Origin of the sequence: Microbacterium sp., assembly GCF_047606385.1 — a bacterium.
Lineage (GTDB): Bacteria > Actinomycetota > Actinomycetes > Actinomycetales > Microbacteriaceae > Microbacterium.
In genome coordinates, this window is the sequence record NZ_JASGEL010000032.1 from 1 (window position 1) to 53073 (window position 53073).

General features: G+C 70.6%; 51 protein-coding genes. 23 read left to right on the forward strand and 28 right to left on the reverse strand.

All coding sequences use genetic code 11. The annotated features are described in order from the left end of the window. Positions 1 to 45: 45 nt before the first annotated feature. Together QM626_RS03580 and QM626_RS03585 are read right to left on the reverse strand one after the other, a co-directional pair. Entirely contained in the window at positions 46 to 1101 is a 1056-nt protein-coding gene (locus QM626_RS03580) for a quinone oxidoreductase family protein (RefSeq protein ID WP_415074053.1), read from the reverse strand. Between the two features lie 113 nt (positions 1102 to 1214). Then, complete coding sequence (locus QM626_RS03585; RefSeq protein WP_415074055.1) at positions 1215 to 2150, reverse strand: LysR family transcriptional regulator; 936 nt, start codon at positions 2148 to 2150, stop codon at positions 1215 to 1217. 205 nt (positions 2151 to 2355) lie between these two features. On the opposite strand from QM626_RS03585, the gene QM626_RS03590 reads away from it, so the two are divergent. From QM626_RS03590 to QM626_RS03605, 4 genes are read left to right on the forward strand one after another with little or no spacing between them, the layout of a single operon-like run. Further along, positions 2356 to 3909 (forward strand): ABC transporter substrate-binding protein, encoded by a 1554-nt coding sequence (locus QM626_RS03590; protein ID WP_415074057.1) that lies wholly within the window; start codon positions 2356 to 2358, stop codon positions 3907 to 3909. A 28-nt stretch (positions 3910 to 3937) separates the two neighbouring features. Next, a complete protein-coding gene (locus QM626_RS03595; RefSeq protein WP_415074059.1) occupies positions 3938 to 4885 on the forward strand; it encodes an ABC transporter permease in 948 nt (315 codons plus the stop codon). Continuing rightward, entirely contained in the window at positions 4882 to 6657 is a 1776-nt protein-coding gene (locus QM626_RS03600) for a dipeptide/oligopeptide/nickel ABC transporter permease/ATP-binding protein (protein ID WP_415074061.1), read from the forward strand. Before QM626_RS03595 ends, QM626_RS03600 begins: the two co-directional genes overlap by 4 nt. Continuing rightward, positions 6654 to 7475 (forward strand): ABC transporter ATP-binding protein, encoded by an 822-nt coding sequence (locus tag QM626_RS03605; protein ID WP_415074063.1) that lies wholly within the window; start codon positions 6654 to 6656, stop codon positions 7473 to 7475. Before QM626_RS03600 ends, QM626_RS03605 begins: the two co-directional genes overlap by 4 nt. Here the strand turns inward: QM626_RS03605 and QM626_RS03610 are convergent. The 8 genes from QM626_RS03610 to QM626_RS03645 all read right to left on the reverse strand — a co-directional run bounded on the left by QM626_RS03610 (position 7461) and on the right by QM626_RS03645 (position 14077). Next, entirely contained in the window at positions 7461 to 8420 is a 960-nt protein-coding gene (locus QM626_RS03610) for a LysR family transcriptional regulator (protein ID WP_415074065.1), read from the reverse strand. The two genes, QM626_RS03605 and QM626_RS03610, sit on opposite strands and share 15 nt — an antisense overlap. Next, the gene (locus tag QM626_RS03615) at positions 8417 to 9427 is read right to left on the reverse strand and encodes an amidohydrolase family protein (protein ID WP_415074067.1); all 1011 of its coding nucleotides are present in this window, start codon (positions 9425 to 9427) and stop codon (positions 8417 to 8419) included. The genes QM626_RS03610 and QM626_RS03615 overlap by 4 nt, the downstream gene beginning before the upstream one ends. A 16-nt stretch (positions 9428 to 9443) precedes the next feature. After that, positions 9444 to 9974 (reverse strand): flavin reductase family protein, encoded by a 531-nt coding sequence (locus QM626_RS03620; RefSeq protein ID WP_415074069.1) that lies wholly within the window; start codon positions 9972 to 9974, stop codon positions 9444 to 9446. 2 nt (positions 9975 to 9976) lie between these two features. Beyond that, positions 9977 to 11098 carry an acyl-CoA dehydrogenase family protein gene (locus QM626_RS03625; RefSeq protein WP_415074071.1) on the reverse strand — a complete coding sequence of 374 codons (1122 nt, stop codon included), beginning with the start codon at positions 11096 to 11098 and terminating at the stop codon, positions 9977 to 9979. An 8-nt stretch (positions 11099 to 11106) separates the two neighbouring features. Continuing rightward, positions 11107 to 11757 (reverse strand): YceI family protein, encoded by a 651-nt coding sequence (locus QM626_RS03630; protein ID WP_415074073.1) that lies wholly within the window; start codon positions 11755 to 11757, stop codon positions 11107 to 11109. 89 nt (positions 11758 to 11846) lie between these two features. Continuing rightward, a complete protein-coding gene (gene tatA, locus QM626_RS03635; protein ID WP_415074075.1) occupies positions 11847 to 12083 on the reverse strand; it encodes a twin-arginine translocase TatA/TatE family subunit in 237 nt (78 codons plus the stop codon). 131 nt (positions 12084 to 12214) lie between these two features. Beyond that, positions 12215 to 13132: a LysR family transcriptional regulator gene (locus QM626_RS03640; protein WP_415074077.1), complete on the reverse strand. Its 918-nt coding sequence runs from the start codon at positions 13130 to 13132 to the stop codon at positions 12215 to 12217. A gap of 21 nt (positions 13133 to 13153) precedes the next feature. After that, positions 13154 to 14077, reverse strand: coding sequence for a LysR family transcriptional regulator (locus QM626_RS03645; protein WP_415074079.1), 924 nt, complete (start codon positions 14075 to 14077; stop codon positions 13154 to 13156). Between the two features lie 292 nt (positions 14078 to 14369). Between QM626_RS03645 and QM626_RS03650 the strand changes: the two genes are divergently transcribed. Genes QM626_RS03650 through QM626_RS03675 form a run of 6 tightly spaced genes read left to right on the forward strand, consistent with a single transcriptional unit; the run spans position 14370 to position 20871 of the window. Then, the gene (locus tag QM626_RS03650; RefSeq protein WP_415074080.1) at positions 14370 to 14858 is read left to right on the forward strand and encodes a nuclear transport factor 2 family protein; all 489 of its coding nucleotides are present in this window, start codon (positions 14370 to 14372) and stop codon (positions 14856 to 14858) included. Between the two features lie 44 nt (positions 14859 to 14902). Then, a complete protein-coding gene (locus tag QM626_RS03655; RefSeq protein WP_415074082.1) occupies positions 14903 to 16492 on the forward strand; it encodes an ABC transporter substrate-binding protein in 1590 nt (529 codons plus the stop codon). Further along, complete coding sequence (locus QM626_RS03660; RefSeq protein WP_415074084.1) at positions 16489 to 17523, forward strand: ABC transporter permease; 1035 nt, start codon at positions 16489 to 16491, stop codon at positions 17521 to 17523. Before QM626_RS03655 ends, QM626_RS03660 begins: the two co-directional genes overlap by 4 nt. A gap of 13 nt (positions 17524 to 17536) precedes the next feature. Continuing rightward, positions 17537 to 18418, forward strand: a complete 882-nt coding sequence (locus QM626_RS03665; protein WP_415074086.1) for an ABC transporter permease — start codon at positions 17537 to 17539, stop codon at positions 18416 to 18418. Beyond that, positions 18411 to 20027, forward strand: coding sequence for a dipeptide ABC transporter ATP-binding protein (locus QM626_RS03670; protein WP_415074088.1), 1617 nt, complete (start codon positions 18411 to 18413; stop codon positions 20025 to 20027). The genes QM626_RS03665 and QM626_RS03670 overlap by 8 nt, the downstream gene beginning before the upstream one ends. 40 nt (positions 20028 to 20067) lie before the next feature. Next, the gene (locus tag QM626_RS03675) at positions 20068 to 20871 is read left to right on the forward strand and encodes an SDR family NAD(P)-dependent oxidoreductase (protein ID WP_415074090.1); all 804 of its coding nucleotides are present in this window, start codon (positions 20068 to 20070) and stop codon (positions 20869 to 20871) included. A 45-nt stretch (positions 20872 to 20916) separates the two neighbouring features. On the opposite strand, the gene QM626_RS03680 is transcribed toward QM626_RS03675, so the two are convergent. From QM626_RS03680 to QM626_RS03700, 5 genes are read right to left on the reverse strand one after another with little or no spacing between them, the layout of a single operon-like run. Then, complete coding sequence (locus tag QM626_RS03680; protein ID WP_415074092.1) at positions 20917 to 22248, reverse strand: dihydroorotase; 1332 nt, start codon at positions 22246 to 22248, stop codon at positions 20917 to 20919. Between the two features lie 23 nt (positions 22249 to 22271). Further along, entirely contained in the window at positions 22272 to 22763 is a 492-nt protein-coding gene (locus QM626_RS03685; RefSeq protein ID WP_415074094.1) for a cupin domain-containing protein, read from the reverse strand. A 25-nt stretch (positions 22764 to 22788) separates the two neighbouring features. Beyond that, positions 22789 to 23550, reverse strand: coding sequence for an ABC transporter ATP-binding protein (locus tag QM626_RS03690; RefSeq protein ID WP_415074096.1), 762 nt, complete (start codon positions 23548 to 23550; stop codon positions 22789 to 22791). 5 nt (positions 23551 to 23555) lie between these two features. Then, positions 23556 to 24581, reverse strand: a complete 1026-nt coding sequence (locus QM626_RS03695; protein ID WP_415074098.1) for an ABC transporter substrate-binding protein — start codon at positions 24579 to 24581, stop codon at positions 23556 to 23558. A 40-nt stretch (positions 24582 to 24621) separates the two neighbouring features. Beyond that, on the reverse strand, positions 24622 to 25434 hold the full coding sequence (locus QM626_RS03700) for an ABC transporter permease (protein WP_415074100.1): 813 nt from the start codon (positions 25432 to 25434) through the stop codon (positions 24622 to 24624). A gap of 113 nt (positions 25435 to 25547) precedes the next feature. Here QM626_RS03700 and QM626_RS03705 point away from each other — a divergent pair, with 113 nt between their 5' ends. Then, complete coding sequence (locus QM626_RS03705) at positions 25548 to 26240, forward strand: IclR family transcriptional regulator (RefSeq protein WP_415074102.1); 693 nt, start codon at positions 25548 to 25550, stop codon at positions 26238 to 26240. Positions 26241 to 26321: 81 nt separating this feature from the next. On the opposite strand, the gene QM626_RS03710 is transcribed toward QM626_RS03705, so the two are convergent. The 7 genes from QM626_RS03710 to QM626_RS03740 all read right to left on the reverse strand — a co-directional run bounded on the left by QM626_RS03710 (position 26322) and on the right by QM626_RS03740 (position 33744). After that, positions 26322 to 27263, reverse strand: coding sequence for an amidohydrolase family protein (locus QM626_RS03710; RefSeq protein WP_415074104.1), 942 nt, complete (start codon positions 27261 to 27263; stop codon positions 26322 to 26324). Beyond that, the gene (locus QM626_RS03715) at positions 27253 to 28104 is read right to left on the reverse strand and encodes an ABC transporter ATP-binding protein (RefSeq protein WP_415074106.1); all 852 of its coding nucleotides are present in this window, start codon (positions 28102 to 28104) and stop codon (positions 27253 to 27255) included. The genes QM626_RS03710 and QM626_RS03715 overlap by 11 nt, the downstream gene beginning before the upstream one ends. Then, a complete protein-coding gene (locus QM626_RS03720) occupies positions 28092 to 28874 on the reverse strand; it encodes an ABC transporter permease (protein ID WP_415074108.1) in 783 nt (260 codons plus the stop codon). Before QM626_RS03720 ends, QM626_RS03715 begins: the two co-directional genes overlap by 13 nt. A gap of 67 nt (positions 28875 to 28941) precedes the next feature. Further along, complete coding sequence (aceB, locus tag QM626_RS03725; protein WP_415074110.1) at positions 28942 to 30537, reverse strand: malate synthase A; 1596 nt, start codon at positions 30535 to 30537, stop codon at positions 28942 to 28944. A gap of 13 nt (positions 30538 to 30550) precedes the next feature. Next, positions 30551 to 31750 carry a M24 family metallopeptidase gene (locus QM626_RS03730; RefSeq protein ID WP_415074112.1) on the reverse strand — a complete coding sequence of 400 codons (1200 nt, stop codon included), beginning with the start codon at positions 31748 to 31750 and terminating at the stop codon, positions 30551 to 30553. Beyond that, on the reverse strand, positions 31750 to 32688 hold the full coding sequence (locus QM626_RS03735; RefSeq protein WP_415074114.1) for a D-2-hydroxyacid dehydrogenase: 939 nt from the start codon (positions 32686 to 32688) through the stop codon (positions 31750 to 31752). Before QM626_RS03735 ends, QM626_RS03730 begins: the two co-directional genes overlap by 1 nt. Positions 32689 to 32730: 42 nt before the next feature. Then, positions 32731 to 33744: an ABC transporter substrate-binding protein gene (locus tag QM626_RS03740; RefSeq protein ID WP_415074116.1), complete on the reverse strand. Its 1014-nt coding sequence runs from the start codon at positions 33742 to 33744 to the stop codon at positions 32731 to 32733. Positions 33745 to 33936: 192 nt separating this feature from the next. On the opposite strand from QM626_RS03740, the gene QM626_RS03745 reads away from it, so the two are divergent. After that, on the forward strand, positions 33937 to 34713 hold the full coding sequence (locus QM626_RS03745; RefSeq protein WP_415074118.1) for an IclR family transcriptional regulator: 777 nt from the start codon (positions 33937 to 33939) through the stop codon (positions 34711 to 34713). Between the two features lie 62 nt (positions 34714 to 34775). Here the strand turns inward: QM626_RS03745 and QM626_RS03750 are convergent, their stop codons facing one another. The 4 genes from QM626_RS03750 to QM626_RS03765 form a co-directional block, all read right to left on the reverse strand. Next, positions 34776 to 35801: a hypothetical protein gene (locus QM626_RS03750; RefSeq protein ID WP_415074120.1), complete on the reverse strand. Its 1026-nt coding sequence runs from the start codon at positions 35799 to 35801 to the stop codon at positions 34776 to 34778. A gap of 56 nt (positions 35802 to 35857) precedes the next feature. Then, positions 35858 to 37369: a UbiD family decarboxylase gene (locus tag QM626_RS03755; protein ID WP_415074122.1), complete on the reverse strand. Its 1512-nt coding sequence runs from the start codon at positions 37367 to 37369 to the stop codon at positions 35858 to 35860. A gap of 1 nt (position 37370) precedes the next feature. Beyond that, positions 37371 to 38006, reverse strand: coding sequence for a UbiX family flavin prenyltransferase (locus QM626_RS03760; protein WP_415074124.1), 636 nt, complete (start codon positions 38004 to 38006; stop codon positions 37371 to 37373). Between the two features lie 123 nt (positions 38007 to 38129). Further along, a complete protein-coding gene (locus QM626_RS03765; protein ID WP_415074126.1) occupies positions 38130 to 38690 on the reverse strand; it encodes a MarR family winged helix-turn-helix transcriptional regulator in 561 nt (186 codons plus the stop codon). Between the two features lie 94 nt (positions 38691 to 38784). Between QM626_RS03765 and QM626_RS03770 the strand changes: the two genes are divergently transcribed. From QM626_RS03770 to QM626_RS03785, 4 genes are all read left to right on the forward strand, one after another. Then, the gene (locus QM626_RS03770) at positions 38785 to 39330 is read left to right on the forward strand and encodes an NADPH-dependent FMN reductase (RefSeq protein WP_415074128.1); all 546 of its coding nucleotides are present in this window, start codon (positions 38785 to 38787) and stop codon (positions 39328 to 39330) included. A gap of 32 nt (positions 39331 to 39362) precedes the next feature. After that, positions 39363 to 39557, forward strand: coding sequence for a heme-binding protein (locus QM626_RS03775; protein ID WP_415074130.1), 195 nt, complete (start codon positions 39363 to 39365; stop codon positions 39555 to 39557). After that, positions 39554 to 40288: an SDR family oxidoreductase gene (locus QM626_RS03780; protein ID WP_415074132.1), complete on the forward strand. Its 735-nt coding sequence runs from the start codon at positions 39554 to 39556 to the stop codon at positions 40286 to 40288. Before QM626_RS03775 ends, QM626_RS03780 begins: the two co-directional genes overlap by 4 nt. An 89-nt stretch (positions 40289 to 40377) precedes the next feature. Next, a complete protein-coding gene (locus QM626_RS03785) occupies positions 40378 to 41799 on the forward strand; it encodes a DUF222 domain-containing protein (protein WP_415074134.1) in 1422 nt (473 codons plus the stop codon). 4 nt (positions 41800 to 41803) lie between these two features. Here QM626_RS03785 and QM626_RS03790 read toward each other — a convergent pair whose 3' ends face one another. Next, a complete protein-coding gene (locus QM626_RS03790) occupies positions 41804 to 42283 on the reverse strand; it encodes a PhzA/PhzB family protein (RefSeq protein ID WP_415074136.1) in 480 nt (159 codons plus the stop codon). A gap of 29 nt (positions 42284 to 42312) precedes the next feature. Next, positions 42313 to 43590, reverse strand: coding sequence for an MFS transporter (locus QM626_RS03795; protein WP_415074138.1), 1278 nt, complete (start codon positions 43588 to 43590; stop codon positions 42313 to 42315). A 136-nt stretch (positions 43591 to 43726) separates the two neighbouring features. Between QM626_RS03795 and QM626_RS03800 the strand changes: the two genes are divergently transcribed. The 7 genes from QM626_RS03800 to QM626_RS03830 form a co-directional block, all read left to right on the forward strand. Beyond that, positions 43727 to 45361, forward strand: coding sequence for a helix-turn-helix domain-containing protein (locus QM626_RS03800; protein WP_415074140.1), 1635 nt, complete (start codon positions 43727 to 43729; stop codon positions 45359 to 45361). 178 nt (positions 45362 to 45539) lie between these two features. Continuing rightward, the gene (locus QM626_RS03805; RefSeq protein ID WP_415074142.1) at positions 45540 to 47018 is read left to right on the forward strand and encodes an FAD-binding oxidoreductase; all 1479 of its coding nucleotides are present in this window, start codon (positions 45540 to 45542) and stop codon (positions 47016 to 47018) included. After that, a complete protein-coding gene (locus QM626_RS03810) occupies positions 47015 to 47806 on the forward strand; it encodes an SDR family NAD(P)-dependent oxidoreductase (protein WP_415074144.1) in 792 nt (263 codons plus the stop codon). Before QM626_RS03805 ends, QM626_RS03810 begins: the two co-directional genes overlap by 4 nt. A 13-nt stretch (positions 47807 to 47819) precedes the next feature. Beyond that, positions 47820 to 48527: an SDR family NAD(P)-dependent oxidoreductase gene (locus tag QM626_RS03815; protein WP_415074146.1), complete on the forward strand. Its 708-nt coding sequence runs from the start codon at positions 47820 to 47822 to the stop codon at positions 48525 to 48527. 162 nt (positions 48528 to 48689) lie between these two features. Further along, positions 48690 to 50915 carry a beta strand repeat-containing protein gene (locus QM626_RS03820; protein ID WP_415074148.1) on the forward strand — a complete coding sequence of 742 codons (2226 nt, stop codon included), beginning with the start codon at positions 48690 to 48692 and terminating at the stop codon, positions 50913 to 50915. Positions 50916 to 51005: 90 nt separating this feature from the next. Continuing rightward, positions 51006 to 51626 carry a hypothetical protein gene (locus QM626_RS03825; RefSeq protein ID WP_415074150.1) on the forward strand — a complete coding sequence of 207 codons (621 nt, stop codon included), beginning with the start codon at positions 51006 to 51008 and terminating at the stop codon, positions 51624 to 51626. 109 nt (positions 51627 to 51735) lie between these two features. Continuing rightward, positions 51736 to 53073, forward strand: a 1338-nt coding sequence (locus tag QM626_RS03830; protein WP_415074152.1) for a WxL protein peptidoglycan domain-containing protein, incomplete at its 3' end; no start/stop codon positions are given.

Genomic DNA, 53073 nt, shown 5'->3' on the forward strand with positions numbered 1-53073 from the left:
GGGCCCGGCCGGAGATCTCCGGCCGGGCCCCGCTCTCTCCGCCGGCTACCAGCTGTCCGGGACGGTGAAGACGATCTTCCCCACGGGCTGCGCGCCGCCCTCGGTCTGGTGGTGCACCTCTTCGACGTCGTCGAGCGAGGCGACCCGCGCGATCGTCGTGCGGAAGCCGGTGGACGCCACCAGCTCCCAGAACTCGGCGACCTGCGCGGCGGTGGCGGCGGGGACGCCCTTCACGGTCAGGCCGCGGGCGGCGAGCCGACGCAGGTCCAGGGGCACCCGCGTGCCGGCGTAGGCGCCGGTGCTGAGGATCGTGCCGCCCTCGGCGACCAGCGCGACCGAGGCGTCCCACACCTTCGGCGAGCCCATGTTGTGCACGACGACCTCGAACCCCTCCGCATGCCCGGACAGGGCTCGGCGGGTGAACTCCGGATCGGTGCTCAGGAAGGCCGCGTCGAACCCGAGGGCGGTCAGCGCGTCCACCTGGTCCTCCCGCGGCGTCGCGACCGCCACGTCGGCGCCGAGCAGGCGGGCCAGCAGCGCGGTGGTCGCGCCGATGCCCGAACCCGCGCCCTGCACGAGCACGGTGGTGCCCGGACCGACGCCGCCGGCGTGCAGGAGGGCGAGCGCCGCCGGCCCGGACAGCGCCAGCGAGCTCGCGGTCACGGCGTCCACATCGTCCGGGACGCGGGTCGCGCAGGCGGCCGGCACGCTCACGTAGCCGGCGTATGCGCCCGGGCGGTGCACGCCCACGATGCGGTGTCCGCCGTCGCTCCCGAAGACGGGGTCGATCGCGACCCGATCGCCGACGGCGAGACCGGTCGCTGCGGCGCCGAGGGCGACGACCGTGCCCGCGCACTCGGAGCCGGGACGGTGCGGGAGCGTGATCTCGTGGCCGGGCACTCGCCCGTGGCGCACGATCAGGTCCAGGAACCGGCCCAGGCTCACCGCGCCGACGCGGACCAGGACGTCTTCGTCCGCGGGAGCCGGCGTGTCCGTCTCGCCGATGCGGAGCTCGGCGGGCGAGCCGTACTGGGCGAACTCGACGGCGCGCATGCGGGGCGCCGGCGGTGCGCTGTCCGGCCAGGGGTGGGACTCGGGCATGGTGGCGATCCTCCTCGATCTGTCCGGGCGCGTCGGTGCGCGCCCCTTCGAGTCTGGACGGCGCCCGGCGCGGCGACGCAGCGGCGTCCGGATACCTGCCATCGAAGGCGTGCTCAGGCGGCGGCGTCCCGCCGGGTCATGGTCTCCACGATCCACTGCAGGCCCGGGTCGGCGTCGCGGGACGAGTGCCAGCTGAGATAGGAGGAGAGCACCGGTCCGCTGAACGGCAGCGGATCGACCACGACGTCGTCGTCCCGGGCGAACAGGTCGGCCACCGTCTGCGGCACCAGGCCCACCATGTCCGTGCCGCGCACGATGCTCGTCACCGTCGCCAGCCCGTCGACGGTGAGGGCGGCCTGGATGTCGTGACCGTGGTTCGCGAGCGCCTGATGCAGCATCGCGCTCGGCTCCGGCCCCGCCCCCAGCCCGACCACGAAGTCGGTCGTGTCGCTGTCCTCCCATCGGACGCGCCCGTCGGCCAGCGCCGAGCTGGCGCGGTCCGCGACGCAGACGTACCGGTCGCGGCGCAGGAGCATCGACCGGTACTCGGCGGGGCCGGGAGCCGAGGAGACCACGAGGTCGTGGTCGAGCCACTCGCGCCTGCTGCCGGTGTCGACGTCCTCGGTGCCGGTGATCAGGTCGACGCGGATGCCGGGAGCCAGCGAGACGACGCGGGTGATGGCGGCCTGCACCACGTTCCCCCCGTACTGCGCCGCGAGGATCGTGAACGCCCGTTCGCTGTGCGCCGGGTCGAAGGCGCGCGGCGCGATGCCCAGCGACCGCTCGATGAGCGCGGTCGCCTCCTGCACCTGCGGCAGCAGCACGCGCCCGAGCGGCGTCAGCTCGTAGTCCCGGCCGAACCGGGCGAGCAGCTCGTCGCCGTAGTGCGTGCGCAGGCGCGCCAGGATGGCGCTCATCCCCGGCTGCCCGATCCCCATCCGTGCCGCGGCGCGGGTCACGTTCGACTCCTCCAGCAGCACACGCAGGCCGAACAGCAGGTTCAGGTCGCGGGACGCGATGCTCGCGGTCACGTCGTTGTGCAGGCTCATCGTGGCCTCCTTCCTCCCCATTCTCCCGCCGTCGAGACGGCCCGCCCGTCGCGAATCGATTGATGGCAAGCATCACGGGGACGCCGCGGGCGACCGGCGTCCCCGTGCATACGCTGGCGAACACCTCGGCAGGGCGTGGCCGGCGGAGCCCGTACCGCCCGGACCCGGCCGGGAACAGCATGACATTCACCGACGAAGGAGTCCCATGTCACCCGAAGTCCCGCGGCCCTCTCGCCGCGCCGCCGCCGCGCTCGCTGCGGCGGTCGTCTCGGCCGTCCTCATGACCGGTTGCGCGGCACAGTCCGCAGGAACCGCGGATGCGGCCCGTGCCGACACGCTCACCGTCGGCTCGTTCTCGATCGACAGCGTGAACCCGGCGCTGGTCAACAACGCGGTCCAGGTTCCCCGGCCGGCCTACGAGACCCTGCTGCAGCAGCAGGACGACGGCACCTACACCGGGCTGCTGGCCGAGTCGTGGAGCTGGGACGACGACAGCTACACCGCGCTCACGATGACGCTGCGCGACGGCCTCACCTTCTCCGACGGCGACACGTTCGACGCCGACGCCGTCGTCGGCTCGATCGAGTACTACCAGTCGGCGCAGGGCCCGCACGCGGCGTCCTATGCCGGGATCACCGTCGAGAAGGTCGGCGACGACGAGGTGCGCATCATCAGCGCCACCGCGAACCCGGACCTGCCGGACCTGTTCGCCGACACCACGTGGGGCGGCGCGATCATCAGCCCGACCGGCGTGGCCGACCCGACCTCGCTGGAGACCGAGTCGCACGGGATCGGCGAATACGTCTACTCCGAGATGAACGCCGGCGTGGACTACCAGCTGACGGCGAACCCGGACTATCCGGATCAGGACGCGATCCACTTCGACACGATCGACTTCGTCGTGCTGGCCACGGAGTCCGCGCAGACCCAGGCGCTGCTGTCGGGGCAGGTCGAGCTGGTCTACTCCACGCTGTCCTCGACCTGGTCGCAGACGGTGTCCGGCAGCTCGTCGCTCACGCTGACGGACGGGCTGGAGGCGTGGAACGGCCTCCAGCTGCTCGACCGCGACGGCACCGTCGTGCCGGCGCTCGGCGACGTCCGCGTGCGGCAGGCGATCATGTACGCCCTGGACCGTGAGGCGATCGCGACGGCCGTGTACGGGCCCGACGCGCAGGCGCGCGTGCAGGCCGCGAACTCGAACTGGCTCGGCTTCGACGAGGACCTCGAGTCGACGTACGCGTACGACCCGGACAAGGCGAAGGAGCTGCTGGCCGAGGCCGGCTACGCGGACGGCTTCACCCTGCCGGTCGCGGTGACGGCGGGCAACGCGGCGGAGGTGCTCGCGCAGGCGATCGGCGGCTACCTCAGCGCCGTGGGCATCACGCTCGACATCCAGACCGGCACGGACGCCGGCTCCACCGTGGGGCTGCTGTTCTCCCACACCGTGGCCGCCGGCTTCATCCCGAACTCGGAGGCGAGCGTGAACGGCTACCTCAACCTGCAGCTGCTCGACGGCGCGGGCCTGAACACGCTGGGGCAGGTGGACGAGGGGCTGCAGGAGCTCTACTCGGCAGCCCTCGTCGCCAACGACCAGGCGAGCTGGCAGGCTGTGCTCGAGTACATCAACGAGAACGCGCTGACGATCCCGGTGGTCAGTGCGCCCGACATCTGGGTCTCGACGGACGAGATCGACGTGTCCGCGGCGATCAAGCCGACCAACGGCCGCTTCGACATCACCGAGGTCGTCGCCGCCGGCTGATGCCGCCGCGACCCACTGAAGGGCTCCCATGCTGAGACTGATCGGCAGGACCATCCTGCAGACCGTCGTCCTCCTGTTCATCGTGACCGCCGTGGTGTTCGTGCTGATGTCGCTGGTGCCCGGCGACGCGGCGCGGGCCATCCTCGGCACGACGGGGACCGAGGAGCAGTATCAGCAGCTGCGCGAGCAGCTGGGCCTCGACCTCCCGCTGTGGCAGCAGTACGCGAACTACTGGGCCACGCTCTTCAGTGGGTCGTTCGGCACGACCCTGCACACCCACCAGCCCGTCCTCACCTCCATCCTCGACCGGATGCCGATCACGCTGTCGCTCGTGGTCGGCGCGACCCTGGTCTCGACCATCGTCGGCATCCTGCTCGGCGTCCTGGCCGCGACGTCGTCGCGCATCGTGCGCAGCGCCGTCGACGTCGTCTCGCTGCTGGGCACGGCGCTGCCGAGCTACTGGCTCGCCATCCTGGGGGTCATGGTGTTCGCGCTGGCGGTCCCCCTGCTGCCGGCCACCGGCTACGTCGACTTCTGGAGCTCGCCGGTGAGATGGGCGCAGTCGCTCGTGCTGCCGGTCGCGGCCCTCGCGCTCGGCGGGGTCGCGCTGATCGCGAAGACCACCCGCGACGGGATGCTGCGGGCCACCAACGGGCTGTACGCCCGGACGCTGCGCGCAGGCGGCGTGAGCGAGGGCGCCATCGTCTGGCGGCACGCGCTGAAGAACAGCGCGCTGCCGATCCTGCCGATCGTCAACGTCATGTTCGTCTCCGCGCTGGGCGGCTCCGTCTTCGTGGAGAGCATCTTCGCGCTGAACGGTCTCGGCAGCCTGATCGTGACCGCCGTCAGCGCGCACGAGATCTATCAGGTGCTGGGCGTCGCGGTGATCTTCACCGTGTTCGCCTGCGCCACCAACCTGATCGTGGACGTCCTGCTCGGCGTCTTCGACCCGCGGCTGAAGGGAGGCCGGGCATGACCGTGTCCGCCACGTTGACGCTGCCCGTGCTCGGCGGCCGCGCGGCACGCCCGAGCGTGTGGCGCCTGCTGATCCGCAAGCCGCTCGCGGTGGCCAGCATCGTCGTGCTGCTGGTGATCGTGCTGGCCTGCGTGTTCGCGTCGTCCATCAGCCCGTACGACCCGCTGCTGCAGGACCTCTCGGCGGTCCTGCAGCCGCCGAGCGCGGCCCACCCGCTGGGCACGGACACGCTCGGGCGGGACGTGCTCAGCCGGCTGCTGCACGGCGGGCTGACCACGCTGGTCGCCGTGGCGCAGGCCGTCGTGGTCGCCGCGATCGTCGGGCCGGCGCTGGGCATGTGGGCCGGGTACCGCGGCGGGGCGGTGGACCGGGTCGTCTCCGGATACCTGGTCACCATGATGGCCATCCCCACCGTCATCCTGCTGCTCTCGGTGTTCGCCGTCTTCCCCGACAACCTCTCGCTCGGCATGGCCGCGCTCGGCCTGCTGGGCGCGACGCCGATCGCCTGGGCGGTGCGCGCCGGCGCGAAGGCCACCGCGCAGGAGTCGTTCGTGACGGCGGCCGAGCTGGCGGGCGTGGGCGGATCGCGGATGCTGTGGCGTCACTTCGTGCCGCGGCTCAACGGCGTGATCGTGATCCAGCTCGCCATGTTCGCCTGCATCGCGCTGGTCATGCAGGGCGGTCTCGCCTTCCTCGGGCTCGGCGTCACCCCGCCCGCCCCGAGCTGGGGCGGCGGCATCGCCGAGGCGCAGAAGGTGATCTTCATCTCGCAGTGGCTGTTCGTGCCGTACGGCGGCGTGCTCGGGCTCACCGTGCTCGCCCTCGCGCTGCTGGGCGATGCGGTCCGCGACGCCGTGGCGGAGGTCTCCAGCCTGGAGTCCCGCACCGCGCGTCCCCGCCGTCGCGCCGCGGTCGTGCGTCGCGCACCGTCTTCGACGCCCCCTGCGCCCGACGCGCTGCTCTCGATCCGGGACGCGACGATCGCCTACGACGGCAGGTCGCTGCCCGTGGTGGACGGTGTCTCGCTCGACGTCGCGGAGGGCGAGATCGTCGGCGTCGTCGGCGAGTCGGGGAGCGGGAAGAGCACGCTCATGCTCTCGCTGCTCGCGCTGCTGCCCGGCACCGCCACGGTGGTCGGCGGCACCGCGACCATCGGCGGCCAGGACCTCTATGCGCTCGACGCGCGGCGGATGCGGGCGCTGCGCGGGCGCGAGATCGGCATGATCGCACAGGAGCCGATGTCGGCGCTCGACCCCGCGTATCCGGTGGGCCGCCTGCTCGACGAGATCGTCCGCGTCCACGGCGCCCCGGCGGGGCTGACGGTGCGTCAGCGCAGTCACGAGCTGCTGCGCTCGGTGCGCCTGGACGATCCGGAGCGGGTCTGCCGGCTGTATCCGTTCGAGCTCTCCGGCGGGATGGCGCAGCGCGTGTGCATCGCGATGGCGCTGGCCGGCTCGCCCCGGCTGCTCATCGCTGACGAGGCGACCGCCTCGCTGGATGTGACGGTGCAGGCGACGATCCTCGACCTGCTGCGCAGCCTCGCGGAGGAGCGTCGCATGTCCGTGCTGGTCGTGACGCACAACCTCGGCGTCGTCGCCGACCTCTGCGACAGCGTCGTGGTGATGCGGCAGGGCGTGGTCGTCGCGGCCGGCGACGTCGACTCGGTCTTCTACGACGTGCACGACGACTACGTCGCCGAGCTCCTCGCGGCGACGCCTAGCCTGCTGCCGGCGTCCGTCGCCGAGCCGAACCCGGGGGAGGCCCTGACATGACCGAGCTGCTGACCGTGCGCAACCTGTCGATGGTGTTCGGCCGCGGCCGCGCTGCGAACCAGGTGCTGACCGACGTCTCGTTCACCGTCGCGGCGGGGGAGACGGTGGCCCTCGTCGGCGAGTCGGGATCGGGCAAGACGACCATCGGCCGCGCCGTGCTCGGGCTGCTGACGCCGACCTCGGGCGAGGTGCTCGTCGACGGGGTGCCCGTGCACGGCCGCCGGCTGCGCGACCGGCGCCGCCGGGTCGGGATGATGCAGGCGGTGTTCCAGGACCCGTACAGCTCGCTGAACCCGACGGTGCTCGTCGGCCGGTCGATCGCCGAGCCGCTCGGGGTCATGACGGCGCGGCGAGAGGCGCGCACGGTCGTGTCCGACCTCGTCGAGCGCGTCGGCCTGCCCCCGGACACCGCTGATCGCTACCCGGCCCACTTCTCCGGCGGCCAGCGGCAGCGCATCGGGATCGCGCGCGCCCTCACCGTGCGACCGCGGCTCATCGTGTGCGACGAGCCGACCAGCGCGCTGGACGTCTCCACGCAGCGACGCATCCTCGACCTGCTGCGCGGCATCCAGGAGGAGTCCGGCGTCGGCTACCTCTTCATCACGCACGACCTCGCCGTCGTCCGCGAGTTCGCGGACCGCGTCGTCGTGCTGCGCAGGGGCGAGATCGTCGAGGAGGGGCCGGCGGCGGCGGTGTGCGACGCGCCGAGCCACCCGTACACGCGCGCCCTGGTCGCGGCGGCCCCGGTGCCCGACCCGCGCGCGCAGCGGCGACGGCGGATCGAGCGGGCGCAGCTGCTGGCCTCAGCCGGCGAGTGAGGTGAGCCCGGCCGCGGTGACCGACTTCTCGATCTGGCCGACGAGCCACGTGATCGCGGGATCGAGCTTCTTCGACGGATGCCAGAAGGCCGCCTCCTGGATCCGCACGTCGGCGAGAGAGGTCGCGGGGATCACCAGGTCGAGCTGCTCGAGCACCGACTCCGCCCGTCGCCGCGGCACGATGCCGATCATGTCGGTTCCGGCGACCGCCTGCGGCACGCCGTAGTCGCCGATCACGTTCAGACCGATGCGGGGGAGCCCGACGGCGGCGAACATCCGTTCCACCGGCTCGGGGATCGAGCGGCCGCCGGTCGCGATGACCAGCCTCATCCGGGCCACGTCCGCATCGGCGATGCGGTCGCCCTGCAGCAGCGGGTTCGTGGCGGCGACGACGGGGACGAGGGCGTCTTCGAACAGGGGCCGGCGGGCGCCGGCGATGCCGCTGCCCGCGTGGGCGAGCACGACGTCACGGCGGAACAGGGAGTCGAGCGTGAAGCCGTCGGAGGAGAACGAGTCGAACCGCAGACGCACGCCGGGCGCCGACCGGCGCACGAAGCGGGCGAGATGACCCCCGATCTGGGACTGCGTCGACTCGGAGACCGAGATCCAGAACGTGCGTCTGCTCACGGCCGCGTCGAACTGCGGTCCGCCCTCCATCGCGCGGGCGACGGCGGCCATGGCCGCTCTCGTCGTCTCCTGCAGCTCGACGGCCGCCGGGGTGAGCACCATGCCGCCGCTGCCGCGGACCAGCAGCTGGTCGCCGAGCTGCTGGCGCAGCCGCCGCAGCGACGAGGTCACCGACGACTCGCTCGCGTGCAGGCGTCGTGCCGCCGTCGTGGTGCTGCGCTCGGTCAGCAGCGCATCGAGCACGACGAGCAGGTTGGCGTCGATCTTCCGACCGGCGCCGACCTGCTCCCGTGCACGCGACGGCTCGTCGTGGGTCACGCCGAGGCGCTGCTGCGCAACCGTTCGCGCAGCAGCGTGTACGCGTTGTGGTCCAAGATCTCTTCCTTCTCGGCGTCGGTGAGGAAGTCGGCCTCGGCGACATAGGCCACCGCGACGCTCTCCGTCACCCTATCGCGGGGGAAGTCGCTGCCCAGCATGAGCCGGTCGGTGCCGAAGCGCTCGGCGGCGAGCCGGAGGGCGTAGGGCTCCTCGAGCACGCTCGTGTCGTAGTGGAAGCGCCGCAGGTGCGGCGTGAACCCGCCGAGCTGCTCGTAGAGGTCGGCGTGCTCCTGGTGCAGGCCGTGGTCGAAGCGCTGGCCGAAGAAGGGCAGGCCGCCGCCGAGCGTGGCCAGGATGATCTGCACGTTCGGGTAGCGGTCGAGGATGCCGTTCACGACCAGGCGGGACGCCGTCACCGCGATCTCGGCCGGGCTGACGTAGTCGGGGGCCAGATGGTAGTCGCCGCAGCCGACGATGCCGTCGATCTGCGCACCGGGATGGACGTAGAGCACCGCGGAGCGCCGGTCGAGCTCCGCCCAGACGGGGGCGAAGCGCTCGTCGTCGAGCGGGATGCCCGCGGCGGAGCAGCTGACCGCGATGCCGGCGAAGCCGAGCTCGTCCAGGCATCGGGCGATCTCGCTCACCGCGGCGTCCGCATGCGGGAGCGGGATCGAGCCGAATGCGGAGAAGCGGTCCGGGTACTGCGACAGGATCTCTCGGTACTCGTCGTTGAGGAACTGCGTGGCACGCACCGCCTTCGCCTCGGTCGTGAAGTACGGCTGGCCGCCGCCGGCGCTGATGATCTGCATGTCGACGCCCGCGGCGTCCATGTCGGGAAGCCGCACCGAGAAGTCCTTGTGACGCCGGTCCTGCTCCGGCGACCAGTCGGTCCGCAGCGTCTGGTGCTTCATCAGCCGGAACACCGGCACCTCCTCGAACGCCTTGAGCTCCATGAGCAGCGCGAGGTAGTCGGGCGACATGTGGTGGGCGTGGACATCGATGCGCATTGCGACACCTTTCTTTTCAGTACCAGCCGTGGGGGATCGAGTCCTCCACGGGCAGCGTGCGGTGATAGCCGCGACGGAAGAAGACGAGCGGCGGGGTCGCGGTCTCCCGGTGCCGCACGGCGACGACCCGCGCGACCACGATGTCGTGGTCGCCGGCCTCGTGCTCGGCCTCGATCCGGGCGTCGATCTGCGCCAGGCTCCCGGCGACCGCCGGTCCGTCGCAGAGCGAGCGCTCCCAGTCGACCGACTGGAAACGGGCGTCGGAGCGTCCCGAGAGCCGTTCGACGACGGCCCGCTGGTGGCCGCTGAGCACGCTGGCCACGAACCCGCCGGTGCGGGCGATGCGCGCCCAGGACCGCGAGGAGCGCATCGGCAGCACGGCGATCAACGGCGGGTCGAGCGAGACGGAGGTGAGGGTGCCCACCACCATCGCGACCGGATGCCCGTCCTCCTCCGCGGACACGACCGACACCGCGGTGGGCAGCAGGCCCATCGCGGCGCGGAACACGGCGGGATCGACCGCCGGGCTCCCGGTCGTCGCGGACATGGTCACCACTCGCCCGGCGCGCCCAGGCCCAGCGCGAACGCGCCGTGCGCCGAGAAGTTCTGATCGCTGACCAGCACGTGCGCCCGCGCCGAGAGGGCATCCCGCAGGGTGCGTTCCAGCGGGTTCGGCATGTACAGGGCGCGACCGCCGCCGCGTCGCATGGCGAAGTCGGCGCATTCGACCGCCAGCTCGGTGACGTGGGTCCCGAGGGCCTTGAGCTTCAGCGCGTCGCCGGGCGACATCGCCAGGGGGGCGCGCGCGTCGATCTCGGCGAACAGGCCGAACGCCATCCGGTCGGCGGCCTCCACCGCGATCGAGAGCCGGCTGTACTCGGACTGCACGACCTCGCGGTCGCGCCACTTGTACCGGCCGGTCTCATAGCCCAGCCGCAGCTCCCGCAGCGCGCGGGTCGCGAGTCCCAGCGCGATCGCGATGTGCTCGTCCGGCGGTGCCGGCGGGTGGCCCTCGGCGCTGCCGGTGCGCACCGGCAGCTCGGATCGGATGTACCGGTCGGCGATGAACACCGAGTCCAGCGAGAAGTCGGCGCTGCCGCTGCCGCGCAGCCCGATCACGTTCCACGAGTCGTGCACGCTCACGTTCTCGCGCGCGACCGTGATCGGCAGCGGCTGCGCCGGGTCGCCGTCGATGAGCGGGTTGCACATGATCCAGTCCGCCATGTGGATGCCGCTGCAGAACGACCACCTGCCGTCGACGATGTATCCGCCGTCGACCGGGCGGGCGGAGCCGCCGGGCAGCGCGACGCCCACGGCGACAGGGATGCGGTCGCCGCCGAAGATCTCCTCGAACGCCTCGTCGTGCAGCGTCGCCGCCAGCATCGAGGTCGCCGTGCTGGTGACCATGGTGCACCAGGCGCTGCTGGCGTCGAGCTCGGCGATGCGCTTGAGCACGGTCATCTCATCGACCAGCGACAGGCCCCAGCCGCCGAAGTCGGCGGGCAGGCGCAGCCGCGGCGTGCCGATGTCGACGAGGACGTCGACGGCGCGGGGGCTCAGCCGGCGCAGCGCCTCCGACTCGTCGGCGGTGTCGCCGAGCAGGTCCGCCTGCGCGTCGATCCGCGCGATCAGGTCGGTCGTCGACGCCTGGGTGGGGGTACGGGTGTTCATCTGCTCTCTCACAGTTCGAAAGTCATCTCGGCATAGCCCGCGTCGATGCCGTAGCCGCCGGCGTCCGCCTGCAGCACCGCCTCGACCACGATCTCCACGTCGACGGTCCAGCCGAGCATCTCGTTGTCGTCCGAGAGCCGCCGCGACACCCGCATCGGCTCGGACGGCCCGCGGATGCCGAAGTCGCGCCGGTCGATCCGGCCCGTCGCCACGAAGCCCGCCCGGGCGCCGTAGTGATCGGTGCGGCCGATGCCGGAGGTGACCACCTGCAGCGAGACCTCGCGGGTCACGCCCAGCAGCGTCAGCTCGCCGGTCATCGTCGCGGTCAGGCCGTCGTCGTGCGGCTGGATCGAGGTCGAGGCGAACTCGATCGTCGGGTACATGTCCACCCAGAGGAAGGACGGCAGCGACCGCACCTTCTGGTCGCGCACCGCGAAGCCCGACGAGAACGACACCGGATCGATGGTCGCGACGACCCGGGTGTCCTCCAGCCGGTCGCCGGCGTCGATGACGCCCGTGACCGAGGTGAAGGTGCACCGGAGCGGGATCATGCTGTGACGCACCGCGAACGCGACCTGGCTGTGGGTCGGGTCGATGAACCAGCGACCCGCGATGTAGTCGGGCATCGGCTCGTCTTCGGTGTTGCCGTTCTCACCCATCGGCTCGCTCCTTCGTCGTCCTCGGCGGGGTGTCTCCACACAACCAAAGCGACCGCCGCGCTGGGCGGGAACGTCGCTGATACGTTGCATCACTGCGTCCCCCGGGCGTCCCCGACGTCACGGGTGCTCTCGGGCTCGGCCGGAACAGCCGGACGCCGCGCCGCCGACGCGGCCTCGTCCTCCTCGATCCCGCGCAGCTCGCCCTTGAACGCCCGGGCCGACTGGCCCAGCCCCTTCGCCAGGGCCGGCAGCCGCGTCGCGCCGAACAGGAGCAGGACGACGGCCAGCACCAGCAGCAGGTGCCATCCCGACAGGTTCGCGAACATCTTCGTTCCTCCTCGCAGCGCTCTCGAGAGCGCGGTGGGGCTTCACGCTAGCCAGCGGGCGCGGGCCTCCTCGCGCGCGATGCGGATGCGAGCCATCAGGATGACCGGCGCCGGTGCGCGACGACGGCGCCTCACCCCGTCGGGGAGGGGTGCATCGCCCCCTGCCGCAGCACCTCGACGAGCCACTGCAGCCCGGGGTCGGCATCGCGTGCCGCATGCCGGCACAGGTACAGCGTGATGGGCACGGCGCCGAACGGGGGCTCGAGGACCGTGACCCCCTCGGCCCAGGAGTCGGTGCGGGCGAGCCGCTCGGGAACGATCGCGACCAGGTCGGTGTTCCGCACGATCCGCAGCGCGGTCGCGGGGCTCTCCACGTCGATCATCGGCCGCAGGTCCAGTCCCCGGCTCATCAGCACCTGCCTGAGCCGCCCGTCGATGTCGTCGCCGCAGTCCCCGACGGCGAACCCGCTGGTCGCGAACTCCGCCCACTCGATGCCGCCGCGGCGCGCGAAGGGATGGTCCCGGTCGGTGACGCAGACGAACCTGTCCTCGAACAGCAGCACCGAGCGGTACTCGGCGGACCCGACCGTCGGCGAGAGGACGAGGTCGTGCTCGAGCCAGGCGCGGGGAGCGGGATCGAGCTGCCCGTTGATCATCTCGATCCGGATGCCGGGCGCACGCCGCGCCGCGCCCGACACCCCCGGGTGCAGCAGGTGGCCGCCGTACCCGGTCGACAGGATCGTGAACGAACGGCTGCTCTCCCCGGGGTCGAACACGCGGGGGTGGATGCCGAGGAGCCGTTCGATGGCCGCGGTCGCCTCCTGCACATGCGGGAGCAGCGCCCGCGCGAGCGGCGTCAGCTCGTAGTCGCGTCCGACCCGGGCGAGCAGCTCGTCGCCGTAGTGCCCCCGCAGCCGCGAGAGGATGCCGCTCATCGCCGGCTGGCCGATGCCCATCCGCACGGCGGCGCGGGTCACATTGGACTCCTCGAGCAGCACGCGCAGCCCGAACAGCATGTTCAGGTCTCGCGACGCGGGCAGCGTCGTCATGGATCCGCCCTCCGCACGCGCCTAGCCGTTCATACCGGAGGCGGTGACCGCCTCCTCGATCAGGTCCACCAGCCACGCGATGGCGGGGTCGGCGCGTTTGGACGGATGCCAGTGCGCCGCCTCGACCAGCGGCACCCGTCGCAGCGGCGTCCGCGCGACGACCAGACCGCGCTGCGCCGCGGTGGCGGCGATCAGCCGACGCGGCACGATGCCCATGAACTCGCTGCCGGCCACGACATCGGGGATGGCGTGGTCGACGGCGACGTTGATCGCGATCGCGGGCAGCGGCGCGATGCCGTCGAACATCGAGGCGACCGGCTGCGGCACCGCCTGGCCGCCGGTCCCCAGCACGAGACGCATGCCGGCCAGCGCCGCCGCGTCGAGCGCGCCGTCGTGCAGCAGCGGGTGCCCGTGCGCGACGACGACCACGAGCTCGTCCTCGAACAGGACGCGTCGCAGCCCGGTCACCGTGCTGCCCACGTGCGCCAGCACGACGTCCCGGCGGAACAGCGTGTCCAGGGTGAAGCCGTCGGCGTCCAGCGAGGTCATCCGCAGCCGCACGCCGGGAGCCCGGCGATGCGCGAGACGTGCCAGCGCCGCGCCCAGCTGCGTCTGCGAATAGCCCGACGCGGAGATCCAGAACGTCCGGTTGCTCAGCCGCGGGTCGAACTGCGGGCCGCCCTCCAGGGCGCGGCTCACCGAGCGCAGCGCGTCGCGCACCAGCGGGACGAGATCCTCCGCCGTCGGCGTCAGCGCGAGCCGGCCGGCGTCGCGCACCAGGAGCCGGTCGCCCGTCGCCGTGCGCAGCCGGCGCAGCGCCGCGTTGATCGTCGACTCGCCCACGTGCAGCCGCGCGGCGGCGGCGGCCACTGAGCGCTCGCTGAGCAGGGCGTCCAGCGTCACGATCAGGTTGGCATCGATGCGGGGTTCCGGTGTCTCGGGCATGGCTCGCTCTCCGACGGCGTCGACGGGAGACCTCAACGATAGGACCGCGGGGCGCGGCGGTCAGCCGCGGGCGTTGCACGCCTCGTGATACGTCGCATCAGTATCGGCTCCGGTCTGGCCCCCGCCGTTTGGGCAGCCTACAAGTGGGCTCGCGCCGCACGGCGGGGCCCGGGACGCTCCGGTCATCGAGGACGGCGCGTCCGCGACGAGCACGGCGTCCCGCGGTGCGACTCGCGAGAGACCACGACACTGCGCCCGCATCCGCGGCGTGACAGACGAGAGGTGCACTGCCATGAGCTGGACGCTTTCCGCCGACGAGCGCTGGGAGATCCACGACCTGTATGCCCGGTACTGCTGGGGCATCGACAACGACGACCCGGTGGGCTGGGCGAGCGTGTTCTCCCCCGACGGCTTCCACGGCGGCAGCGGCGGGCTGGCCGTCCGCGGGCGTGAGGCGCTCACCGAGTACGCGCGCATCGGCGGACCGATGCTGAAGTCCAAGGCGCTGCAGCACTGGAACACGAACGTGCTGGTCGCCGCCGTCGGCGACGGCGTCGCCGTGGGGCGCTGCTACATGATGGCCGCGATGGCGAAGGTCGAGCCGGTGCTGGACGAGCCCGGCGTGCTGATCGAGCGGATGGGGCGCTACGACGATCGCCTCGTCCGCATCGACGGCGTCTGGCGCTTCTCCGAGCGGATCTTCGAGACCTACCACATCGGCGCCGAGAAGGTCACCGAGTTCGGCCCCTGGACCGAGGTCGGCGGCGGCGTCGCCGGCTGATCCCGCGGACGCATTCCTCCCCCTCGACGAAGACGGAGACGAAGATGAACGACCTGCACCTCGAATCACGCGAGCACCGCGGCCTCACGCGGCGTCAGCTCCTGCAGTACGGCGGGGCGAGCGCCCTGCTGCTGGCCGGCGGATCGTGGCTGGCCGGGTGCGCGCCGGGCGGAGGGACCTCGACCGCCAGCGCGACGGTCGCCCTGACGCGCGGCGGCACCATGGCGTACGGCCTCATCGGCGGCAGCGCGTTCAGCAGCATGGACGCGCACACCCCGCTCGACCCCGTCACCATCCAATGGGCCGGGATGCTGTACGAGCAGCTCGCGGTGCTCAACGGCTCGTTCGAGCTCGAGAACGTGCTCGCGGAGGAGTTCTCGGCCAATGCGGACGCCACGAGCTGGACCGTTCGTCTGAAGTCCGGCATCGAGTTCCACAACGGGAAGACCGTGAGCGCGGACGACGTGATCGCCTCGTTCACCCGTGTGCTCGACCCCGCGAACCGCGCGGTGGGCGCCGGCCAGGTGTCGATGATCGAGTCGATGACGAAGCTCGACGACCTGACCGTCCGGTTCGACCTGAACCGTCCCACCGGCTGGTTCGACATCGCCGTCTCCGACGGGACGGCGCTGGGGATCGTGCCCGCCGACTACGACCCCGCCGACCCGGTCGGCACCGGGCCGTGGAAGTACAAGAGCTTCACCGCGGGCGTGACCGGCGAGGTCGAGAGGTTCGACGACTACCACGGCCAGATCGCGCTGCTGGACTCGATCACGCTGCCGATCATCAGCGACCTGAGCGCGATGACCAACGCCCTGCTGTCGGGGCAGATCGACGCCGTGTCGCAGCTGTCGCCGAGCAGCGCGGCGACGGTGCAGTCGAACCCGGATCTCACGTTCTACGACCTGCCCGGCGGCGGGTACTCCGCGATGACGATGCGCGTGGACGAGGGCGACCTCGCCGACCCGCTCGTGCGCCAGGCGCTGCAGGTCGGCGTCGACCGGCAGGCGATCGTCGACTCCGCCTACAACGGCTACGCGCAGGTCGGCAACGACCTGTATGCGCTGTACGACCCGCTGTATGCCTCCGACCTCGTCCGCGAGCGCGACGTCGACCAGGCCAGATCGCTGCTCAAGCAGGCCGGCAAGTCCGATCTGAACGTCACGATCACGGTGAGCGAGCTGACGCCCGGCTCGGTCGCCGCGGCGCAGGTGTTCGCGCAGAGCGCCACCGAGTTCGGGGCGACGGTGCAGGTCGACGAGGTCGACGTCGCGACGCTGCTGGGCGCCAACTACCTGCAGTGGCCGTTCTCGCAGATCGTGCAGCCGGCGGCCCGTTACACCACCGCCGTCTCCGCGCTCGACGCGCCGACCGCATCCTCGAATGCGACGCACTGGGACGACGACGAGTACACCTCGCTGTGGGAGACCGTCTCGAGCGCCACCGACGACGCGACGCGCACGCAGTGCGCGGCCGACATGCAGCAGATCATGTTCGAGCGCGGCGGCTACATCATCCCCGCGTTCCCCGACACGCTCTTCGCCAGCAGCAGCAAGCTGGGCGGATGGCCGACGGTCGCCCGGAGCGGTCTGACCGTTACGCGCACCATGAACGAGGTCGGCTACATCGGATGACGAACCTCACGGGTACGGCGCGCACGCCCACGGTCGTGGTCGGCCGGCCCGACCGACCACGACCCGCGGCAGCACGAGGACGGCTGCTGCGCTGGGCGCTGGGCCGTCTGCTTCTGGGCGTGGTGACGCTGCTCGGGGTGGCCGTGGTGATCTTCATCGCGGTCGATCTGCTGCCCGGCGACGTCGCGCAGCTCATCCTGGGCTCGCAGGCGACCCCGGACCAGGTGGCCGCCCTGTCGAGCCAGCTCGGCCTGGATGATCCGATGATCGTCCGGCTGCTGCGCTGGCTCGGCGGGGTCGCGGTCGGCGACTTCGGCGAGTCGTACCTGACCGGCGACTCGGTCTGGGCATGGATCGCACCGCGCCTGGCGAACACGCTGATCCTGATGGCGCTGGCCGGGATCGTCTGCATCCCGGCGTCCTTCGCGCTCGGCATCTGGGCGGCGCGGCACCCCCGCGGGCCGATCGACGGCGCCTTCCACGCGTCCACCATGGTGCTGGCGAGCCTGCCGCAGTTCGTCGTCGGCATCCTGCTGGTGATGCTGTTCTCGACCTCGATGCTGCGCGTCCTGCCGGCGACCGCGTCGGTGACGCAGGGCACCAGCCCGCTGCAGCAGCCGCTGTCGCTGGTGCTGCCGGTGCTGACCCTCGCCGCCTCCGTCGTGCCGTATCTGTCGAACCTCGTACGCGCCGCCATGCTCGACGCCCTCGGCTCGGACTACGTCGTCATGGCGCGGCTGAAGGGGCTGCCCCCGCGGCTCGTGCTGTGGCGCCACGCGCTGCGCAACGCCATGGTCCCCGCCATCCAGGGCGCGGCCCTGTCGATGGCGTTCATGCTCGGCGGCCTCGTGGTGATCGAGTCGCTGTTCAACTATCCGGGCCTGGGCAGCGCGCTGGTGCAGTCCATCGGCGAGCGCGACGTGCCGATCCTGCAGGCGATCGTGATGATCATCGCCGCCGGTTTCGTGGTGTTCAACCTGATCGCGGACGTCCTGACCGTGGCCGTGACCCCGACGCTGCGCACACGATGAGGAGGGCGGGACGATGACGACGACGGACATCGCGCCGACGGTGGCGGCCCCGGTCGCCCGGCGACGCGGGCTGATCGCCCGGAGCCTGCGGCGCACGCGCACGCGCGTGGGCCTGGCGCTGCTGGCCCTCGTGCTGCTGGTCGCGTTCGTGGGCCCGGTGATCGCGCCCTACGGTGTCGCACAGCTCATCGGCAAGCCGTTCGCGCCGCCCTCGGCGGACGCGCTGCTGGGCACCGACTACCTCGGGCACGACGTGCTCTCGCGCGTCCTCGACGGCGGCCGCACGGTCATGATCATGTCGTTCTTGGCCGCGACCGTCGGCATCGTGCTCGGCGCGCTGGCGGGCATGGTGGCCGGATACTCGCGCGGCCGGCTCGACGACGTGCTGATGCGCACGATGGACGTGCTCCTCGCGCTGCCCACGATCGTGTTCGTGCTGCTGTTCGTGTCGTTGATCGGGCCGCAGCTGTGGCTGGTGACCCTGCTGGTGGGCATCGCCCACGTGCCGCAGGTGGCGCGGGTGGTGCGGGGCGTGACGGCCGATGTGGCCTCGCGCGAGTTCATCCAGTCGGCGGAGGCGCTGGGCGTGCCGCGCCGGGCGATCCTGCTGCGCGAGGTGCTTCCGAACATCAGCGCGCCGCTGCTGGTCGAGTACGCGCTGCGCGTCGTGTGGTCGATCGGCGCGATCGCCGGCATCAGCTTCCTGGGGTACGGCATCCAGCAGCCGGATGCGGACTGGGGCCTGATGATCAACGAGAACCGGCTCGGACTGGTCCAGCAGCCGCTGGCGACGTTCGTGCCGACGGTGTGCATCGCGGTGTTCGCGGTCGCGGTCAGCATGATCGCGGACGGCGTGTCCCGCACGGTGGCGCGGGTGGAGGCGGGCGATGAGTGATCTCGTGGCGAGCCCGGCGCCCGCCCTCGACGTGGCGGAGCTGGAGGTGCGGCTCACGAACGGTCAGCGGATCGTGTCGGAGGTCGCCTTCGCAGTGACGGCGGGGGAGATCGTCGCCCTGGTCGGCGAGTCCGGATCCGGGAAGACGACGGTCAGCATGGCGACGCTCGGATACGCCCGGCAGGGGGCGCGGCTGACCGCGGGGCGCGTCCGGGTGCGCGACGGCGACGTGCTCGCGATGGACGCCGCCGCTCGGCGATCCCTGCGCGGCCGGACCGTGGCGTACGTGCCCCAGGACCCGTCGGTGGCCCTGAACCCCGCGCTGCGGATCGGACGCCAGCTGCGCGAGGTGATCGAGGTGCATCGGCCGGGCACGGCGGCACGGCAGAAGGCGCAGCTCGTCACCACGGCGCTCACCGACGTCGGCCTGCCCGGCGATCGCGAGTTCCAGGACCGCTACCCGCATCAGCTCTCCGGTGGCCAGCAGCAGCGGGTGGCGCTGGCCATGGCGATGATCCTCCGGCCGGAGGTCCTCGTGATGGACGAGCCCACGACCGGTCTCGACGTCACCACGCAGGCGAAGATCCTGGATCTCATCCGCACTCTGTGCGCGACCCATGCGGTGGGCGTGCTCTACGTGACCCATGACCTCGCCGTCGTCGCGGAGCTCGCCGATCGTGTGCTCGTGATGCGCGCCGGCCGGATCGTCGAAGAGGGCCGCGTGGCCGAGGTCTTCGCGGCTCCCGCGCATGCGTACACGCGGGAGCTGTTGGCAGCGGTCCCGTCGCTGCGCGAGCGGACGAGCCCGGCTCCGCCGGCCCGTGCCGCGTCGGCGGAGCCGCTGCTGTCGGTGCGGGAGCTGTCGGCCGCGCACGGCGACCGCACCGTGCTGCACGGGATCGGCTTCGACCTGGACGGGGGCGAGTGCCTGGCGCTGGTCGGCGAGTCCGGGTCGGGGAAGTCGACGTTGGCACGGTGCCTCATCGGTCTGCACGACCGGCACAGCGGTCGCATCCTGCTCCACGGCGAACAGGTCCCGACCCGCGCCCGCCGGCGCCGCACCGAGCTGCGGCGTGCGTTCCAGTACGTGTTCCAGAGCCCCCACAGCTCGCTGAACCCGCGACGCACCGTGCGCGACATCGTCGCACAGCCCTACAACATCTTCTTCTCGCACGACCGTCGCGAGACGGCGGCGGCGGTGGCGGAGGTGCTCGATCGCGTGGGGCTGCCGGCGCGCGCCGCCGGCCTGACGCCCCGCGACCTCTCGGGCGGCGAGCGGCAGCGCGTCGCCATCGCGCGGTCGCTGATCTGCCGTCCCGACGTGCTCATCTGCGACGAGGTGACCAGCGCCCTCGACGTGTCGATCCAGGCCGCCGTCGTCGACCTGCTGGCCGGGCTGCAGCGCGAGCGCGACATGTCGATGCTGTTCGTCACCCACAACGTGGCGCTCGTGCGCCAGATCGCGGACCGGGTCCTCGTCATGAACCAGGGACGGATCGTGGAGAGCGGTCGGACCGCGGAGGTCCTCGATCGTCCGCGCGAGGACTACACGCAGCGCCTGATCCGCGATACGCCCACCCTTCCCGATCGTGCCGCGCCGGTGCGCTGAGCGATCGCCGACCATCGACGCCCCACCAGAGGAGAACTCCGTGTCCCACTCACTCTCACACCGCCACGCCCTCGTGACGGGATCCACTGCCGGCATCGGCCTCGCGACGGCCGAGGGGATTCTGCGCCGCGGCGGCACGGTCACCATCAACGGCCGCGACGAGCAGCGGCTCGCGCAGGCCGCCGCCGGACTTCGCGAGCGGCTGGGCGAGGACATCGACCTGCGAGCCGTGCACGCCGATGTCGGCACGGCCGCCGGCGTGGCCGAGGTGCTCGCGGAGGTGACGGACGTCGACATCCTCGTCAACGGCGCCGCCACCATGATCTTCACGCCGGACTGGACCCAGATCACGGACGACGAGTGGTTCCAGACGTTCGAGACGAATCTGCTGGCCGGCATCCGCCTGTGCCGGGCGCTGCTGCCGGGCATGATCGAGCGCGGACACGGCCGCATCGTCTTCATCTCCAGCGACGTCGCGGTCGACGTCACCGAGCCGCTGTCGTCGTACTCGGTCACCAAGACCGCGCAGCTGGGACTGGCGCGCGGGCTGGCGGTCGCGACCGCTCGCACCGGGGTCACCGTCAACACGGTGCTGCCCGGCCCCACCTCGGGCGACGGCTTCAGCCGCATGCTCGAGATGGACGTGGCCGCCGGCCGGGCGACAGACCTCGACGACGCCGGCCGCAAGTTCGTCGCTGCCCATCGGCCGAACTCGCTGCTGGGCCGGCCGGCGACGCCCGAGGAGGTCGCGAGCATGATCCTCTACCTCGTCTCGGACGAGTCCCTCGCGACCAACGGCGCCGCGGTGCGCGTCGACGGCGGCACGATCCGCAGCATCCTGTGACGTCCCGCGCCCGGTGAGGCCCGCTCGCCCGGGATGCCGCCGCCGTCAGCCGCGGGAGACGATCCGCCCGAAGCCCGGAGCGCCGAGCACCTCGCCCTCGTGCATGATCAGCTCGCCGCGCAGGACGGTCGCCACGGGACGGCCCTTGATCCGCTTGCCCTCGTACGGCGTGTGCCCCATCTTCGAGTACACCGGGTAGTCGACGCCGAGGGTGGCCTCACGGTCCAGGTCGACGATGGCGGCGTCCAATTCGGCGCCGACCCGGAGGACTCCCTTGCGCCCGTAGACGCCCAGATGCCGAGCCGGATTCTCCGAGGTCAGCTTGACGAGGCGCAGCAGGTCCAGGCGACCGGCGTCGACCTCGGTCAGATACATCGAGAGGTAGTGCTCGTTGAGCGGATATCCGATCGTGACCGACTCGTAGGCGTTGTTCTTCGCCGCCTCGACCTCCTCCCACGTCTGGGGGGCGTGATCCGAGGCGATGAGATCGATGGTCCCGTCGCTCAGCGCCTCCAGGTTGTCGTCGACGTTCTGCTGCGGCACGAGATCCTTGCGCAGCTCGAAGATCGCCCACGGGTTGGCCTCGGCCGTGATCCTGTAGCCGCCGGCCTTCAGCGCGCGCACCAGTCGCAGCTGCGGCGCGTTGCGGATGTGGAGGATGCGCAGGTCGGCGCCGGTCGCGCGCCCGTACAAGGCGACCTGGGCGATCCCCACGGTCTCGGTGACGTCCTCATCGGAGTACACGGCCTCTTCGTAGTCGTAGATCGTGCCCGCCCCGCGTTCCTTGATGCCCTGCATCTTCGCCTGGAACAGCGGCTGGAAATGGGGGTGGATCAGCAGCGGCAGGCCGGTCTTCGCCACTTCGCGGAACGACTCGAGGAGCATCGCGGGGTCGACGACGGAGGCCTCCGTGTCATAGGGATAGTGGGCGGACTTCATGAAGATCTTGAAGCCGGCGACGCCGGTCGCGGCGATCTGCTGGACCTCTTCCAGACGCGTCGGCGAGACCCAGTTGTTGAAGTCCACGATCGAACGGCGTTCGAACAGCTCCTGCTTCTGAAGGACGCGCTCCACCGTGTTGGGCACCGGATCGGTGTTGGGCATGTCGACCACCGTCGTGATGCCGCCGGCCGCGGCCGCCGTCGACCCGGTGACGATGTCCTCCTTGTCCTCGTACCCCGGCTCGCGCCAGTGCACGTGGGTGTCGATGATCCCCGGGATGACGATCTTTCCGCGTGCGTCGACGATCACGTCGCCGCGTCCGCTCCTGCCGTGCGCCGTGATCTCGGTGATGATCCCGTCCTCCGCCGCGATGTCGACGTCGGCGTAGCGCCCTTCGAGCACGACCGTGCCGCCCAGGATGATCGTTCGTGTCATTGAGATGCTCCTTCTGATGTGGTTCAGGCGCGCCCGGCCTCGAAGGCCAGCCGCATCCTCGCGTTGTCGATGTCCTGCTGGGTGAGCGCGGCGATCCAGTGGGAGTCGCGCGCCGAAGCGGGCACCGCGCAATAGAAGATGACCAGGCGCTCGTCGCCGGTCACGACCGTGAGCCGTACCGCCTCGGGGAAGTAGACGCCGTCGCCGGCCGCGACCCGGTGCTCGGACTTCTCGCCCGTCTCGAGGTCTTCGATCTCCAGCACCGCCCGTCCTTCCAGGACGCACCACACCTCCTTCGTCCAGTAGGAGGTGTCGCCGCGGATGTTGTCGCCGAACACCGTGAACCCGGACCGCAGGGTCAGATCGGCCGGAGCGGCGAAACGTCGCATTCCGGACCGTGGCGGGAGCCACCCGGGCATCGCCTTCTGCCCCTCGGCGACCACCTCGTCGAGGTCGGGGGTGAACGTGAAGAACCGTTCGGTGACGGGCTGGATGAGCTCGTTGATCTCGGTCATCGGGAGCCTTTCTCGTGGGGGGCGCTCAGTGGTCGATGGCTTCGCGCAGAACGTGGGCGAAGCCACGGAACTCCTCGGTGTCGCGCACGTCGAAGTCCCGGTGGGGGAGGGTGATGGAGAGATCGAGCTTGACCGTGCCGGGCCTCCCCGACATGACGACGACACGGTCGGAGAGGAAGACGGCCTCCTCGATGCTGTGGGTGACGAGCATCACCGTGACGTTCATGCTGCGCCACAGCTTCTGCAGGTCGTCGGCGATCTGGTCGCGGGTGATGGCATCCAGCGCGCCGAACGGCTCGTCCAGCAGCACCAGTTCCGGTGAATGCAGCAGCGCCCGCGCGATCGCGACGCGCTGCTGCTGTCCGCCGGAGAGCTGGGAGGGGCGTCGGGCGGCCATCTCGGGCTCGAGGCCCACCAGCGCCAGCAGCTCGTCGGTGCGTCGCTGAGCGGAGCGTGAGTCCATCGACCGGTTCACGGCCTGCAGCTCGATGTTCTTCCGGACCGTGAGCCACTCGAGGAGCACGGGCGCCTGGAAGGCGAGCCCGACCTGGGTCTGCGGACCGCGCACGGACGCGCCGCCGATCGTCACACCGCCCGAGGTGTGAGCGGTCAGACCCGCGACGACGCGGAGCAGGGTGCTCTTCCCGCATCCGCTCGGTCCCAGGACGGAGACGAACTGGCCCTGCGGGATCTGGAGGGACAGAGGCCCCAGCACTCTGTGCCCGCCCCCTCCCTTCGTCGGGTAGACCTTGGTGACGTCGGTCACCGCCACCTGCGTGCTCGTCATCCGCGTCACCGCTGCGCAGGCACGAAGTCGTTCGTCGCGTAGGTCTCCGCATCCCCGGCCGCGCTCAGCACGCCGCCGCTGCGCAGCATCTCCAGCGTCGAGGTGAGCGCGTCGAGGTCGGTGTAGACGTACGGCTGGTCGTCGGCGGTGGTGTCGGCGAAGGCCTGAGCCGAGATGGCGGTCTGGCCGCTGACGACTCCCTCCGTGAACGAGTCGGGGTAGGCGGCCGAACCGGCGCTGTAGATCTCGTCGGGGTGCTCGATGGCGTAGGCGATCGACTTCTCCACGGCGGCCACGAAATGCTCGACCAGCTCCGGGTTCTCCTCGATGGTCGTGCCGCTGGCGACGACGCCCGCATCCGGGATGACTTCGACGCCGTAGTCGTTGAACGAGAGCACGCTGGGGTCATCCTCCCCGAGTTCCGCCAGCGCGGGCACGGCCGAGGTCTCATAGGTGACGATGCCGTCCACGCGCCCCTGCGCGAGGGTGGTGACCGCGTTGGCAGGGCTGACGTTGACGGTGGAGACCTCGCTCGGGTCGATGCCGGCCTCCGTCAGGAAGGTCGACCACAGGATCGCCTGGGTGGTGCCCTCGGGCAGACCGATCGTCTTCCCGATCAGGTCGCTCGGGTCCTCGATCTCGGCGCCGAGGGAGACGACCGCGTAGGTGGAGACGGCGGAGTCGCGGGCGACGATCTTCAGGTCGGCACCGCTGTCGTCGTTGTTGACGACCGCCACCAGACCGATGTTGAGGCCGAAGTCGGCGTTGCCCGCGGCGACGACCTGGGCGCTCGTGGCGGAGCCCGTGCCCTCCTGGAACGTGACGTCGATGCCCTCGTCCTCGAAGAACCCCTTCTGCTCGCCGAGCAGGTACAGGCCGTAGAACTGGCCCACGGAGAAGGGGTTCGAGACGATCGCGGTGACGGGGGTGAGGTCGGTGCCGGCCGAGGTGTCGCTGCCCCCGTCGCATGCGGTCAGGGCGAGCGCCGTGACCGTCAGGGCGGCGGCGGCCAGAGGAATGCGGACGTTCATGAGGTGACTCCTTTACGGGTGTGTGTGTGATGCGGAGGGCTCAGGGCGTGGTCGAAGCGATCTGTTCGAGGGGCAGGTTCTGCGAGCGGCGCCACGGCAGGCACAGCCACTCGACGAGTGCGACGGCGCCGTAGAACACGAGGCCCACGATCACGAGGAGGAGCAGGCAGGTGAACAGCGACACGGTGTTCGCGGTGGCGGTGGCGTTGATGATGCGGTACCCGAGGCCCGCGTTGGTGCCGAGGAACTCGGCCACGACGACGCCGATCACGGCGAGCGTGGTGCCGAGCCGCAGGCCGCCGAAGATGCTCGGCAGGGCCTGCGGCACCTCGATGCGGGTGAAGCGCTGCCAGCCGTTCAGTCCCATGATGCGAGCGAGATCGATGCTGTCGGGGGTGACCTCCCGCATCCCGACGAGAGTCGTCGAGGTGATGGCGAAGAACGTCAGCAGCACGCCCACGAGGATGATCGGGAACTGCCCGAACCCGAACCAGATGATGAACAAGGGCCCGATCGCCAGCTTGGGAAACGTCTGGCTTGCCACGAGCAGGGGGTAGACGGCACGTCGGAACATCCGCGACTGGTAGGTCAGGGCCCCCAGCGGGACGCCGATGACGACGCTGACACCGAACGTGAGGAGGATCTCCCACACCGTCACGGCGGTGTCCGCGACGTACGAGCCGAAGCGGGCGACGAGGTTCTGCACGATCTGCGACGGCGTCGGCAGGAGATACGGCGGGACGTTCAGGAGGGGGACGGCGATCTGCCAGGCCGCGATGACGACGGCGAAGGTCAGCAGCGGAGGCCAGACCTCCGAGAAGGCGGCACGCCATCTGCGGCTCGAGGTGGACATCATCTGAATTCCCATATGGTAGGATGAGCTATCACAATATGGACAGGCTACGACCTGGGCGTGACGTGGACAAGATGCCCGTGTTACAACTCGGTGACGGAGATGGGGGGCCAATGCCCGTTACAGGTGCCGACTCGCTGCGCAAGGCGCTGCGCATCCTCGACCTGTTCACCGTGCGCACGCCCGAGTGGGGCTCCAGCGAGGTCGCGCGCCGGCTCGAGCTTCCCGTCAGCACGGCGAACCGGGTGCTGCAGGCGCTCGCCGAGGCCGGCTATCTCGTGCGCCGCCCCGCAGGGCGGTATCGTCTCGGGCCTGCGGCGGTGCGACTGGGCGAGCGGGCGGCGAAGACCTTCGACATCCGCGACATCTCGCGCCCGGTGCTCACCGAGCTCACCCGCGTGACGGCGGAGACGTCGATCTTCGCGCTGCCCGACGCGAGCACCGGCCTGCCCGTCATCGCCGACCTCGTCGACTCACCGCATCCGCTGAAGGTCACGTTCCCGGTCGATCACGTGCTTCCTCGCGACAACGGATCGATCGCCACGGTGTTCGACGCGTTCTTCGCCGACGAGCACGAGCCGGCGGTCGACCCGCAGAAGGTGCGCGCCGCTCGCACGGACGGATACGCGGTGAGCGTCAGCCAGACCGACAGCCAGAGCTGGGGAGTGGCGGCTCCCTTCTATCACGGCGACCGTGACGCCATCGGGATCGTGGCCGTGATCGCCCCGCTCGCGCGGTTCAGCGACGCCGCGCTCGCGGCGGCGCTGGACGCCGTGCGCAATGCTTCTCCGAAGGAGACGGACTGACGCCGGCATGCGCACGGTGGACTCGCCGGCGATCGCCTCGCGCGTCGCTCCGGGGAGCGTGGCGGAGGGACCGAAGGTCGGTCATGATCCCATGAGCTGTGCGATCTGGTTGCCGGACACCCCCTCGACCCGGTCGCCGAGCTCTCCGCGCTGAAAGGGGATCGAGCGATCGCGGGGCACGAAGGGGTCGTCGGTGGCGAAGACGACCCGGTCCGCTCCGTAGAGCTGGATCGCGAAATCCAGTGCACCCGGCGTGTTCACGGCGGTGTCGACATAGAAGCGCGTGCGCAGATAGCTCCGCAGATCCCGTCCGGAGATGTCCGCGGCTCGACCCCACACGTACGGGAGCACGCCGCCTGCGTGGGGATGGAGCACCGACAGGTTCTGGCACTCGTCGAGAATGCCCGAGGCGACCATCGACAGTGCGGCGTGCGCGGTGTCGTGCATCCAGTCCAGGCCGCGTTCGACCACGATCCCGGCGTCCGCCTCGTACGACCGTGCACGCATCGCCGGATGCAGCACGCACACCTGCCCCGTCTCGTCCATGGCGCGATAGACCGGCAGGTGGCGTCCGGCGGTCGGCGTCTCCCCGTCGTAGTTGGAGAGGACGCACACGCCGCGAAGCCCCAGGTCCGCCGCGCGACGGACGACCCTGTCCGCGACGGCCGGATACTGCATCGGCGCGACCGCGAGCCCGACGAGACGTCCGGAGCTGTCCGCCTGCATGCGGGCGGTCTCGGAGTTGACGAAGGATGCGGCGTCCTCGGCCTCCGCCTCGCTCAACCCGTGGAACGCGGCGAAATAGATCGGGCTGGAGACCATGGCGTCGATGCCGTGTCGGTCCATGCTCGACATGCTGTACTCGATGTCGAACAGCGCCCTGGGCAGCGTCCACCGCTGCCCGCCCGCCAGCGTCAGTCCGACCGACTCGGCCCCGATGTCCGCCGCCGGAAACCCCGGACGGGCGTTCATGCGTTCGAGGTAGGAGAGCGGGTGCCAGTGCGTCTGGTGGTCAACGAGCATCGGCGCCCTCCTCGCCGCGCACCATCGCCCGCAGCTGCCGCTCGATGGCGATGAACTCCGGTACCTCGGTCACCTCGCGGCTGCGAGGGTAGGCGAACGGCACGTCGATCTGGGCGACGATCCGGCCGGGCCGCGGCGACATCACGATGACCTTGTCCGCCAGGTACACGGCCTCCTGGATGTCGTGGGTGACGAACAGGGTCGTTCGCCGGGTCCTGCCCGCCAGCGACAGCAACTCGTCCTGGAGGGTCTCCTTCGTGAGCGCGTCCAGTGCTCCGAAGGGCTCGTCCATGAGCAGCATCTCCGGCTCGAGGACGAGCGCCCTGGCCAGGTTCACCCGCTGCTGCATCCCGCCCGAGATCTCGTGCGGATAGTGCTGGGCGAAGGCTGCCAGGCCGACGAGCTCGAGGGCGGCGGCCGTCCGAGCGGCGACTTCCGCTCGGGAGGACTGCCTGCGCAGCTCCAGACCGTACGAGACGTTCTTGGAGACCGTGCGCCACGGCAGGAGGGAGGCGTGCTGGAAGACGAACGCCCGCTCCACACCCGGGCCCGTTATCTCCTCTCCCTCGAAGCTGATCGATCCGGCGTCCCAGTCGGAGAGCCCCGCGATGCAGTTGAGCAGCGTGGACTTCCCGCATCCCGAGGGGCCGATCAGCGTGACGAACTCGCCCGCATCGACGGAGAAGGTGATGTCGCTGAGGACGTGGACGGTCTCGCGGGATCGTCGGGTCGTTCGATCGAACGACTTCCGCAGCCCCCGCACGGACAGGTGCTTCGGCGGCTGCTCGCCGGCCTCGGCGCTGCGCTCGTCCACGTGCGGCACCACCGTCACGCCCTCCATCGGTCGATCCGCTTCTGCAGGAGCCGCAGCAGCGCCGTCAGCAGCAGGGCGGCGAAGGCGAACATGAACACGCCGACGAATGCGTCCGCGGTGTTCAGCGTCAGGCTCGAGGTGAAGATGAGCCCGCCGAGCCCCTTGTTCCCGTAGAAGTACTCCGCGACCACGACACCCATCAGGCCGAGCACCAGTCCCTGTCGGATGCCGGCCACGACGGCTGGAATCGCTCCGGGCAGGGCGATCGTCCGGAGCACGTCCACGTTCGTGGCGAGCAGGCTGCGCGCGAGACGGATGTGCTCGCGATCGATGGCGGAGACGCCGGCGGCGGTGTTGATGATGATCGGAAAGATGCAGATGAGGATCACCAGCGCGATCTGCGCACCGATGCCGATGCCGAACCAGACCGTGATCAGCGGCAGCAGGGCGAGATGCGGGGTCGCGTACAGCAGGGACAGCAGCGGGTCGAGAACCGCTTCCGCACGTCGATACCATCCCAGGATCAGCCCCAAGAGGAGCCCGGACACCAGCGCGATACCGAATCCGATGCCGTACAGCTGCGCTGATTCCCAGGACGCCGTCCACAGCGTGCCCGATGCTGCGAGCCTTCCGGAGGCCTGCACGATCGCGATCGGCGACGGCAGGATGATCGGTTTTATCAGGCCAGTGCTCGAGCAGAGCTGCCAGATCAGGAGCACGGCGACGATGCCGACTCCGCCGAGCAGCGTGCGGAGACGTCGGGAGGGCTCGCGCCGTGCGTAGACGCGTCGCCGCAATCCTCCCGATCGAACGACGCGGGGCACTGTGATGCCTTCTGTAGCCACTCTGTCCGCCTTCCGGTTCTCAGGGCACCGATCGGTACGCCGGGACGGTGAGGAACTCCTCGAGCGTCGCGGCGGCGATGAGCTCGCCCAGGAGGCTCTCCGCGAGCAGCCATTCCGCCGTCGCGACTCGCTCCGCGCCCGCCTCCGACGCGACGGCCTCGCGCTCCTGCTCGATCACGCGCCGCACGAGCTCCACCGTCACCGGCGATCCGTCATCGAGCACGACGCCGTTGGCGATCCACTGCCAGAGGAGCGACCGCGAGATCTCGGCCGTCGCGGTGTCCTCCATGAGACCGAAGATCGCGACCGCTCCGGTCCCGTGGAACCACGCCTCGAGATACCGCAGGCTGACGGCGACATCGTGGCGCAGTCCCGTCAGGGTGCGCCGGGCGCCCGCCGATGCGACACGCAGCAGCTCTCCGGGACGGATGTGCACGTCGTCGCTGCGTCGATCGATCTGATGGGGCGCCTCCCCGAGCGCGGCGTCGAAGACGCTCCGGCATACCGGCACGAGATCGGGATGAGCCACCCACGAGCCGTCGAAGCCCATCGCGACCTCCCGCTCCTTGTCGGCGCGGACCTGGGAGAGCGCCCGCTCGTTGGCCTGGGGATCGCGACGGTCGGGGATCATCGCCGCCATCCCGCCGATCGCATGCGCGCCCCGACGGTGGCATGTGCTGACGAGCAGCTCCGCATAGGCCCGCATGAAGGGAGCTTCCATCGTGACCGATGCCCGGTCCGGGAGGATCATGTCGTCGCCGGCGCGGCTGAAGTTCTTGATGATCGAGAACAGATAGTCCCATCGGCCCGCATTCAGCCCGGCGCTGTGCTCTCTCAGCTCGTAGAGGATCTCCTCCATCTCGAAGGCCGCCGTGATCGTCTCGATGAGCACCGTCGCCCGGATGGTGCCGACGGGCAGGCCCAAGGTGGCCTGCGCCTCCAGGAACACGTCGTTCCAGAACCGGGCCTCGGCGGCATGCTCCAGCTTGGGCAGGTAGTAGTACGGGCCGCGCCCCTGGGCGAGCTGGCGGCGGGCGCAATGGAACAGGTAGAGGCCGAAGTCGACCAGCGACGCGGACATCGGATCCCCGTCGACGCGCAGGTGCTTCTCCTCGAGATGCAGGCCTCGGGGCCGCACGACGACGGTCGCGAGCTCGGCTCCCAGCCGGTAGGCCTTGCCGTTGGCGTCGTCGAAGTCGATCGTGCGGTCGAGCGCATGCATCAGGTTGCGTTGGCCGCCGATCACGTTGCGCCAGTGCGGCGTGCTGGCGTCCTCGAAGTCGGCGAGCCAGACCCTGGCCCCGCTGTTGAGCGCGTTGACGGTCATCTTGCGGTCGGGGGGCCCGGTGATCTCGACGCGGCGGTCGAGGAGCCCGGGGGCCGGATCGGCGACCCGCCAGGACGGATCGGCGCGGACGGCGGCGGTCGTCTCCGAGAAGGCCAGGGAGCCACCCGCCGCGAGCTCGGCGCGGCGTGCGGCCCGCTCTTCGAGGAGCGCCCGGCGGCGCGCGTCGAATCGCCGATGGAGCGTCTCGAGGAAGCCGAGCGCTTCTGTCGTCAAGACGTCCGCGTCCGCCCTCGGGTCGTCCGCGGCGATGCCGCCGAGTTCGATCATGGGTTCCTCCTGACTATGCGAGGACATGGATGCCCTGGGGGGTCCGGTGGACGCTCTGACCTGCGCCCCGAGACGAGATGACGTAGTTGTCGCAGGTCCAGGAGAAGATCCCGTCGTGCACCCAGGTCGGGTGGCAGGTGAGGTTCATCCCGGCCTCGATCTCCATCGGTTCGTCGAAGCGCACGATGGGGCGTTCGACCAGGTCCACGCCCTGTCCGTGGCAGTGCACCCGCTGCTCCACGGGGCGCCCGATCCCGGTCAGATAGGCGTTGTACTCCGCCCACACGTTCGAACACGACGCACCCGGAGTCAGCAGATCGAGAGTGAAGCGCTGGGCCTCGTCCGCGAGGCGGTACTCCCGCGCGACGGCGTCGGGCACGTCGCCGAGGATCGCGGTCCTGCCGAGCTCGGCGAAGATGCCTCCCGGCCCGTCCATCTCGATCAGGATCGCGACCATGTCCCCGTCCTCGACGACGCGGTTCTGCCCGTGCCGCGGGGACAGGCTCCAGCCCGTGCCGGCGGGGCCGGATCCGACGAGGACGATGCCGGCCTCCGCGCCTTCTGCGATGCAGGCGCGACGGGCGACCTCCGCGATGTCCCGCTGCCGCACGCCGGGTGCGATGGCGGCCATCGCCGCAGCCATGGCCCGGTCTTGAATCCCTGCGCACTCGACGACGAGGTCGATCTCCTCATCCGACTTGATCGCTTTCACGCGGTCGATGACCTCGGACGCGTCCACCAGCGTGGCCCCTGGCAGCTCGTCCGCCAGAGCGGCTTCGAATGCCGACGGCATCCATCCCCTGCCGGCCAGCCCGATCCGGCCACGACGCAGACGGGCGAGCGCCCGGGCCGCCAACCTGCCGGGCGTCTGCGCCGTGTAGGACGCCGTCGGGAAGTACGGAAAGGAGACGATGCGGCTGGCACCCCGCATCAGGCCGCCGTGACCGGCGGGCAGCTCGACGTCGCCGTCGATCGCCCCGTGCGAGATCACGACGACGTCGCCGTCGGCGGTCAGGATCACGGCGGTCCCGTAGCCTCCCGCCGGAAGGTCGATGAGGTAGCGCACGTAGCCGCCGAGATCGTCCGTCGAGCCGTAGACGACGAGCGCATCGAGCTGCTCCCGCGCCATGCCGTGCAGGATCGCCTGCGTGCGCCGGTGCAGCTCCGCATCCGAGACGGGGCGGTTCGCGAAGTCGACCTGTCGCACGTGCATCAGTCGCCGTCCTTTCGAGTGAAGCCGGCCGCGACGACGTTCAGCAGCGCGTCGTGGTCGTCGTTCAGGTACGCCGCGAGGTTCGGCTCGACGACCCGATCCAGGAGCAGCTCGATATAGCGGTCGCTCTGACCCGCGAGGTGGGGAGTGACCAGGACTCCCGGCAGGTCCCACAGCGGGCTCGTGGGCGCGAGGGGCTCGGGGTCGGCCACATCGATGCCGGCGCCTGCGATCTGTCCCGTCTCCAACGCCTGGATGAGATCGTGCTCGACGAGCACGCCTCCGCGCGCCAGGTTGATCACGAAGCTCGTCGGCTTCATCGCGGCGAAGACGGAGGCGTCGACGACCCGATGCGTCTCGGGTGTCTCCGGTATCAGCAGAACCAGGAAGTCCACGTCGGCCGCGAGGTCTGTGAGCTCGTCGAGACGGTACAGACGGTCGACGCCGGCCACCGGCGTGCCGCTGCGGTTGATGCCGAGCACCGTCATCCCGAGCAGCGCGCACAGCGCGGCCAGTCGCGCCCCGCTCGCCCCGAGACCGACGATGCCCACGGTCTTGCCGTCCAGCACCGCCTGCGGCAGTCTCCGCCAGGCGTGGGCGTCCTGATGATGCACGAGGTCGCGGATGCGACGGGACAGTCCCAGCATGTGCATGAGCACCATCTCGCTCATCTGGGCGGCGTGGATGCCGGCGGCGGACGTCACGAGCACGTCGGGACGGGCGGTCATCGCGTCGCGGAGCTGATCGGTTCCGCTCACGACCGCCTGGATCCAGCGCAGGCGGGGCAGCGCGCGCACGACGTCCGGGCTCAATCCCACACCCGTCGTGAGGTACACCTCGACGGAGTCCGCGAGATCGATCAGCTCGTCGTGCTCGCCCACGTCCACGACCGTCATCTCGGGATGGCGTGCCCGCAGCGATGCGGGCAGTTCCGTCATCTGCGGAAAGTGGACGGCGATGACAGGCTGCGAGGCGCGCATCTACTTCAGGTTCTCCGCGAAGCTGTTGTCGACGACCGCCTGCCAGTTGGACGGATCGGCGGCCGTGTTGCCCGCGTCCGCCAGCGCCTGCAGGACGGACTCCTGGATCTCCTGCGACACCGGCTGGACGCCGTCGCTGAAGACCTTCAAGGTGTGCTCGTACAGCGCCTGCGCATCGGCGGCGTTCGTGAAGTCCGTGAGGACCTGCTCGGCGCCGGCCGGATCGCTCTCCCATGCTTTGATGGCCTTGTCGAGCGCGTCGATCACGCCCTGGGTGGCGTCCGGGTGGGCGGACACCCAGTCCGCGTTGCCGTAGATGCCGGCCTGGTTCCACACGATCCCGCTGGTCAGATAGTCCAGGATGACGGACGACCCCGGCGCGGCGGCGAGGACGGCGCTGGTGGTGGGCTCGGAGAGCACGGAGGCGTCCACCTGACCCGATTCCAGCGCGGCGACCGTTGCTCCGAGATCGGCGAACGGCAGCATCGTCACATCGGCGGACGTGAGTCCCGCCGTCGCGAGCCCCTTCTGCGTCATGATGTCGCTGTACGAGCCCGGCGCGCTCGCCGCGAAGGTGTGACCTTTCAGATCCGCGATCGAGTCGATTCCCTGCACGGCCACGAGCTCGGAATCCGGCACCTCCGCGTAGGTGCCGAGGACCTTCGCCGCGCCGGCGACGGCGATCGCATCGTGCCCGGGAGCGGCGCTGACCACGAACTGGACGGAACCGCCGGCGAGCGCGCTCGGACTCTGCGCGGAGGAGAGCACCTGAACGTCCGCGTCGATGCCTTCCGCCTCGAAGTATCCGTTCACCAACGCGTATTGGACGGGGGCGAAATCGCCGATCGCGACGGGAACGGTGATGGTGACCTGCGTCAGCTCTCCGCTCGCCGAGGAGTCTCCCGACGAGCCGCCGCATCCTGCGATCGCGACGGCGAGCGCTGCGGCGATGCCGGCCGCAGCGGTTCGACTCGCGGCGCGGCCGAGGGGACGACGTGTCTTTCGTGAATTCATCTTTGAACTCCTTCGCCAGAAGCCGGTGGCTTCGATGTCGGCAAAATATTTCGCCAAGCAGATTTAGAATTCCACAGTGCGGAACAGAAGACGAGGGGTCGTCGATCGATGGGTGCCATCGGCGGTTCTTATAGCGAAGACGCGACACGGGCTTCCGACGGGGGTTTTCACGATGCGAGATAAGGTGTCGACATGGTGGATGATGTGGCCGAGCGCGATTCCCGCTCCGGCGGTGTGCAGAGCCTCGCGCGGGCGTTCCGTATCCTCGAGGCGATCGCGGATCGCGACGGTTCGGCGAGCATCACGGAGCTGGCTGCGGCATGCGATCTTCCCGTGCCGACGATCCATCGTCTGCTCCGCTCCCTGGCCGGTCTGGGCTATGCCCGGCAGGAGCCCTCCCGTACGTATGCGCTGGGTCCCCGACTGGTCAGGCTGGGCGACGTGGCGAGCCGATTGGTCAACTCCTGGGCGAATCCGCATCTGCGCGTGCTCTCCGACCGCCTCGGCGAGAGTGCGAACTTCGCTCTGATGGACGGGTTGGAGGTCATCTACGTCGCGCAGGCGCCGGGGCGACACGGGATGCGGATGTTCACCGAGGTGGGGCACCGCGCCGATCTTCACTGCACCGCCGTCGGCAAGGCGATCCTGGCGACACACCGACCGGATGCCGCGGCGGAGCTCATGGCGCGGCTCTCCTACCGCACGCACACCGTGCACACCATCGCGAGCGCCGCGGAGATGGCCCGGGAGATCGAGCGGGTGAGGGTGGTGGGCTACGCGACCGACATCAATGAGCAGGAGGTCGGTGTCAGCTGTGTCGCGGTGGCGTTGCCGGGAAGCCCGGCACGCGGGGCGGTCTCCATCTCCGCGCCCTCGACGCGCCTCACGGAAGAGACGATCGCGGAAGCCGTCCCGCTCCTGAAGGCCGTGGCGTCCGCGTTGGGAGGGGAGCTGGAGCGGGGGCTCTAGCTGTACTGGGCCGCGTGGCGCGGATGTCTCCGTTCTGTCGCGGATGGCTCAGACGCCGTTGCTCAGGCCGCGCCGTCCTGGCCCGGGGGCGTCGACGCCGGGCCGCCTCGTCGGAGGCGCACGCGGACGAGATAGAGCACCGTGGCCAGCACGGCCCAACCGATCAGCACCAGGAACGGCCAGGCATGCTGGTGGTCGGGGAAGTACACGGCGGTGTGCTGGGCGTTGATCGAGGCGCCGGGCGGCAGCCAGCCGCCGATGATCGCGAGCCACGTCGGCAGCAGGGGCCACGCGACGGCCCCGCCGGAGGAGGGGTTTCCGAGCAGGATCATCAGCGCCCAGGTCGGGATCATGGCCCAGCGGCCGAACAGGTCGTTGAACAGCGTGTAGACCATGCCGCAGGTGAACATCGTCAGCGCGAGGATGCCCCACGATTCCCACACGGGCAGATCGAGTGCGCCCAGGACCAGGTCGACCGCGGCGACGATCGCGAAGCCGGCGAGGATCGCGTACGCCGCGGTGAATCCGATGCGCTCCCAGGGGCAGAGGGCGCGCGCGTTGACGCCCAGCTGCACGGCCCCGACGAATCCGACGACGACTGCGGCGATCGTCATGTAGAACAGGGTGAGCCCGTGCGGGTCGGTGTCCTGCAGCGGATGCAGGTCGGTGACCGTGACGGTGAGCTGGTCGCTCTCGACGACCGCGGCGATCGCGCTCTCCAGCGCCGACGCCACGGAGGTGCCCGAGGCGGTCGAGATCCAGACGGTGATGCCCTGATCCGATGTGACGTCGAAGACCGCGAACACGTCCTGGTCGTCGAGGGCCTCGCGGGCGTCGCTCGCGCTGGAGAAGCTTCGGATCTGCAGGGCTCCCTCGAGCGCGTCGTCGATGTCGTCGAGGAACGTCTCGGTGTCCGTGTCGACGTCGCCGACCAGGGCGACCGGGACATACTGCGGCTGCGGGTCGGCGGAGGCATAGGTGTACGACCCGGCGAAGAGTCCCGCCGCCACCGCGAGGATGCCGGTGATGACCGTGGCGGGGAGGAACCGCGAGTGCCGGAACCGCGACCAGGGATGGCGGCCGCTCATGTCGGTGAGCCCCTTTCCGTCGCGGTGCGCGTGGACCCCTCCGTCGCCTCGACGCGTCAGGCGCCGGTCCAGTCGGGCAGGAAGCGGGTCACGTCCACGTCCTGGAACGGAGCGCGGATGAACTTGTCGCGCAGCTCCCACGGCACGGTGCAGTCGAAGATCACCTTGGTGGAGATGCCGTGGTCGAAGTTCGTCCACAGGAACTCGGGATCCGCCGAGGGATCGAGCGGATGGCAGCGCACGCCCGGGATCGGGATGACCGAGCGTTCGGCCTGGAACCGGGTCGTCATCGCCCACAGCACGTCGTCGGTGTCGAAGATGTCGACGTCGTCGTCCACCAGGATGATGTGCTTCATCTCGGGGAACGCGCCGAACGCGACCAGCGCCGCCTGACGCTCACGGCCCTGGTCGTTGTGGTCGCGCTTGTGGACCTGCAGGATCCCGACGTACTTCCCGCCGCCGGCGGAGTGCGAGTACACGTTCTTCACGAACCCGGGGAGGGCGTCCTCGAGCGCCTGGACCAGGGATCCCTCGGTGGGGATGCCGGCGAGCGAGACGTGCTCCTCGCCCGGCCCCACCAGGGTCTGCAGGATCGGGTCCGTGCGCGTCGTGACCGCGGTGACCTTGATGACCGGCAGCGACGGGTTCGCCGTGCCGTCGTAGCCGGGGAACTCGGGCATCGCGAATCCCGTGTTCGTGTGCTGGTCCTCCGCGACCCGCCGTGACGGCAGGATGTGGCCTTCGATGACGATCTCCGCGGACGCCATCGCATACTCCTCGACCGTCTTCGCTTTGACCAGCTCGACGGGCGAGCCGGTGAGTCCCCCGGCGAACTCGAGCTCGTCGAAGCCGTACGGCGTGGACGGCGGCTCGAAGGAGATCGCCATGTACTCGACCGGCGAGATGCCCATCGAGATCGTGATCGGCATCGGTTCGCCCTTGGCGTCGTACTTCTCGTACATCATCCCGATGTGCCGGCCCGTCTGCATGAAGACCGAGATCTCATCCCTGCCCTGCACGCACAGCCGGTGGATCGTCACGTCGTGCTGTCCGGTGTCCGGGTCGGTGCCGCGCAGCACCGCCATGCAGAAGTACGGGCCCGCATCCTCCGGGGTGTTCGTCGGCGCGGGCAGCAACGTACGCAGGTCGAAGTCGGCGTCCGTCGCCAGGTGCACCTGCTCCTGGCAGGCGGCCTCGTCCACGAGGACGGGGTCCTTGGCGTGGTGCATCGCGTTGAGCATGTGCCGGCCGAGGTGCTTCTCGTCGGCACCCATGAACGCCGCGATGCGCTTCCGGGAGGCGAGCACGCCGACGATGACCGGGATGTCGTATCCCTTCACGTTCTCGAACAGCATCGCGGGACCCACCCGGGTGGGGCGCATGACCGTGCCGCCGGCGCCGACCTTCCGGTACACGCCGGCGAGCTCGGCCTGCGGATCCACTTCCACGTCGGTGGACACGAACTGGCCATCCAGCGTCTTGAGCAGCTCGATGCCCTCACGCAGGTCTTTGACCGCCGCCTTCGGCGCCTCCGCGACCGGCTGGTTCTTCGACGTCGCGACGACCATCTCAATCCTCCTCGCTGCCGGCGGCGTCGAGATTCCCGTTGCGCACGCTCTCCCGCAACGTGGCGTCCCACCGCGGGTAGATGTCGGTGTGGATGCCGAGCTGATCCAGCGCGCGACCCACCGACTGATCCACGATCTCCTCGATCGTCGAAGGCCGCGAGTAGAACGCCGGCACCGGCGGGAAGACCGTCGCGCCTGCCTCGGTCACCGTCACCATGTTGCGCAGATGGATGAGGTTCAACGGAGTCTCGCGCACCATGAGCACGAGCGGGCGCCGTTCCTTCAAGGTCACGTCGGCCGCACGCGAGACCAGCGACGATGTGACCCCGGTCGCGATCTCACCCAGCGTGCGCATCGACGTGGGGGCGATCAGCATCCCCTTCGTGCGGAACGACCCCGAGGACAGCGGCGCGCCGACATCCGTGTGGTGATAGACGACGTCCGCGTGCGACTCCAGATCGTCCTTGCTCAGATCCGTCTCGTACGCGCGGGTCAATGCGGCGGATTTCGTCACGATCAGGTGCGACTCGTATCCGAGCTCACGGAGGACGTCGAGAGCACGTACCGCGTAGACCACGCCCGTCGCCCCCGTCACCCCTACGACTACCCGATCGGATTCCGGCGCGAGATCGACCATCGCTGCTCCTTCGCTCTGAGGGATCTGTGCGCCGTGCGTCGTCTCGACACACGGGCGCGGTTCCATGTTTGCCGGATTGGCGACAATCTGTCCAGGGTTATCGGCGGCAGCATTCGCGGCGGTTCATGATGGCTGCGACCTGTTCACTCCTCGTTCTGCCGGCTGAGGTGCCCGGGAGAGTGCGGGTCGGCCGCTCTCGCCCCGCATGGTCGCGGCGAGGACCCGCCCGTCGGGATCGAGGACACCGAGCATCTGATCGCAGATGCGTGTCAGCTGGGTCATCTGCTCAGCGGTGAGAGCATCGACGAAGTACCGGTTCACGTCCCGGATATGCCCGGGCGAGGCGCTGGCGAGCTTGGCCCAGCCGGCATCCGTCAGGCGCACGTGCCGGGAGCGGGCATCCGACTGGTTACGGACGCGCTCGACGTAGCCGTCCTCCTCCAGGCGCGCCGCGACGCGCGAGATACGGGGCAGCGACGCGTTCACGCCGGCGGCGAGGTCGGTGAGCCGCAGCTCGCGATCGGGCACCTCGGCCAGCTGTGCGAGGGTGAGGAACTCGAAGAACGTCAGCTGCGCGTCGCGGATCAGCTGTGCGTCCAGGGCCGCCGGCAGCACCTCGAACAGCGCGACCAGCCCCAGCCAGGCATCGGCCTGATCGTCGCTCAGCCATCGGGTCTCGTCCATGCGACCAGTGTATTGCATTTACTTGCACCTGTAATCACTTTGTGTGATACTTGCACCTGTAACCGATTAGATCATCGGGTGAGAGGACCGTGCCATGAAGATCGGGATCGTCATCGGATCCATCCGCGAAGGGCGCAAGGGAGAGCGTGTCGGGCGCTGGGTCGAGCGCATCTCCCGTGACCATGGCGTCGATGTCGAGGTGCTCGACCTCAAGACCTTCGACCTGCCGCTGCTCACCGCCCCGATGCCGCCGGCCGCCGCGGGAGGTCGGTACGACTCCCCGGAGGCGCAGCTGTGGAGCCGGGCGGTCGCGGCCTGCGACGGCTTCGTGTTCGTCACCCCCGAGTACAACCACGGCGTGCCCGGCGTGTTCAAGAACGCGGTGGACACCCTCGCCCCGGAGTGGGCGGAGAAGGTGGTCGGCTTCGTCTCGTACGGCACCGATGGCGGCGTGCGTGCCGTCGAGCAGTGGCGTCAGATCGTCGCGAACCTGCGGATGTACGACGTGCGCGCCCAGGTCGCGATGTCGATCTTCACCGAGTTCGGCGACGACGGATCCTTCACTCCGCTCGAGCGACGCGAGGCCGAGGTCCGGACGCTGCTCGACCAGGTCACGGCTCTGACCGCCCGCGTACGGTAGGCGACGCGGAGTCGACGAACATGGCTACTCGCATGTACCGCACCCTTGACGCCGACGGCGCGCAGCACCTGCTCGACCTCGCCACTGACCTCGCACGGCAGGATGCCCTGCAGCAGTGCTTCGCAGCGGCCGATGCCTCCGGGCACCTGCGCGCGTTCCGCCGCATGGACGGCGTCGCCGCCATCGCCGTCGGTGCCGTCGCCCGGGCGTCGGGGGTGGCCGCATGACCGTGAGCGCACTCACGGACGCGGTCGTCGCGGTCGTCGGCGGCACTTCCGGGTTCGGGCGTGAGGTTGCGACCCGTGCCGCCGCCGCGGGCGCGTCGGTCGTGGTCGTCGGTCGGGATGCGGACAAACTGCGGCGCGTCGTGGCCGAGATCGGCGACGCCACCGGCGCCGCCGTCACCGGGCACGCGGCCGACGTCGCGGAGGCGGGGACCGCGGCATCCCTCTTCGCGCGGATCGGCGACATCGACCATCTGGTCTCCACCGTCGGCGGCGCCATGGGAGGCGGATTCCTCACCGCCTCGTTCGACGAGATCAAGACGACAGTGGACGGGAAGTTCCTCGCCAATCTCGCCCTCGTGCGTGCCGCGGCCCGTCACCTGCGAGCCGGCGGAAGCGTCACGCTCACCGCCGGGGCCGGCGGCACCCCGTCCACTGCCTCCGGCGCGCTCATCGGAAACCAGGCCATCAGCACCATGGTGCGCGGGCTCGCCATCGAGCTCGCACCGGACGTGCGCGTCAACGCCGTCGCCCCCGCCTGGACACCCACTCCGCTGTGGCGACATCTTTCCCCCACCGACCTCGACGCGACCGCGCGGCAGATGGCGGGCTCCCTCCCGCTCAAGCGGACTGCGACGATCCCGGAGGTCGGAGACGCGTACACCTTTCTGATGACGGCGACCTTCGTCACGGGGCACACCCTGTTCGTCGACGGCGGCGCCTCCCTCGTCTGAATTCGGGCTCGCCGTGGAGAGAGCGGGGTTCTCCACAGATAGGTCTTTTGTTCGATCCGATGTCGGAGGATATTCGTAGACTTGTTCCCATGAAGGATCCGTTGGCCATCGCAGCAGAGGCGCTGGAGCGCGTCCGCCGGCTGTGCCCGGACGGGCAGGTCGCCGGCCTCGCGCCGGGCGACCTGGTCGGGGTGAACGAGGCGTTCGGTGTGCTACTGCGGGCGGTGGATGCCGCCTATCTGCCCGTGGCGGCGGAGGTGGCCCGGCAGTCCCGTCCCGAGCTGGGGCATGATTCGCTGGCGAGGCGGAACGGGTTCCGGTCGCCGGTTCAGATGATCGCCACGGTGACGGGGACGAGCGCCGGCGAGGCGGCGCGGGCCATCGCGGTGGGGGAGGCGACGGCGTCGCGGTCGACGTTGACGGAGCAGACGCGTCCGGCGAAGCATCCGCATGTGGCGGCGGCGGTGCAGGCCGCGACCCTCGGCGCGCTGGCGGCGGGGATGATCATCACGGTGCTGGACCGGGTCGCCCTGCGGGCGGACCCCGCCGTCGTCGAGCAGATGGAGCAGCGGCTGGTGGAAGCCGCGCCCGGGTTGTCGGCGGACCAGCTGAACAGGCTGCTGTTGCGGGCCGAGGCGATTCTGGACCCGGACGGGGCGGAGCCGCGGGACCAGGAGCGGCGTGGAGAGCGCACGCTGTCGATCCGGCAGGACCGGTTCGGGATGCTGATCCTGTCGGGGAGGTACGACCCGGTCAGCGGCGCGCCGATCGTCGCGGCGCTCGAAGGTCAGGTCACCGGTGCGCTGCGCCGTCGTGAGAAGGCGGTGAAGAACCGGCTCGCGTGCATGGCGGGCGACGACGGTGGGACGGACGCCGCCGGTCGCCCGCGCGACGGCGAGGACCTGCCCGCGGACGGCGCTGCGGAGGACACCCGCACCGTCGCGCAGATCCGCGCCGATGCGCTCGCGGACCTGTGCCGCCACGCGATCGGATGCGCGGAGATCCCGACCGGCCCCTCGACGACGGTGGTGGTCCGGATGAGCCTGGAGGATCTCGAGTCCGGCCGCGGCACGGCGACCATCGACGGGATCGACGCGCCGGTGAGCGCGGGGACGGCCCGGCGGATGGCCGCGGACGCGCAGATCATCCCGTGCGTGCTGGGCGGCGACAGCGAGGTCCTCGACTTCGGGCGGGCGCGGCGCCTGTTCAGCCCGGCGCAGAAGCTGGCGCTGGCAGAGCGGGACGGTGGCTGCGCGTTCTGCGGAGCCCCGCCCGGGGTGACGGTCGTCCATCACATCGACTGGTGGAAACGCGACCGGGGCAGAACCGACCTCGACAACGGGATCCTGCTGTGCACCGCCTGTCACCATCGGGTCCACGACGACGGCTGGGAGATCCGCATCGACGGGACCGGCGTCCACGCCGGGGTGTGGTTCATCCCGCCGCCGTGGCTCGACCCCGACCGCACCCCGCGCCTCGGTGGCAGAGCCAGATACGACCTCGCCGCATGAGCCCTCAGCCGCGCTCGACCCGGGGAACCTCGATCCCCAACGCCCGCATCTCCGAGCAGGGGTTCATGTACTCCCAGTAGGTCTGGATGAGCCCATCGTTCATCTGGAACGAGTGGATGTAGTGGTTCTCGTAGCGCCCCGCCGGGTAGGCGGTGAAGTGGACGACGCCGCCGCCGTCGCACTCGACCCAGAACCGGTTCGGGTCCTGCGTCTCGAAGATCTCCACGTTGGACCACGACCAGTCCGAGAAGTAGGTGTTGTTCCACTCGTCGGCGGCGGCCAGCGCCTCGTGACCCACCGACTGGATGGGCTCGCCGGTGTCGGTCGTGTAGAGCCCGCCGGCGCCGTCCTCGGCGAACAGCAGGTGGCGACCGGTGCGGTTGCCGCCCATCGCGAAGTACTTCTCGATGGTCGCGCGATTGCGCCGCCGCAGCTCTTCGTCGCCCCACGGCGTGGTCTGGGTGGTGAGCACGGTGTCGCTCATGGTGTTTCTCCTTCTGGGGGTGGAACGGGTCAGACGGCGGCGGGCTCGTCGAAGGCGACGTCGTCACGGAGCCGCTGCGCAGCGGTCGGACGGATCTGCCGCACGCTCGCGAACAGCACGGCGGCGACCACGAGCGCGGCGGCGGCCAGCAGCAGCGGGGCCGCGGGGGATCCCGAGCCCTCGTGCACCAGCGACAGCAGGTACGGACCGGCGGCGGCACCGAGGCCGAACGCGAACGAGCCGATGCCGAACACGCGACCGAAGACGCGCCTGCTCGTGTAACGCGAGACGAACACGGCCATGATGTCGGTCTCCGATCCGAGTGCCAGCCCGAGGGCGAGCACGGCGACCACCGCGACCGGCGCGCCGACCAGGCCCAGGGCGGCCAGGCCCACCGCGCAGATCACGAATGCGGTCGCCGCGACCCAGGTCACCGGCAGCCAGTCCAGCAGGGCGCCGATGGCGAGCCGCACGATCAGCATCACGAGGCCCAGCGAGCCGAGCATGGCGATCGCCTCGTCCTCCGTGGCGCCGACCTCGAGCAGCAGGCCGAACAGCAGCTCGATCGTGCCGATCGTCGCGAACGCCACCAGGAAGAAGGCCGCGCACATCGTGACCAGTGTGCGGTTGACCTCGAGCTTGCGCACGACCTGCGGGACGGCCGCGGTCAGCGCCGCCGCGGGGCCGGCGGCATCCGGCGCCATCGTGTCCGCACGGCGGGGGATCAACGCGAAGGTGATGATCCCGCCGACCACGCAGATGAGGCCGAGGGTCACGTACGCCCCCCGGATCCCGCCGGCGCCGAGAGCGGATGCGGCCACGGCCGGCAGCACCATCGCGACGAGGGCCGGACCGGTGTTCATGACGCCGAGGGCGAGACCCCGCATGAGGTCGAACGAGCCGGTGACCAGCCGCGCATAGGCGACGGCCGCCGAGCAGGCCGCTGCCAGATACACCAGGATCTGCGTGACGACGTAGAGCGGGAAGCTCTCCGGCGCGATCGCCAGCACGAGATAGCTGACGCCGAGCACGAGCGCCGACACGAGGGCCGGCTTGCGGGAGCCGATCGCGTCCACGACGCGTCCCGCGAACGGCGACGCGACGGCCAGCACGAGATTGCAGATCAGGAAGACGAGCGTCAGTGAGCTCTCCTGCCACCCGAACTCGTCTTCGAGGTTCTGGAACAGGATCGAGTTCGTGTACAGCGGGATGGAGCCGATGCCGACGGCGATGCCGAGTGTGGAGCCCAGCAGTGTGCGCCAGCCGTGGCGCGCCTCGGTCAGCCGACCGGGTGTGGGAGAGGACATGGGACCAGCTTCTGTGTCGTGGTGGACTGCGTGAGCAGGAGGGAGTGGTGTCGAGCGTAGGAACCGAGCGATCCGGCGGATATGTCAAAATCGTCATCATCCTTCGAATTTGATGTTGATGACGACAGGTGATCCCATGGAGATGCCGTTCGCTTCGCGATACGTCGACGTGCTGCTGGAAGCCGTCCTCGACGGCGGCGGGCTGCGCGGGCGCGATCAGCTCATCCAGCTGCTCGCCGCCAAGGCCGTCGACCTGGTCGGCTGCGACATGGGCGCCATCCGCATCCCAGATGCCGGCGGCACCGCCCTGCGGGTCGCGGCCGTCCACGGCATCGAAGGGCTCACCGCCGAGCATGCCGCCGGGATGCGCGCCGAGGTGATCGATCTGAGCGACATCCGCAGCAGCGCGGTGCAGCCGGGGCCACGCAGCCCCAGCGCCGAGGCGTTCCTGGGAGGCACGATCCAGGTCGTGGCGGAGATCGCCAACGCGACGCGGACCGGCTTCACGATGCGCTCGATGGTCGCGGTGCCGATGATCAGCGCCGGCCGCACGCTCGGGGTGCTGACCCTGTACTGGCGACGCCGGCACGTCCTGGACGACGCGGAGCGTGAGGGGCTCGTGACGATCGGCCACCGCCTGGCCCTCGCGCTGGACATCGGCGCGCGCGCCGACGCCCTGAGCGGCCGCAGCGCGCAGCTCGCGGATCAGCTCGCCCAGGAGGCCGCGCGAGGGGCGGAGGCGCGGACCGCCGTGCAGGTCGCCCGGGGGACGCTCGACGCGCTGCGCGCCGATCGCGCCGATCCGCTGCCCGCGGTGCTGGACGCGGCGGGCGCGGCGACGGGCGCCACCTTGACCGTGCGCGTCGAGCAGGGCGCGAGCGGGGATGCGGCGCCGGCGACGGACGGGTGGTCGGCGCCGTTGGAGGTGGCCGATGCCACGGCGCAGCTCGTCTCCGACCTGCCGACGCCGCCGTCGGACACCGTCGCCGAGACCGTCGCCGCCGCGGTGGCCGTGGCGTTCGACCGAGAGTCCCGGGCCCGGGCCGACAGCGCCGTGTCCGCCGGCGCCGCGCTGCGCCGGCTGTGCCTGGGCGCCCCGGAGCTCGCCGTCCAGGATGCGGCGGCGGTCCTGGGGCTGCTCCGAAATCCGCCGCTGGTCCTGCTGGTGGGCGAGTGCGTCGACGACGTCGCCGCGTACCGTGCGCTGCGGACGTTGACGCGGCTGCCGCTGGGGGCCACGGTCATCGCGGCGGCCGACATCGAGCGCCGCGTGGTGGTGCTCTGCCACGACGACGGCGCCGCCGCGGGAGTCGCCGCCCGGATGCTGGCGCTCGACGGGATCGGGGGCGTCGGCGTCGGCGAGCGCTTCGACCGCAGGCACCTGCTGCGCGAGGTGCTCGAGCGCGCCAGCGCGGCGGCGCACCTGTCGATCGCCCGTGGCGCGCCGGTGCCGGCATCCGAGGTCAAGGGTCTCGCCGACCTCGCGGCGTCGCTCGATCCCGCCGAGGCGGCGCGGCTCGTCGACGACGTGCTGGGCCCGGTGCGCCGGTACGACGCCGACCACCGCACCGAGCTGCTGGCCACGCTGCGCGCGTTCCTCGATGCGGACGGCAGCGCGGTCGTCTGCGGGCAGCGGCTGCACCTGCATCCGAACACGGTGAAGCAGCGCGTCGAGCGGATCGAGCGTCTGCTCGGCACGTCGCTGCGTTCCTACAGCTCGGTGGCACGGGTCTCGGTCGCCATGTCCTGGCACGATCTGCTGCGCGACTGACCGCGACGTCGAGCCGCGCCTCCTGCTGTTCGTCACCACCCGCGTGACCGTGCGATAGCTGGTATCCCGTTCGGGGCGTTCATCCTGCCCCGTCGGCTCCCTACTGTCGATAGCGGACGGGCGCATGCCGCCGGCCCGCCACGATGCCGTGACCCGATGAGAACGACGGAGCTCGACGATGACTTCAGCCCCCACCACCGCCCCCGCCTTCGACGGCCGCCTGGTGCTGCCCACCGACGCCGACTGGGACGACGCGCGCGTCGGTCGCGTCTTCAACGGGCGCCGCCCCGACCGGCAGCCCGACGCCGTCCTCATCGCGGCGAACGTCGACGACGTGCAGAAGGGCGTGAGGCTCGCGATCCAGAACGGCTGGACGGTCGCGGTCCGTTCCGGCGGTCACGCGTGGGCGGCGTGGAGCGTCCGCGACGGCGGCCTGCTCATCGACCTCGGCGCGCTCACCGACATCAGCTACGACGAGGCGACGCACATCGTCAGCGCCGGCCCTGCCACCAAGGGCGGCGAGGTGCTCTCGCCCTACCTGGAGGAGCGGGGCCGGTTCTTCAACGGCGGCCATTGCCCCACGGTGGGCATCGGCGGTTTCTTGCTGCAGGGTGGACAGGGCTGGAACCAGCGCGGCTGGGGCTGGGCCGCGGAGAGCGTCGTCGCGGTCGACGTGGTCACCGCCGACGGTGAGCTCGTCCGCGCGGATGCCGAGCAGAACAGCGACCTGTACTGGGCCGCGCGGGGCGCCGGACCCTCCTTCCCCGGCATCGTGGTGCGATTCCACCTCAACACCCGCCCGAAGTTCGGGGCCCTCGCCCACACCGTGCACGGCTACGAGCTCGAGGACTTCACCGAGGTCATGACCTGGATGTACCAGGCGCACCACCGCATCCCCGACAACGTCGAGATCGTCTGTGTGTCCGTGCCGGTGCCCCTGCCCGACGACGCCGACGCCGTGCTCGCGCAGGAGCCCGTGCTGGTCGACGGGCTGCCCGCCGAGACGACCGCCGAGCGGCGCCTGTTCCTCGTCACGGGCCTGGCCTTCGGCGACGACGAGGAGCACGCCCGTGCCTCGCTCGCCGAGTTCAACACGAGTCCGGTCCTCGATCGCGCCGTGTTCGTGCAGGACGCCGCCCCCTCCACGCTGGTCGAGCAGCGCGAGGAGCAGCTGCGCAACAACCCGGAGCACTGGCAGTACATCTGCGACAACGCGTGGATCGACGGCGAGAACACGCCGGAGGGCATCGCGGCGATGGTCGACGGCATCCGCCCGCTGTTCACCACGAACCCCACAGATCGCGGCTTCGCGATCTGGATGAGCAACGCCCCGCGCCGCGCGCTGGCGGACATGGCCTTCTCGCTGCACACCGACGCCTACGTCGCCGCGTACACGGTGTACGAGGACCCGGCCGAGTTCGCCCGCAACCGCGCCTGGGTCGACGAGGTGTTCGCGCACGCCGAGCCCGTCACGGCCGGCCAGTACCTGGGCGACTCGGACATGACCAACCGGCAGCTGAAGTTCATGGCGCCTGCGAACTGGGCCAAGCTCCAGCAGATCATCGCCGACCGCGACCCCGAGGGACGCTTCCACCGCTACCTCGCCAAGGACCCGGCCACCATCAACGTCAACCACTGGGAGCTGGCCGAGCGGTGAGCGCGCTGAGCCCGGACGCCCTGTTCTCCTGCACCGGCCAGGTGGCGATCGTCACCGGCGGCGCCGGGGGCATCGGCCGGGCGTGTGCCGAGGCGCTGGCCGCCGCCGGTGCCCGCGTCGTCGTCGCGGGGCTCGCCGAGCCGTCGCCCGAGCAGGCGGCGGCCGAGATCCGCGACCTCGGCTACGAGGCGGTCGGGGTCGTGAGCGATCTGACCGATCCGGATGCCGCGGCGTCCCTCGTACGCCTCGCCCTGGAACGGTGGGGCCGGCTCGACACGGTCTTCGCCAACGCCGGCTTCGCGCTCGACGACGACCTCGACGAGCTCGGCTCGGACGTCGCGCTCGACCGGCTCGACCGGATGTTCGACCTCCACGTGCGCTCGGTGCTGCGGCTGGCAGGCTTCGCGCTGCCGGCGATGGCGGACGCCGGCGGCGGCCTGTTCCTGATCATGTCGAGCCTCTCGGGGCTGCGCGGCAACAAGGTCATCGGCGGATACGGGATCACGAAGGCCGCGAACGCGCAGCTCGCGCGCAACATCGCCGTGCAGTGGGGACCGCGCGGCATCCGCGCCAACGCGCTGGCCCCGGGGGTCATCGCGACCGAGTTCGCGCGGCCGATCACCGCCGACCCGAAGGCCGCCGAGGTGCGCCTCGCGAAGACGCCGCTGCGCCGCTTCGGCACCCCTGCCGAGGTCGCCGCGGCGGTCGTCTGGCTCGCCTCGCCCGGCGGGGCGTTCGTCAGCGGCCAGACCATCGTCATCGACGGGGGAACCGTCGCGTCGGACTGATCGGAGGATGCGGATGCGGACAGCCGTCGTCACCGGAGGCGCGCGCGGGATCGGCGCGGCGATCGTCGCCCGGCTGCGTGCCGCGGGCCTGGCCGTCGCGAGCCTCGACCTCATCGCGCCCGACGCCCCACGCGACGGGGTGCTGGAGGTGGCATGCGACCTGGCGGACGCGGCGGCCGTGGCATCCGCCGTCGACCGGGTCGGCACCGGCCTCGGCACGCCGGTCGTCGTCGTCCACTGCGCGGCGTTCCAGAAGGTCGCGCCGTTCGCCGACCTCGACCCGGGGGACTGGGACCGCACCTTCCGCGTCAACGTCGACGGCGCCTTCCATCTGGTGCGCGCGACCCTCCCCGGCATGCGGGCGGCGGGCTGGGGCCGGATCGTGGTCATCACCTCCTCCAGCTACTTCGCGCCGCCGCCCGGCATGAGCCACTACGTCGCCAGCAAGGGCGCGCTCACCGGCCTCGTGCGCGGGCTGTCGACCGAGCTCGGCGGCGACGGCATCACGGTCAACGCCGTGGCGCCCGGCCTGACCGGCACCGAGAACGCGCGACGCGACATCCCCGAGGAGCATTTCGCGCTCGTCCGCGGCCGCCAGGCCGTGCCCCGCACCGGCGAGCCCGACGACATCGCCGCCGCGGTCGCCTTCCTCGTCTCCGACGACGCCGGGTTCATCACCGGGCAGACGCTGCTGGTGGACGGCGGCGAGAGCCGCCTGTAGCCCGCGGCCGGCGATGCACAGGGCCGCGCTCCGCTCAAGCAGAGCCCGACGATACCTACTATGCGCACGATCGTGAGCGCCGCCCGAAGATGTCCCTCCTACCGTGAACCTGCCAATACCACGCGATGCAAAGACTGCAACGCGATCACAGGGAGGACAAAGATGTTCGAATCGATCACACAGGGCTCCGCATTCGTGCGGCCCCGGCAGCCTCGGCGCCGCCGCCGCATGGTGGCCCTCGCCGCAGCCACTGCCGTCGTCGGGGGCTCGTTCGCCCTCGTGCCGGTCGCCGCGTTCGCCGACGGCCTCAGCTGCGGCGACAGCAGCAGCGGCATCACGGACGGCGTGCTCACGGTCGCCGCGGGCGACACCTGCACGATCAGCACCACCACCGCTCTGGACGAGCTCATCATCGGCGACGGCGGCTACCTGTACGCCCCCAGCGGCTACGACGTGACCCTCACCGTCGACGGCGTCGAGACCGGCCAGGCCTACGACTCGATCGAGGACGTCACCGGCTGGCTGCAGCCGGGCGACTACGTCAGCGAGGGGGACGACGGCGTCGTGCTGACCGTCACCACGCAGCACACCGAGACGCAGGGCTACGTCTTCCCCATCCGCCAGGCCCTCTACGTCGACTCGAGCGGCATCAACTCCGACCTGTCGGTCCCGGCGAGCTGGACCCTGGGTGCGACCCCCACCGACTCCAGCGCCGACGGCCTGGTGCTGACCTCCACCGGCTCCACCTTCAACGGTGTCTGGGTCGACGGCACCACCTACTCGCTGCTGAACCCCGTGATCTCCTTCACCGGCGACGGCCGCGACGACTTCGCCAGCGCGGGCGCCGCGATCGTCGGCGACAACGGCGCCAACCTCACCATCGACGGGCTCGACCTCGACAACGCGGGCGTCGTGCGCACGGCCATCATCTCCGACGGCGGCGCCAACGTCGTGGTGAAGAACTCCGACATCGACGTCTCCGGCGGCACCCTGCCGAGCGACTACGTCGCCAACGTCACCCCGGCGACGATGATCGCCGCTCCCTGGATGCTGGGCCTCGAGGGCACGAACCGCGCCACGCTGCTGCTGGGCGCGAACAGCAAGGCGACCTACCTCAACACGAGCATCACCGCCGAGGACTGGGGCGCGCTGTCCACCGACTCCGGCTCGAACGTGAAGCTGACGGCGATCAACAGCGACGTCTCGACGCTCGACTCGGGCTACGGCACCTACCTGATCGGCGCGGCCACCGGCGAGTACCTCGGCACCGACTTCGACGTGGCCAGCTACCTCTCCATCTCCGCGAACGGCGACAACGTGCTCCACGTCGGCGACAGCGACAGCGACAGCGTCTCGGCGCTGAACACCTCCTACGGCATCGGCCTGACCGATGACGACCTGGCGTCGCTGACCGAGCAGACCTCCACGCTGACCTCGGCCAAGTACGGGTTCATGACGTGGGCCGGCAACAACACGGTGACCGTCGACGGCGGCACGGTCGTCAACACGGCCAACGCGCTGTTCGAGGACAAGTCGCAGACCGGCACCACGACCTACAACGTGACCGGTGACGACGAGGAGTCGCCGTCGCTGTCCGCGGCCAACGGCGTGATCGTGCAGGTCATGAACCAGGACGACCCGGGCCCCGGCGGCAGCTACACCGACCCGACCAGCGTCTCGCAGACCACCACGGCGGCCACGCGGGCCAACGCCTCGCTGACGGCGCGCACCACCACGAACCTGACGGACACCGACGTGACGGGTGACTTCTTCAACGGCGCGACCGTCTCGAAGAACCTCGTGGTCAACCTGTCCGGCAGCTCCGTGACCGGCCGCATCTCCACGACCACCGCCGTGCACGACGGCACGGTCAACGAGGCGAACTACGAGCGCATCGGCAACGTGACCAACACCGTGACCGCGCCGATCAACGGCGGCGTCATCGTCAACCTGACGAACGGCTCGACCTGGAACGTCACCGGCGACTCGTACGTGACCAGCCTCACGGTCGACGACTCCTCGACGTTCAACGGCGTCGCCTCGATCGACGGCGTGGCGTTCACCCCGGTCGCCGGCACCACCTACACCGGGAACATCCTGGTCTCCAAGGCGCCGACGATCGACACCGCCACGACCGTGTCGGTGCAGACGATCGGTTCGTACAAGTACGTCACGACGAAGGTCACGAACAACTCCAGCGTCGCCGCGACCATCACCGTGTCGACCCCGTACGGCGACAAGACGTTCACGAACGTCGCCGCCGGCAAGTCGGTGAGCGTCTCGCAGAACACGAAGTCGTCGGCGACGCCGACCGGCACCGTCACCGTGACGGCGACCGGGACCGTCTCCGGCACCGCGGTGACCACCACCACCACGACCGACTACTGAACCCGACTCCGTGGGGCGGCACCCGCCGCCCCACGCGTCACCCCCACCCTGCCCGATACAACCCACTATCTCTCATTGGAGAAACTCATCATGAAGCGCTCGACCCTCCTCCGCACCGGCGCCGTCGCCTTCGGCGCGCTCGTGCTCGCCTCGGCCGGCTCGGCCGCCGCGTTCGCCGCCGACGACACGAACTACGGCGACCAGGACGTGACCGTCAACGTCGACGTCAGCCAGACCGGGACGCTGTCGCTGACCGTGGACGGCGACTCGACCAGCCTCACCGAGGTCACCAGCTCCGACGCCGACTATCGCGAGTTCACCGGCACCCTGCCGACCGTGACCGTCACCGACACGCGCAACCTCGTCGACATCGACGAGGACGCGTACTGGTACGTGCTGGGCACGGCCAGTGACTTCAGCGACGGCACCCACAGCATCTCGTCGAGCTACCTGGGCTGGTCGCCGTCGCTGGTCGACGACGCCGGCGACGGCACGGTCTCGGTCGGCGGCGACGTCGACGGCGCCGCCGACGGCGGCACCGGTCTGTCCGACCTGGAGCTGCTCTACCTCGCACCCAGCTCGGCCGACGCCGCGTCCGGCGACTTCGCCGGCGTCTACAGCGCCACCGCCAGCCTGGACCTGAAGGTGCCGGCCACGACCACCGCCGCCGGCAGCTACACCTCCGTGCTCACCCTGTCGCTGTTCGAGTGACCCGACCCGCCGGGGACGGTGGCCGATGCCACCGTCCCCGGCGTACCATCCTCACCCGGTGCGCCATTCGTCGTCCGTCGCGCATCGTTCGTCCTTCGATGGAGAAGACATGAAGACCTTCCTCGCCCGCCTCGCCGCCGTCGTCGCCGTCGTCGCGGCGGCGGCGCTGTTCGGCGCCGGCACCGCCCAGGCCGACGACGACGGATCGGTGACCTGGTCGGTCAGCCCCAGCGACGGAACGACGGCCGACGGCCGCACCTGGGTCGAGCTGGACATGGACCCCGGCACGACCGTCACCCAGTACATGATCATCACGAACCTCAGCGACCAGGCGGTGACCTTCACCACGTACGGCGCGGACGGCTACTTCACCGACACCGGGCGCTTCAACATGCTCACCTCCGACGCGGAGTCCACCGACGCCGGCACCTGGATCGACATCCAGGACAGCGTCGAGGTCGACGGCGGCGCGTCCGTCGTCGTCCCCTTCACGGTCACGGTGCCGGACAACGCCACACCCGGCGACCACGCGGCGGGCGTCGCCGCCGCCATCACCTCCGGCAGCGGCACCGTCGGCGTGGAGTCGCGTGTCGGCTTCCGCGTCATGGTCCGCGTCTCCGGCGACCTGGTCACGAGCGTCGCGACCACCGTCACCGGGGTCGACTACGCCGGTTCGATCAACCCGTTCGAGACCGGCACCCTCACCGTCGGCTACACGGTCTCCAACACCGGCAACACCCGGGTCAGCGTCGACCCGACCGTCGACGTCGCCGGTGCGTTCGGCATCGGCGCGACGACCGTCGACGGGGACACGATCGCCGAGCTGGCGCCGGGGGAGAGCCGCTCCGGCACGGTGACGATCGCCCATGCGCTGCCGGCGCTGTTCTACTCCGCCGACGTCACCGCGACCCCCGCCGCCGTCTCCGCCGACATCCCGATCGCCGACACCGTGACCCCGGGCACCGCCAGCGGCGTCGGCCTGGCGATCCCGTGGTCGCAGCTCGTGACGCTGCTGATCGCCGCCGCCCTGGTCGCCGGCTTCTGGTGGGACCGCCGCCGCACCCGCCGCCGGACCGAGCGCATGATCGAGCAGGCGCGCGCCGAGGCGCGGGAGACCGTCCCCGGCGACTCCGCCGGCGCACCCGCGCGCACCCGGCGCGAGCTCAGCCGGGCCGGTGTGCTGACGACGGCCCTGCTGCTGACCGGGCTGGCCGCGGCGGGCGTGCTCGCCCTCCCCGCGGACGCCCGGGCCGACGACTACGGCGACGACGGCGTCACGGTGAACGTCGAGATCACCGCCTCGCCGACGCCGACCGCGACCGCATCCGCCTCGCCGAGCTCCACCGGCGCCACGGCGGGCGATCTCGCGACGACCGGCGCGCCGGCGATGGGCGGCGCCGTCGCGCTCGGACTCGGGCTGGTCGCCGTCGGCGCGCTCGCCGTCGAC

Coding starts and splice junctions, on each gene's coding strand:
- QM626_RS03640 (WP_415074077.1), bottom strand. CDS start 13,132: ATGACGACGCTGCCCGCGTCGCGAGACCTGAACATGCTGTTCGGGCTG.
- QM626_RS03685 (WP_415074094.1), bottom strand. CDS start 22,763: ATGACCGAGATCAACGAGCTCATCCAGCCCGTCACCGAACGGTTCTTC.
- QM626_RS03735 (WP_415074114.1), bottom strand. CDS start 32,688: ATGACGGAACTGCCCGCATCGCTGCGGGCACGCCATCCCGAGATGACG.
- QM626_RS03765 (WP_415074126.1), bottom strand. CDS start 38,690: ATGGACGAGACCCGATGGCTGAGCGACGATCAGGCCGATGCCTGGCTG.
- QM626_RS03825 (WP_415074150.1), top strand. CDS start 51,006: ATGAAGCGCTCGACCCTCCTCCGCACCGGCGCCGTCGCCTTCGGCGCG.
- aceB (WP_415074110.1), bottom strand. CDS start 30,537: ATGATCGAACTCGGCGGCATCGCCGCGGACGACCCGAGGGCGGACGCG.
- tatA (WP_415074075.1), bottom strand. CDS start 12,083: ATGTTCGCGAACCTGTCGGGATGGCACCTGCTGCTGGTGCTGGCCGTC.
- QM626_RS03805 (WP_415074142.1), top strand. CDS start 45,540: ATGACTTCAGCCCCCACCACCGCCCCCGCCTTCGACGGCCGCCTGGTG.
- QM626_RS03605 (WP_415074063.1), top strand. CDS start 6,654: ATGACCGAGCTGCTGACCGTGCGCAACCTGTCGATGGTGTTCGGCCGC.
- QM626_RS03710 (WP_415074104.1), bottom strand. CDS start 27,263: ATGCTCGTTGACCACCAGACGCACTGGCACCCGCTCTCCTACCTCGAA.
- QM626_RS03620 (WP_415074069.1), bottom strand. CDS start 9,974: ATGTCCGCGACGACCGGGAGCCCGGCGGTCGATCCCGCCGTGTTCCGC.
- QM626_RS03705 (WP_415074102.1), top strand. CDS start 25,548: ATGCCCGTTACAGGTGCCGACTCGCTGCGCAAGGCGCTGCGCATCCTC.
- QM626_RS03580 (WP_415074053.1), bottom strand. CDS start 1,101: ATGCCCGAGTCCCACCCCTGGCCGGACAGCGCACCGCCGGCGCCCCGC.
- QM626_RS03750 (WP_415074120.1), bottom strand. CDS start 35,801: ATGAGCGGCCGCCATCCCTGGTCGCGGTTCCGGCACTCGCGGTTCCTC.
- QM626_RS03665 (WP_415074086.1), top strand. CDS start 17,537: ATGACGACGACGGACATCGCGCCGACGGTGGCGGCCCCGGTCGCCCGG.
- QM626_RS03590 (WP_415074057.1), top strand. CDS start 2,356: ATGTCACCCGAAGTCCCGCGGCCCTCTCGCCGCGCCGCCGCCGCGCTC.
- QM626_RS03630 (WP_415074073.1), bottom strand. CDS start 11,757: ATGGGTGAGAACGGCAACACCGAAGACGAGCCGATGCCCGACTACATC.
- QM626_RS03800 (WP_415074140.1), top strand. CDS start 43,727: ATGGAGATGCCGTTCGCTTCGCGATACGTCGACGTGCTGCTGGAAGCC.
- QM626_RS03695 (WP_415074098.1), bottom strand. CDS start 24,581: ATGAACGTCCGCATTCCTCTGGCCGCCGCCGCCCTGACGGTCACGGCG.
- QM626_RS03795 (WP_415074138.1), bottom strand. CDS start 43,590: ATGTCCTCTCCCACACCCGGTCGGCTGACCGAGGCGCGCCACGGCTGG.
- QM626_RS03820 (WP_415074148.1), top strand. CDS start 48,690: ATGTTCGAATCGATCACACAGGGCTCCGCATTCGTGCGGCCCCGGCAG.
- QM626_RS03815 (WP_415074146.1), top strand. CDS start 47,820: ATGCGGACAGCCGTCGTCACCGGAGGCGCGCGCGGGATCGGCGCGGCG.
- QM626_RS03585 (WP_415074055.1), bottom strand. CDS start 2,150: ATGAGCCTGCACAACGACGTGACCGCGAGCATCGCGTCCCGCGACCTG.
- QM626_RS03690 (WP_415074096.1), bottom strand. CDS start 23,550: ATGACGAGCACGCAGGTGGCGGTGACCGACGTCACCAAGGTCTACCCG.
- QM626_RS03625 (WP_415074071.1), bottom strand. CDS start 11,098: ATGAACACCCGTACCCCCACCCAGGCGTCGACGACCGACCTGATCGCG.
- QM626_RS03760 (WP_415074124.1), bottom strand. CDS start 38,006: ATGGTCGATCTCGCGCCGGAATCCGATCGGGTAGTCGTAGGGGTGACG.
- QM626_RS03645 (WP_415074079.1), bottom strand. CDS start 14,077: ATGCCCGAGACACCGGAACCCCGCATCGATGCCAACCTGATCGTGACG.
- QM626_RS03730 (WP_415074112.1), bottom strand. CDS start 31,750: ATGCACGTGCGACAGGTCGACTTCGCGAACCGCCCCGTCTCGGATGCG.
- QM626_RS03780 (WP_415074132.1), top strand. CDS start 39,554: ATGACCGTGAGCGCACTCACGGACGCGGTCGTCGCGGTCGTCGGCGGC.
- QM626_RS03670 (WP_415074088.1), top strand. CDS start 18,411: ATGAGTGATCTCGTGGCGAGCCCGGCGCCCGCCCTCGACGTGGCGGAG.
- QM626_RS03785 (WP_415074134.1), top strand. CDS start 40,378: ATGAAGGATCCGTTGGCCATCGCAGCAGAGGCGCTGGAGCGCGTCCGC.
- QM626_RS03770 (WP_415074128.1), top strand. CDS start 38,785: ATGAAGATCGGGATCGTCATCGGATCCATCCGCGAAGGGCGCAAGGGA.
- QM626_RS03755 (WP_415074122.1), bottom strand. CDS start 37,369: ATGGTCGTCGCGACGTCGAAGAACCAGCCGGTCGCGGAGGCGCCGAAG.
- QM626_RS03600 (WP_415074061.1), top strand. CDS start 4,882: ATGACCGTGTCCGCCACGTTGACGCTGCCCGTGCTCGGCGGCCGCGCG.
- QM626_RS03740 (WP_415074116.1), bottom strand. CDS start 33,744: ATGAATTCACGAAAGACACGTCGTCCCCTCGGCCGCGCCGCGAGTCGA.
- QM626_RS03615 (WP_415074067.1), bottom strand. CDS start 9,427: ATGCGCATCGATGTCCACGCCCACCACATGTCGCCCGACTACCTCGCG.
- QM626_RS03745 (WP_415074118.1), top strand. CDS start 33,937: ATGGTGGATGATGTGGCCGAGCGCGATTCCCGCTCCGGCGGTGTGCAG.
- QM626_RS03680 (WP_415074092.1), bottom strand. CDS start 22,248: ATGACACGAACGATCATCCTGGGCGGCACGGTCGTGCTCGAAGGGCGC.
- QM626_RS03715 (WP_415074106.1), bottom strand. CDS start 28,104: ATGGAGGGCGTGACGGTGGTGCCGCACGTGGACGAGCGCAGCGCCGAG.
- QM626_RS03790 (WP_415074136.1), bottom strand. CDS start 42,283: ATGAGCGACACCGTGCTCACCACCCAGACCACGCCGTGGGGCGACGAA.
- QM626_RS03700 (WP_415074100.1), bottom strand. CDS start 25,434: ATGTCCACCTCGAGCCGCAGATGGCGTGCCGCCTTCTCGGAGGTCTGG.
- QM626_RS03655 (WP_415074082.1), top strand. CDS start 14,903: ATGAACGACCTGCACCTCGAATCACGCGAGCACCGCGGCCTCACGCGG.
- QM626_RS03775 (WP_415074130.1), top strand. CDS start 39,363: ATGTACCGCACCCTTGACGCCGACGGCGCGCAGCACCTGCTCGACCTC.
- QM626_RS03595 (WP_415074059.1), top strand. CDS start 3,938: ATGCTGAGACTGATCGGCAGGACCATCCTGCAGACCGTCGTCCTCCTG.
- QM626_RS03660 (WP_415074084.1), top strand. CDS start 16,489: ATGACGAACCTCACGGGTACGGCGCGCACGCCCACGGTCGTGGTCGGC.
- QM626_RS03650 (WP_415074080.1), top strand. CDS start 14,370: ATGAGCTGGACGCTTTCCGCCGACGAGCGCTGGGAGATCCACGACCTG.